52 protein-coding genes are annotated in these 56,546 nt (G+C 61.5%); 38 read left to right on the plus strand and 14 right to left on the minus strand.

Going from position 1 to position 56,546, the window contains the following annotated elements; genetic code table 11:
* The first annotated feature begins 61 nt into the window (after nucleotides 1-61).
* A complete protein-coding gene (locus QOV41_RS03915) occupies nucleotides 62-754 on the plus strand; it encodes an endonuclease/exonuclease/phosphatase family protein (protein WP_284579664.1) in 693 nt (230 codons plus the stop codon).
* A gap of 4 nt (nucleotides 755-758) precedes the next feature.
* Here QOV41_RS03915 and QOV41_RS03920 read toward each other — a convergent pair whose 3' ends face one another.
* The gene (locus QOV41_RS03920; RefSeq protein ID WP_284579666.1) at nucleotides 759-1,712 is read right to left on the minus strand and encodes a phospholipase D-like domain-containing protein; all 954 of its coding nucleotides are present in this window, start codon (nucleotides 1,710-1,712) and stop codon (nucleotides 759-761) included.
* 486 nt (nucleotides 1,713-2,198) lie between these two features.
* Between QOV41_RS03920 and QOV41_RS03925 the strand changes: the two genes are divergently transcribed.
* Nucleotides 2,199-3,965, plus strand: coding sequence for an SLC13 family permease (locus QOV41_RS03925; RefSeq protein ID WP_284579667.1), 1,767 nt, complete (start codon nucleotides 2,199-2,201; stop codon nucleotides 3,963-3,965).
* A gap of 21 nt (nucleotides 3,966-3,986) precedes the next feature.
* Here QOV41_RS03925 and QOV41_RS03930 read toward each other — a convergent pair whose 3' ends face one another.
* The gene (locus QOV41_RS03930; protein WP_284579668.1) at nucleotides 3,987-4,967 is read right to left on the minus strand and encodes a calcium/sodium antiporter; all 981 of its coding nucleotides are present in this window, start codon (nucleotides 4,965-4,967) and stop codon (nucleotides 3,987-3,989) included.
* 182 nt (nucleotides 4,968-5,149) lie between these two features.
* Between QOV41_RS03930 and QOV41_RS03935 the strand changes: the two genes are divergently transcribed.
* The 9 genes from QOV41_RS03935 (at nucleotide 5,150) to QOV41_RS03975 (ending at nucleotide 16,219) form a co-directional block, all read left to right on the plus strand.
* Entirely contained in the window at nucleotides 5,150-6,079 is a 930-nt protein-coding gene (locus QOV41_RS03935) for an ArsR/SmtB family transcription factor (protein ID WP_284579669.1), read from the plus strand.
* Between the two features lie 89 nt (nucleotides 6,080-6,168).
* Complete coding sequence (gene arfA / locus QOV41_RS03940; RefSeq protein WP_284579670.1) at nucleotides 6,169-7,680, plus strand: arabinosylfuranosidase ArfA; 1,512 nt, start codon at nucleotides 6,169-6,171, stop codon at nucleotides 7,678-7,680.
* A 266-nt stretch (nucleotides 7,681-7,946) separates the two neighbouring features.
* Entirely contained in the window at nucleotides 7,947-9,860 is a 1,914-nt protein-coding gene (locus QOV41_RS03945; protein ID WP_284579671.1) for an ABC transporter substrate-binding protein, read from the plus strand.
* 93 nt (nucleotides 9,861-9,953) lie between these two features.
* A complete protein-coding gene (locus QOV41_RS03950) occupies nucleotides 9,954-10,958 on the plus strand; it encodes an ABC transporter permease (protein WP_284579672.1) in 1,005 nt (334 codons plus the stop codon).
* Nucleotides 10,959-10,962: 4 nt separating this feature from the next.
* Nucleotides 10,963-11,820: an ABC transporter permease gene (locus QOV41_RS03955; protein ID WP_284579674.1), complete on the plus strand. Its 858-nt coding sequence runs from the start codon at nucleotides 10,963-10,965 to the stop codon at nucleotides 11,818-11,820.
* Between the two features lie 85 nt (nucleotides 11,821-11,905).
* A complete protein-coding gene (locus tag QOV41_RS03960) occupies nucleotides 11,906-12,946 on the plus strand; it encodes an ABC transporter ATP-binding protein (protein WP_284579676.1) in 1,041 nt (346 codons plus the stop codon).
* The gene (locus tag QOV41_RS03965; protein ID WP_284579678.1) at nucleotides 12,943-13,863 is read left to right on the plus strand and encodes an ABC transporter ATP-binding protein; all 921 of its coding nucleotides are present in this window, start codon (nucleotides 12,943-12,945) and stop codon (nucleotides 13,861-13,863) included. The genes QOV41_RS03960 and QOV41_RS03965 overlap by 4 nt, the downstream gene beginning before the upstream one ends.
* 143 nt (nucleotides 13,864-14,006) lie before the next feature.
* Nucleotides 14,007-14,909, plus strand: coding sequence for a sulfurtransferase (locus QOV41_RS03970; RefSeq protein ID WP_284579679.1), 903 nt, complete (start codon nucleotides 14,007-14,009; stop codon nucleotides 14,907-14,909).
* A 95-nt stretch (nucleotides 14,910-15,004) separates the two neighbouring features.
* Nucleotides 15,005-16,219, plus strand: a complete 1,215-nt coding sequence (locus QOV41_RS03975; protein WP_284579680.1) for a YeeE/YedE family protein — start codon at nucleotides 15,005-15,007, stop codon at nucleotides 16,217-16,219.
* Nucleotides 16,220-16,286: 67 nt separating this feature from the next.
* Here the strand turns inward: QOV41_RS03975 and QOV41_RS03980 are convergent, their stop codons facing one another.
* Nucleotides 16,287-16,658: a hypothetical protein gene (locus QOV41_RS03980; RefSeq protein WP_284579682.1), complete on the minus strand. Its 372-nt coding sequence runs from the start codon at nucleotides 16,656-16,658 to the stop codon at nucleotides 16,287-16,289.
* A gap of 51 nt (nucleotides 16,659-16,709) precedes the next feature.
* Here QOV41_RS03980 and QOV41_RS03985 point away from each other — a divergent pair, with 51 nt between their 5' ends.
* Together QOV41_RS03985 and QOV41_RS03990 are read left to right on the plus strand one after the other, a co-directional pair.
* Nucleotides 16,710-17,300: a DUF6969 family protein gene (locus tag QOV41_RS03985; protein ID WP_284579683.1), complete on the plus strand. Its 591-nt coding sequence runs from the start codon at nucleotides 16,710-16,712 to the stop codon at nucleotides 17,298-17,300.
* 67 nt (nucleotides 17,301-17,367) lie between these two features.
* Nucleotides 17,368-18,372 carry an SDR family oxidoreductase gene (locus QOV41_RS03990; protein ID WP_284579684.1) on the plus strand — a complete coding sequence of 335 codons (1,005 nt, stop codon included), beginning with the start codon at nucleotides 17,368-17,370 and terminating at the stop codon, nucleotides 18,370-18,372.
* A 128-nt stretch (nucleotides 18,373-18,500) separates the two neighbouring features.
* On the opposite strand, the gene QOV41_RS03995 is transcribed toward QOV41_RS03990, so the two are convergent.
* The 5 genes from QOV41_RS03995 to QOV41_RS04015 form a co-directional block, all read right to left on the minus strand.
* Entirely contained in the window at nucleotides 18,501-19,430 is a 930-nt protein-coding gene (locus tag QOV41_RS03995) for an IS110 family RNA-guided transposase (protein ID WP_284579686.1), read from the minus strand.
* A 251-nt stretch (nucleotides 19,431-19,681) separates the two neighbouring features.
* Entirely contained in the window at nucleotides 19,682-20,053 is a 372-nt protein-coding gene (locus QOV41_RS04000) for a response regulator (RefSeq protein WP_284579688.1), read from the minus strand.
* Nucleotides 20,050-21,942 carry a PAS domain S-box protein gene (locus tag QOV41_RS04005; RefSeq protein ID WP_284579689.1) on the minus strand — a complete coding sequence of 631 codons (1,893 nt, stop codon included), beginning with the start codon at nucleotides 21,940-21,942 and terminating at the stop codon, nucleotides 20,050-20,052. The genes QOV41_RS04000 and QOV41_RS04005 overlap by 4 nt, the downstream gene beginning before the upstream one ends.
* A 111-nt stretch (nucleotides 21,943-22,053) precedes the next feature.
* Nucleotides 22,054-22,275 carry a DUF2934 domain-containing protein gene (locus QOV41_RS04010; protein ID WP_284579691.1) on the minus strand — a complete coding sequence of 74 codons (222 nt, stop codon included), beginning with the start codon at nucleotides 22,273-22,275 and terminating at the stop codon, nucleotides 22,054-22,056.
* A gap of 21 nt (nucleotides 22,276-22,296) precedes the next feature.
* A complete protein-coding gene (locus tag QOV41_RS04015) occupies nucleotides 22,297-22,500 on the minus strand; it encodes a hypothetical protein (RefSeq protein ID WP_284579693.1) in 204 nt (67 codons plus the stop codon).
* Between the two features lie 697 nt (nucleotides 22,501-23,197).
* On the opposite strand from QOV41_RS04015, the gene QOV41_RS04020 reads away from it, so the two are divergent.
* Nucleotides 23,198-24,406 carry a PRC-barrel domain-containing protein gene (locus QOV41_RS04020; RefSeq protein WP_284579694.1) on the plus strand — a complete coding sequence of 403 codons (1,209 nt, stop codon included), beginning with the start codon at nucleotides 23,198-23,200 and terminating at the stop codon, nucleotides 24,404-24,406.
* A gap of 57 nt (nucleotides 24,407-24,463) precedes the next feature.
* Here the strand turns inward: QOV41_RS04020 and QOV41_RS04025 are convergent, their stop codons facing one another.
* Entirely contained in the window at nucleotides 24,464-25,498 is a 1,035-nt protein-coding gene (locus QOV41_RS04025) for a LacI family transcriptional regulator (protein ID WP_284579696.1), read from the minus strand.
* Between the two features lie 76 nt (nucleotides 25,499-25,574).
* Nucleotides 25,575-26,480 carry a lytic transglycosylase domain-containing protein gene (locus QOV41_RS04030; RefSeq protein ID WP_284579697.1) on the minus strand — a complete coding sequence of 302 codons (906 nt, stop codon included), beginning with the start codon at nucleotides 26,478-26,480 and terminating at the stop codon, nucleotides 25,575-25,577.
* 354 nt (nucleotides 26,481-26,834) lie between these two features.
* On the opposite strand from QOV41_RS04030, the gene QOV41_RS04035 reads away from it, so the two are divergent.
* The 13 genes from QOV41_RS04035 to QOV41_RS04095 all read left to right on the plus strand — a co-directional run bounded on the left by QOV41_RS04035 (nucleotide 26,835) and on the right by QOV41_RS04095 (nucleotide 40,840).
* The gene (locus QOV41_RS04035) at nucleotides 26,835-27,944 is read left to right on the plus strand and encodes an AI-2E family transporter (RefSeq protein WP_284579699.1); all 1,110 of its coding nucleotides are present in this window, start codon (nucleotides 26,835-26,837) and stop codon (nucleotides 27,942-27,944) included.
* A gap of 77 nt (nucleotides 27,945-28,021) precedes the next feature.
* A complete protein-coding gene (locus QOV41_RS04040) occupies nucleotides 28,022-29,404 on the plus strand; it encodes an HD-GYP domain-containing protein (protein ID WP_284579700.1) in 1,383 nt (460 codons plus the stop codon).
* 129 nt (nucleotides 29,405-29,533) lie between these two features.
* Nucleotides 29,534-29,791: a DUF6894 family protein gene (locus QOV41_RS04045; protein WP_284579702.1), complete on the plus strand. Its 258-nt coding sequence runs from the start codon at nucleotides 29,534-29,536 to the stop codon at nucleotides 29,789-29,791.
* 80 nt (nucleotides 29,792-29,871) lie between these two features.
* Nucleotides 29,872-30,258 carry an SPW repeat domain-containing protein gene (locus QOV41_RS04050; RefSeq protein WP_284579704.1) on the plus strand — a complete coding sequence of 129 codons (387 nt, stop codon included), beginning with the start codon at nucleotides 29,872-29,874 and terminating at the stop codon, nucleotides 30,256-30,258.
* Nucleotides 30,259-30,759: 501 nt separating this feature from the next.
* The gene (locus QOV41_RS04055) at nucleotides 30,760-30,924 is read left to right on the plus strand and encodes a hypothetical protein (protein WP_284579705.1); all 165 of its coding nucleotides are present in this window, start codon (nucleotides 30,760-30,762) and stop codon (nucleotides 30,922-30,924) included.
* A gap of 103 nt (nucleotides 30,925-31,027) precedes the next feature.
* Complete coding sequence (locus tag QOV41_RS04060) at nucleotides 31,028-31,597, plus strand: hypothetical protein (RefSeq protein ID WP_284579707.1); 570 nt, start codon at nucleotides 31,028-31,030, stop codon at nucleotides 31,595-31,597.
* A gap of 232 nt (nucleotides 31,598-31,829) precedes the next feature.
* Nucleotides 31,830-33,491: an MGH1-like glycoside hydrolase domain-containing protein gene (locus QOV41_RS04065; RefSeq protein WP_284579708.1), complete on the plus strand. Its 1,662-nt coding sequence runs from the start codon at nucleotides 31,830-31,832 to the stop codon at nucleotides 33,489-33,491.
* Nucleotides 33,492-33,588: 97 nt separating this feature from the next.
* Nucleotides 33,589-34,890 carry an ABC transporter substrate-binding protein gene (locus QOV41_RS04070; protein WP_284579710.1) on the plus strand — a complete coding sequence of 434 codons (1,302 nt, stop codon included), beginning with the start codon at nucleotides 33,589-33,591 and terminating at the stop codon, nucleotides 34,888-34,890.
* 62 nt (nucleotides 34,891-34,952) lie between these two features.
* Nucleotides 34,953-35,846: a carbohydrate ABC transporter permease gene (locus tag QOV41_RS04075; protein ID WP_284579711.1), complete on the plus strand. Its 894-nt coding sequence runs from the start codon at nucleotides 34,953-34,955 to the stop codon at nucleotides 35,844-35,846.
* 3 nt (nucleotides 35,847-35,849) lie between these two features.
* Nucleotides 35,850-36,752, plus strand: coding sequence for a carbohydrate ABC transporter permease (locus tag QOV41_RS04080; RefSeq protein WP_284579712.1), 903 nt, complete (start codon nucleotides 35,850-35,852; stop codon nucleotides 36,750-36,752).
* 25 nt (nucleotides 36,753-36,777) lie between these two features.
* Nucleotides 36,778-37,845, plus strand: coding sequence for an ABC transporter ATP-binding protein (locus tag QOV41_RS04085; protein ID WP_284579714.1), 1,068 nt, complete (start codon nucleotides 36,778-36,780; stop codon nucleotides 37,843-37,845).
* Between the two features lie 36 nt (nucleotides 37,846-37,881).
* Nucleotides 37,882-39,474: a glycoside hydrolase family 43 protein gene (locus QOV41_RS04090; RefSeq protein WP_284579715.1), complete on the plus strand. Its 1,593-nt coding sequence runs from the start codon at nucleotides 37,882-37,884 to the stop codon at nucleotides 39,472-39,474.
* An 82-nt stretch (nucleotides 39,475-39,556) separates the two neighbouring features.
* Nucleotides 39,557-40,840 carry a Gfo/Idh/MocA family oxidoreductase gene (locus QOV41_RS04095; RefSeq protein ID WP_284579716.1) on the plus strand — a complete coding sequence of 428 codons (1,284 nt, stop codon included), beginning with the start codon at nucleotides 39,557-39,559 and terminating at the stop codon, nucleotides 40,838-40,840.
* A 33-nt stretch (nucleotides 40,841-40,873) separates the two neighbouring features.
* Here the strand turns inward: QOV41_RS04095 and QOV41_RS04100 are convergent, their stop codons facing one another.
* Both QOV41_RS04100 and treY read right to left on the minus strand, forming a co-directional pair.
* A complete protein-coding gene (locus tag QOV41_RS04100; protein WP_284579717.1) occupies nucleotides 40,874-42,802 on the minus strand; it encodes a hybrid sensor histidine kinase/response regulator in 1,929 nt (642 codons plus the stop codon).
* Nucleotides 42,803-42,895: 93 nt separating this feature from the next.
* Entirely contained in the window at nucleotides 42,896-45,349 is a 2,454-nt protein-coding gene (treY, locus tag QOV41_RS04105) for a malto-oligosyltrehalose synthase (protein ID WP_284579718.1), read from the minus strand.
* 238 nt (nucleotides 45,350-45,587) lie between these two features.
* Here treY and xth point away from each other — a divergent pair, with 238 nt between their 5' ends.
* From xth to QOV41_RS04140, 7 genes are all read left to right on the plus strand, one after another.
* On the plus strand, nucleotides 45,588-46,361 hold the full coding sequence (gene xth, locus QOV41_RS04110; RefSeq protein WP_284579719.1) for an exodeoxyribonuclease III: 774 nt from the start codon (nucleotides 45,588-45,590) through the stop codon (nucleotides 46,359-46,361).
* A 90-nt stretch (nucleotides 46,362-46,451) separates the two neighbouring features.
* Nucleotides 46,452-47,204, plus strand: coding sequence for a Crp/Fnr family transcriptional regulator (locus QOV41_RS04115; protein ID WP_284579720.1), 753 nt, complete (start codon nucleotides 46,452-46,454; stop codon nucleotides 47,202-47,204).
* Between the two features lie 5 nt (nucleotides 47,205-47,209).
* Nucleotides 47,210-47,443 carry a DUF6894 family protein gene (locus QOV41_RS04120; RefSeq protein ID WP_284579721.1) on the plus strand — a complete coding sequence of 78 codons (234 nt, stop codon included), beginning with the start codon at nucleotides 47,210-47,212 and terminating at the stop codon, nucleotides 47,441-47,443.
* Between the two features lie 51 nt (nucleotides 47,444-47,494).
* The gene (locus QOV41_RS04125; protein WP_284579722.1) at nucleotides 47,495-47,854 is read left to right on the plus strand and encodes a hypothetical protein; all 360 of its coding nucleotides are present in this window, start codon (nucleotides 47,495-47,497) and stop codon (nucleotides 47,852-47,854) included.
* A gap of 9 nt (nucleotides 47,855-47,863) precedes the next feature.
* Nucleotides 47,864-48,469: a cysteine hydrolase family protein gene (locus QOV41_RS04130; protein WP_284579723.1), complete on the plus strand. Its 606-nt coding sequence runs from the start codon at nucleotides 47,864-47,866 to the stop codon at nucleotides 48,467-48,469.
* The gene (locus QOV41_RS04135; protein WP_284579724.1) at nucleotides 48,466-49,425 is read left to right on the plus strand and encodes a TIGR03885 family FMN-dependent LLM class oxidoreductase; all 960 of its coding nucleotides are present in this window, start codon (nucleotides 48,466-48,468) and stop codon (nucleotides 49,423-49,425) included. The genes QOV41_RS04130 and QOV41_RS04135 overlap by 4 nt, the downstream gene beginning before the upstream one ends.
* Before the next feature lie 199 nt (nucleotides 49,426-49,624).
* Nucleotides 49,625-50,113, plus strand: a complete 489-nt coding sequence (locus QOV41_RS04140) for a response regulator (protein ID WP_284579725.1) — start codon at nucleotides 49,625-49,627, stop codon at nucleotides 50,111-50,113.
* A 27-nt stretch (nucleotides 50,114-50,140) separates the two neighbouring features.
* Here QOV41_RS04140 and QOV41_RS04145 read toward each other — a convergent pair whose 3' ends face one another.
* Nucleotides 50,141-50,884: a Crp/Fnr family transcriptional regulator gene (locus tag QOV41_RS04145; protein ID WP_284579726.1), complete on the minus strand. Its 744-nt coding sequence runs from the start codon at nucleotides 50,882-50,884 to the stop codon at nucleotides 50,141-50,143.
* Nucleotides 50,885-51,264: 380 nt separating this feature from the next.
* On the opposite strand from QOV41_RS04145, the gene QOV41_RS04150 reads away from it, so the two are divergent.
* Nucleotides 51,265-52,089, plus strand: coding sequence for a TIGR02587 family membrane protein (locus QOV41_RS04150; RefSeq protein ID WP_284579727.1), 825 nt, complete (start codon nucleotides 51,265-51,267; stop codon nucleotides 52,087-52,089).
* A gap of 10 nt (nucleotides 52,090-52,099) precedes the next feature.
* A complete protein-coding gene (locus QOV41_RS04155) occupies nucleotides 52,100-52,504 on the plus strand; it encodes a hypothetical protein (protein ID WP_284579728.1) in 405 nt (134 codons plus the stop codon).
* Between the two features lie 3 nt (nucleotides 52,505-52,507).
* Here QOV41_RS04155 and QOV41_RS04160 read toward each other — a convergent pair whose 3' ends face one another.
* A complete protein-coding gene (locus tag QOV41_RS04160; protein WP_284579729.1) occupies nucleotides 52,508-53,941 on the minus strand; it encodes a M81 family metallopeptidase in 1,434 nt (477 codons plus the stop codon).
* Nucleotides 53,942-54,448: 507 nt separating this feature from the next.
* On the opposite strand from QOV41_RS04160, the gene QOV41_RS04165 reads away from it, so the two are divergent.
* Both QOV41_RS04165 and QOV41_RS04170 read left to right on the plus strand, forming a co-directional pair.
* On the plus strand, nucleotides 54,449-55,603 hold the full coding sequence (locus QOV41_RS04165; protein WP_284579730.1) for a Gfo/Idh/MocA family protein: 1,155 nt from the start codon (nucleotides 54,449-54,451) through the stop codon (nucleotides 55,601-55,603).
* Nucleotides 55,604-55,616: 13 nt separating this feature from the next.
* Nucleotides 55,617-56,504 (plus strand): carbohydrate ABC transporter permease, encoded by an 888-nt coding sequence (locus tag QOV41_RS04170; protein WP_284579731.1) that lies wholly within the window; start codon nucleotides 55,617-55,619, stop codon nucleotides 56,502-56,504.
* Nucleotides 56,505-56,546 lie beyond the last annotated feature (42 nt).

Raw genomic sequence — 56,546 nt, forward strand, 5'->3', positions numbered from 1 at the left:
TTCGCCTAGGAAACCAGGGCGCCGCCGCCCTATGCTTAGGTCAGATGAGGACTACTGCCAGATGATCCGAGTTTGCTCTTACAATATCCGGCGGGGCTTGGGTACGGATCGGCGAAAAAAGCCGGAGCGCAATCTGGGTGTGATCGCGGAAGTCTCGCCAGCCGTCGTCGCCATTCAGGAGGCAGGTCGAGAAGTTGCCAGTCTGTGTGGCAACTACCGGTGGCGGGAAGGCCGTGCTTATTCCCCGGTGCGGCTGGACGAGGCGGAAGACGGAGTATCCTGGAGAGGCAACATGCTCCTCGTACGCGAGGATGTGACCCTCTATCAGAGCACATGCGTAGCACTCCCATCCGTCAATGAGCCGCGGGGTGCAATCATCGCCGAGCTCAGTTATGGCGGCAGTGATTTTAGGCTGGTTGGAATGCACTTCGGGCTTCGCGGGGAGTGGCGCCACCGGCAGACCCAATTCATCATCGACCATACCGATGTGCTGGAGCAGCAGAGGCCGCTGGTAATGCTGGGCGACCTCAACGAGTGGAATACTCGCACCGGGTGCCTGCACCGTTTCGCCGCCCGCCACAATGTGGTTGCCCCTGGACCGAGCTTTCATGCGCGCTGGCCGATGTTGCCCTTGGATCGGATCATCACCAGCGCGGAAATCAGGGTCGAAGGGGCGGGGGTGCACGTTTCGCCTGAGGCGCGCCTGGCATCCGACCATCTCCCGGTTTGGGCGGAGCTTGAGCTCCCCGCCTAAGCGGTCACAGGCGACGAGACTGCGCCAGATCTCTTTCGATCTGCTCGGAGAGTGCTGCGGCAAACCGCTTAGAGCCAGTCACAACGGCTCCTTCTAGGTTCATCTTGAAGCTGTCGATCCCGAGATTGAAGCTGCCAACTGCTGAGAATTGCTCATCGATAAGCGCGAGCTTGGCGTGCACCATGGTTGGCTCGTAACCGTACACCTCAACACCGGCGTGCTTCATGGAGTGAACAAAGATGCGGCCAGCTAAATCGACCGACGTGTGATCGCTTTTAGCCGGGATTATCAGACGAACCCTGACGCCGCGCTCGATGGCTGGGCGCAGAGCATCCCAGTATCGCCGCACGGGCAACAGGTAAGGCGTCACAAAGGAGATTTTCCCTTCCGCTTGTTCGATGCGCTCCAACAGCAGGTCGTAGTAATCCCGGCGACTGGAAGGGAATGGGGAACTGACGAGATAGCGCCACCCATCCGGTTGGTCGGCGGGAGCCTTGCTCTCCGGATCGTGGGGGAAGGGGCTCTCGCCTTCGGTGTAGCGCCAGGTCTCCTCGAAGCACTGTGCGGCCTGTCGAGCCACCCCGCCGTTGACACGCACCATGGTGTCGCGCCAATCCTCCATGCGCGGCAGGAAACACGTTCCGCCGGTGAGCACGCTCCGATTGTCGCAGATCACAGTCTTGCGGTGCAGGCGATTTAAGAGTCGCGTGGGATGACGCAGCACGCGTTTATAGCCGTGGAAGTGGCGAACCTCGCCGCCGGCGCGTTGCAGGTCATGCACCTTGGGGCTCTTGAACAGGAACTTGCTCCCGAAGGCATCGGCGAGGACCCGTACGCGTACCCCTTGGCGGGCTCTTTCGGTGAGCACATCGAGGAGTTCTGCTCCAATACCATGACGCGAGAAGATATACTGCTCAATGGCGATCTCCTGCCGGGCACCGGCACAAAGGTCCAGCACCGCGGCCCAGGCATCGCGATTGTGGTGGAACAGGCGCCAATCAGGTGCGTGCCCTGCACCCTCATGGCTACTGGCCGTAACCGTATTTTCAACGCGTCTAGTGATAGATCGCCTCCGCTGTTACCCAGAGGTCCAACGAGAGCAAGCCTACCCCGTTCCGCTGTGTTGCCTGCGTGGAGAGGCGCATAAGGTCTGTGAATGGTCGGGCTGGAACGAGATCGCCCTTCAACTGCTGCAGGAGAGTGGAGCAGGAGAGGGAGAAGGATGGTTGCCGAAGGGCGTCAGGCCGGTGTAGGCGGGGCTTGCCAGGCCGCGCGCACTCCTTTGGTGCGCTCGAAAAGCCGCAGCACAAAAGAGGGCAAAACTGTGCACCCGCTGACAAAGGGTGATATCGGGTAATCAGAGGCGTCTGAATGAACAAGGCACTGCGGAGCGCGTTCGGGATGCCGGCGCATTTTATGGTGCAACGGCACAGCGGAGCCTAGTTTGATCCCTATACCCGTCGAATTTCAAGCGCCTCTGGCCTTGGGCGTACTTGGTCTGCTGTTTGTCGGATTCCTGACGGAGCGTTATCCCCCAGCTGCGATTGCCCTCTTCGGTGCCACTGTTTACCTGCTGCTCGGTTTCATCTCGACGGACGAGTTGATGGGGGTATTTTCCAATCCCGCTCCCGTCACCATCGGCGCTCTGTTCGTGGTGTCGGGCGCGTTGGTGCGGACGGGTGTCCTGGAAGCAGTTAGCAATCGCCTCGTTAAGGGTGCGGAGGCTCACCCAGCCCTTACAATCGCCTTGATGATACTCGGCACGATGATTGTCTCCGCCATCATGAACAACACTCCTGTAGTGATGGTGCTGATCCCCATCGCCATCAAGGTGGCGAGCGCCGCGGGTATTGCGCCTACCCGGCTGCTCATCCCTATATCCTATGCAGCCGTGCTGGGTGGGACCTGGACGCTGATCGGAACGTCGAGCAATCTTTTGGTGGATGGTGTTGCGAGAAGCTCTGGGCTCGAGGCTTTCGACATCTTTGAGATTACGCCCTTCGCTCTCGTGGGAACGACCGCCGGCATCCTGACACTGCTTCTGCTCGGTCCCTGGCTGTTACCCAACCGCGACTCGCGTAGCGGCATGATCTCGGACGCCGAGACGGAATTCATGAGTGAGTTCCGCGTGACCAAAGACAGCCCCCTTATCGGTCGGAGCGTCGGAGACGTCGCCAGGCTCAACCGACCGGGAATGCGGGTACTGCATGTGCGGCGGAGTGGATCGGTGGTGCGGGCGCTTACTAGCGAGGTCAAATTGGAGGCAGGAGACGTCGTCATCCTCATGGCGACGGCGCCCGAACTGCTGACCCTCAACGAAGATGAGGACATGCGCCTCGGCATACGCGCGCCATATAGAAGCGAGGAGGTCACCACGCTGGAGGCCTTCGTGGCGCCGCAAGCCGACTCCGGCTACCGCTTGCCTGAGCTCAATCTGGGTTCTCGCTTTGGGGCTACCGTTCTGGGCGTCAGCCGGCAAAATCATCGTCCGGGCCTGGACCTGCGCAATGTGCGCTTGCGGCCCGCCGACCGTGTGCTGCTTGAGGGTCCCAAAGACCGGCTCGCCAATCTTGCCGAAGAAACCAGCCTTATGGCTGCCACAGAGCCATCGGCGCGTTCATTCAGGCGTCGTCGCGCGCCTATTGCCGTGGGCACATTGCTCGCGATCGTGACCTTGGCAGCATTCGACGTGATGCCAATTGGCGCACTGGCTCTGCTGGGTGTGGCGTTCATTCTCGTCATGCGCTGCATAGATGCCGACGAGGCCTGGGCCTCGGTCGACGGCTCCATCCTCATTCTGATCATCAGCATGCTGGCTGTCGGAACGGCGCTTCAGAACACCGGTGCCATCGAAATGCTGGTGGGTGCGGCTGCACCCATCTTTGCGGTGATGCCGCCTTGGCTAATCATCTTCGCGCTTTACGGTCTCACCTCGTTGCTTACCGAACTGGTGACCAACAACGCCATCGCGGTGATCGTCACTCCAATTGCGATCGGGCTGGCGCAAAGCGCAGGCATTGACCCGCGGGTCCTGGTGATGACCGTGATGCTGGCAACCAGCGCCAGCTTTGCGACCCCGGTCGGTTACCAGACCAACACGCTGGTTTATGGCGCAGCGAACTACCGATTTACCGACTTTCTCAAGATCGGCCTGCCGATGAACCTTGTGGTCGGGCTTGCCACCAGTGCCGCGTTGTCACTGATGCTGTAGAGGCTTTGGATTCTGGCGGGCCTAGGGCCAGAGCCAGACGAGATATCCGATATAACCAGCGAGCAGCAGCAGGCCTTCCCAGCGGGCGATCTTCCGGCCGGTATAGGCCAGTGCGATCACCACCACGGAGGCCACGATCATCACGAGGTTGTCTGATGTGACGATTTCCCGTGGTACCACGGAGGGTGAAATCAGCGCAGTCGTGCCAGCTATACCCAGGGTGTTGTAGATGTTGGAGCCGATGATATTGCCAAAGGCCACGTCGGTTTGCTTGCGGATAGCGGCCATGATGGAGGTCACCAGTTCGGGCAGTGAAGTGCCCACAGCGACAATGGTGAGACCGATTACGGTCTCGGAGATGCCCCACAGGCGCGCCAAGGCAACCGCGCCGTTCACCAGGAAATAGCCGCCAGCTACGACCAGACCAAGCCCGACAATGGCGATCAAGATTGGCAGCACGATCGAGCCCACAGAGGGCTTGGGAGTAAGGCCGGCGTCGACACTCTGCGCGGCAGCGCCCTTCTCATAGGCCGCACCGTGGTTGGTAGCGGCGGAAGGCTGACTTTCCTGACGAAAGGCGAAATAGATGTAGGAGGCGAGCAGCACGAGGAAACCCGCGCCGATCACCTGATTCATAGGCATGGTCGCGGCTAGTCCAGCAAAGAGGAGCGTCACCACCAGCATGACAGCGCCGTCTCGTTTAAGTGCCATGGAGGCAACCATAATGGGCGTCAGGAGTGCTGAAGTGCCAAGGATAAGGAGGAGATTGGCAATGTTGGAGCCCACAACATTGCCGTAGGCAATGCCTGGAGAGCCATTGATGGCCGCTTGCACGGATGTGACCAACTCCGGGGCGGATGTACCGAAACCCACCAGCGTGAGGCCGATGACCAGCGGTGATACGCCCAGCCGACTGGCCACCTGTACGGCGCCGCGAACAAGCAGTTCTCCGCCGGCGACAAGCAGGACAAAGCCTCCGATCAGGGCAAGCCAGATTTCCATGGCGCTCAGTTCCTCCGGTTCCAATAGGGTGCTTGCACAACTAGGGAATTTTCGGGATCGTTCCAGCCTCGGCACTCTGGCTTAGACATGAAGCGGCGGGAGTTCAATATGCGTAGCTGTTGATTGCATCAGCAATGCTGATACATATGAATGTCACAGCCGAAAGCTTCCGAAAGTACCCCATGAGCCGCAATTTCCTTGTTGTTGATCCCGAAGAAGACATGGAGGTGCTCAAGGGCTTGGCCTCACCGATCCGGGCGAGGATCCTCAAGATCTTGCATGTGGACGGGGCCATGAATGGCAATGATATCGCCGAGAAGCTGGCACTGCCGCAGTCGACCGTGTCGACCAATATACAGATATTGGAGAGCGCTGGGCTGATCCGGACCGAGACGCAGAAGGCGCGCAAGGGCAATCAGAAGATCTGCCACTCGACCTTCGACGAAGTGCTGGTGATGTTCAAAGAGGACATGCGGCCGCTCAAATCCAACACGATCGAAGTGGCCATGCCGCTGGGGCTCTATACGAGCTTTGAGGTTTCGGCGCCCTGTGGATTGTGCTCCACCGAGGGGATCATCGGGCTTCTGGATGTACCCGAGACCTTTCTTGATCCGGACCGGATGAAAGCCGGGCTGATCTGGTTCACGCAAGGCTATGTGGAGTACCAGTTTCCCAACAATGCCAAGCTGGCGCAGAAAACCATCGAGGCGCTGGAATTCTCCCTAGAACTGAGCTCGGAAGTGCCGGGAACCTCGGCGGACTGGCCCAGTGACATTACACTATCGGTCAATGGACGGGAAATCGGCACCTGGACCTCGCCAGGCGACTTTGGCGACAAGCGCGGTGTCTACACGCCGGACTGGTGGAAGCTCAAGGGCAGCCAGTATGGCAAGCTCAAGAGCTGGCGGGTGAATGGGGACGGCACCTATGTGGATGGCATGAAGATTTCCGAGGTGTCGCTAAAGGATATTGGGTTGGCCGAACACCACTCCATCCGCCTGAGGATCGCGGTCAAGCCCGATGCTAAGCACCCGGGCGGCATCAATATTTTCGGACGGGGGTTTGGCAATTACGACCAGGATATCATCCTGCGGCTGCAGACTGCACGCTAGTGCAAAACCCTCTTGCCGACTCCCGCTCTGCTCGTTTACAACGAGTTACCTGATATAAATCAGAATAATGGGATCAATGGGAGGAGCGCGTGAAAGCGTCCGTTGTTGCGCATAAGGACTTCACGATCAGCGAAATCGACGATCGTGTCTATGGGGCATTTCTCGAGCACCTCGGGCGAGCCGTTTACGAAGGCATTTATGAGCCCGATCACCCGACCGCCGATGCCAATGGCATGCGGGGTGATGTGGTCAAGCTGGTCAAGGACCTCAATGTACCCGTGGTTCGCTACCCCGGGGGTAACTTTGTGTCGGCCTATAACTGGGAAGACGGCATCGGACCGCGCGAGGAGCGGCCGGTGCGGCTGGACCTGGCCTGGCATACCTCCGAGAGCAACGCCGTCGGTATCCATGAATTTGCTGATTGGTGCGCTACTGTGGGCACCGAGATGATGCTGGCGGTCAATCTGGGCTCGCGCGGCGTCGACGAGGCGCGCAATTTCCTCGAATACGTCAATCATCCCGGCGGCAGCTATTGGAGCGATCTGCGCATCAAGAACGGCCGCGAGGAGCCCTGGAACGTCAAGCTGTGGTGTCTCGGCAACGAGATGGATGGCCCCTGGCAGGTCGGCCATAAGGATGCGACGGAATATGGCAAACTCGCCGCCAACACAGCGCGGGCCATGCGCATGTTCGACAAATCACTGGAACTGATCGTTTGTGGGTCGTCTCACTCCGATATGCCGAGCTTCCCCGATTGGGAACGGATCGTGCTCGAGCATACCTATGATCACGTGGACTACATCTCACTCCACATGTACTTCGCGAACAGGGATGATAACACACCTGATTATCTGGGACTGAACCACAAGCTCGACCGCTATATCGAGACCGTGGCGTCCACCATCAAGCAAGTGAAGCACAAGAAACGGTCGAACAAGGAAATCTATATTTGTTTCGACGAGTGGAATGTCTGGTATCATTCCAACAAAAAGGATCGTGAGATCCTCGACGGCAATAGCGGCTGGCCGCATGCGCCTGGCCTTCTGGAAGACATCTACAATTTCGAAGACGTGCTGATGGTGGGGCTGATCCTCAACACCTTCATCCGCCGCTCCGATGTGGTGAAGATCGCCTGTATCGCCCAATTGGTGAACGTTATCGCTCCGATCATGACGGAAAAGGGCGGCGCTGCCTGGGCCCAGACGATCTACTATCCCTATTATTTCGCCTCGATCTATGGCCGCGGTACGGCCCTGCAACTGCAGGTGAATTCGCCTGGGTACGAGACACCGCATTCCCGCGACACGGCCTTTGTCGATGTATCGGGTGTGCATAACGAGGGTGAAGGGACGCTGAGCTTCTTCCTCGTCAACCGGCATCCGGCCGAGAGCATCGAGGCTGAGGTCAGCCTGCAGGGCTTCGCTGGTGGCGAGGTGATCGACCACCAGGTGATGACCCACCCCGATCTCAAGGCGGTGAACACTGCCCAACAGCAAGAGGAAGTCGCACCCCGCAAAGGTGAAGGCGCCAGCATTGCCGATGGCATTTTGCGCGTGACCCTGCCGCCATACTCCTATCAGATGGTGCGCGTGCGGGTCTGACCTGACTGTGTTGTCACAAAGATGAACGCTTTTCGAGCGACATTTTGGTCGTTTTTAACACCGGACTGATGCGTGAAAGTGTGCCGATCAGCAACAGGAAAGGGGCGGAGCGCAAGCTTTCCGCCCCTTGTATTTTCATATCATGTTTTTTGTTTCACATCATGAATGGCGTTGACAAGCGCTTAACTTCGGTTAGCATCCACCCCGAGCGCTGGAGGCGCTCCGCGAAGGGAGTGCGGGAGGCACTCTCAGCAGGGAGGTTTTATATGCGAAACTGGAAGACGCTTGTCGCGTCGGCTGTTGTCGTATCCATGAGTGTGAGCGTCGCCGTTCCCGCTCAGGAAGCAGCAGTGGCGCCGCCGATCACGGAGTTCCCGCGGGAGCAGACGCTGATCGTCCACAATCCCGAACCGGCAGCAACTAATCCGTCGATGTTCAACCTCTGGGTTGCCGGCGGTGGTGGCAATGTGTCCAATGGGCTCCAGCAGCTCATGATGGATACCCTCTGGTACATCGACCCCGACGAGGGGCTGGACGGAGCTATCTACAATTCGCTCGCCAGCGATCTCTGGCAATACAACGACGACTTCACCGAAATGACGGTGAACCTGCGCGAAGGGATCACCTGGAGCGATGGCGAGCCTTTCACCGCTGATGACGTCGTTTACACGGTGGAGACCCAGATCGCCAATCCAGGGCTGCTTTGGAGCGCAAGCCTGGCGGAGAACGTGGAGACGGTGGAAGCGGTGGACGATTACACCGTCCAGTTTACGCTCAAGCAGCCGAACGCACGTTTTCATTCTATCTTTTCGGTGCGGTGGAACGCGCTCTGGATCATGCCCGAGCACATTTTCTCGGAAGTCGAGGATCCGCTGTCCTATGATTTCAATGAGCCGGTAGGCCTTGGTCCCTACACCCTCCATTCCTTCGATCCGAACGGGTTCTGGTACATCTGGGAAAAGCGTGAGGACTGGGAAAACACCACGGTCGCTCAATATGGCGAACCTGCACCGAAGTACGTGGTCTATCGGTCTATCCCGGCGATCGACAACCGCCTGATCGACATGGTCAATGGCGATCTCGACATGATCCACGACCTGACGCCGGAAGGCATGTTCAGTCTTGTGCAGCAGTCGGAGACGTCGCGCGGCTGGTTCCCGGGTTTCCCGTACGCCCATCCCGATCCGACCTTGCCCATGTTGATCTTCAACACGCAGAATGAGCTATTTGCTGATAAACGTGTCCGCTGGGCTCTAGCTCTCATGCTCGATGCGCGTCAGATTTCCATGGCATCTTATCGTGGCGCCGCGACTCTTTCGGCTATCGCCATTCCGCCGACGGGCACTCATCCCTCGGATTACCATGAGCCGATGGATGAATGGCTCGTCAACTACGAGCTCGACCTAGGCAATGGGGAGACCATCAGGCCCTATGATCCTACAATCGGGTCGCAGATCGCCGATATGGTGCGTCCACAGTTCCAGGACGTCCCCACCGACGACGCCGCGATCAAGACCGCCTTTGGGTATGGATGGTGGAAGCAGAACATCGAGGCCGCCACAGCGCTGCTCGAAGCTGCCGGCTTCACCAAGCAGGGTAATCAGTGGATGACCCCCGACGGTGCCCCCTTCGAGTTCACCATCAAGACCTTCGAGGAGGGTGTGATCAACCGCATGGGCACCATGGTTGCCCAGCAGTGGAGTCAGCAGGGCATCCAGGTGTCGCCGGAAGTTGCACCTCAGATCTTCGGTCAGGATCTCCCGCTCGGCGAGTTCGAGGTCGCAACGGCCTGGTCGATCGAGACCTGGGGCGGTCACCCTGACCTCTCGTTCTTCCTCGACAGCTGGCACTCGGAGTTTGTGGTGGAACCCGGAGAAAGGCAGCCCTCTCGCAACTGGCAGCGTTGGTCGCATCCTGAGCTGGATGCACTCATCGAGCAGATGCGTGTGACGGAGTTCGACTCCGAGGAAAACCTCGAAATCGGTCGGAGCTTCGTCGAGTTGATGGTCGAAGAAATGCCCGTGATCCCTATCATGAGCTACAATGTCTTCTCGGCCTACGACACGCGCTATTGGACGGGGTTCCCCGCTGCGGAAGAAAATCCCTATGCCAATATCGTCACCAACTGGGCGAACTCCCGCTACATCCTCACCCAGCTCGAACCAACTGGCGTGAACTAAAGCAAACCGCCGGTGCTGGTCATCCCAGCGCCGGCTCTTTTTTGGACGGCGTTCAATGACGCCGAGGTGAGTGACCGGGGATAGAACCAGCCGATGGCAGGCTACCTGTTTTTTGCGCTCAAGCGCCTTCTTCAACTCGCAGCCGTGATCTTCGCGGGCACGTCCCTTGCCTTCGTAATCGCCAAGCTCAGCCCGATCAGCCCTGTCGAAACGATCATCGCGCGGGTTACGAACCGGGCATCGATGAGCCCGACGGCGATCCAGTCCCTGCGCGAAACCTATACGCAACTTTTCGGGCTCGATGTTCCCGTCTGGGAACAATACGTCAACTTCTGGGCGCGCCTGCTGACCGGCGATTTCGGCCCTTCACTGATTGCCTACCCCACACCGGCGATCGAGTTGATCATGTTAGCACTGCCCTGGACGGTAGGCCTGCTTTCGGTCGCGGTGGTTCTTACCTGGATACTTGGCAATGTCCTGGGAGGCCTTGCCGGCTATTACCAGAACTCACGCTTTCTCAAGGCCGTCGGCATCTTTGCTGTGGGCATTCAGCCGATCCCCTATTACATCGTGGCGTTTCTTATGGTCGTCATCTTCGGCTATTTATGGCCGGTGCTGCCCATTGCCGGCGGATTTTCCATGAATGTCCGGCCTGGGCTCACTTTTGAATACGTCTCATCCGTTCTTCATCATGCAATCCTGCCGGCAAGCTCGCTGGTACTGGTGGGCATGGGCACCTGGTTTTTCGGAATGCGGGCCCTGGTCTCCAACATCATCACGGAAGACTATGTGACCTATGCCGAGCTGGCCGGCGTGGAGCAAGGTAGGATCGTTTCCTCCTACGTTATGCGAAACGCCTTTGTGCCCCAACTCACAGCGTTGGCGATGGCATTGGGAGGCATTTTCTCGGGCACGATCATCACCGAGCAGGTGTTCGCATATCCGGGGCTCGGCACATTGCTTATCCGAGCGGTGAATGGCGGCGATACAACTCTAGTCCTAGCTGTGTCCTGCATTTCGGTTGTTGCGGTCGCAACCGCTATCTTCATCATAGACCTGCTGCATCCTGTGCTCGATCCTCGCGTCCGTGCGGAGTAGTCCGATGTTCTCAGTTTTTCGCGACCTTATCCGCTACAATATTGAATTCGCTGTCGGAGTTGTTCTCGTCAGTGGTGTCGTTCTGTTTGCGCTCTTGAGCTATGTCTCGCCAGTAGACCCGACGCTGATCTACGTCGCTATCCCTGACCAGCCGCCTAGTACGCAGTATTGGTTTGGCACCAATTCGCGCGGGCAGGATCTCTTCTGGCAGATGACATTTGCGCTCAGAAACACGCTGAGCTTCGGCCTTACAGTTGCTGTCCTTTCGCGCGTCATTTCGATAGTTGTCGGTCTTGCGGCTGGGTATCTCGGCGGCTGGGTTGACCGCGTGCTGATGTTCATCAACGACATCTTTGTAGCCATCCCCATTTTTCCGATACTGGTTCTGTTCTACTTCGTCCTACGCAGCAACTTGGACACATTCACTCTCGCATTGGTAATGGCGAGCTTCGGATGGCCATTCGATGCACGACTGATCCGCTCGGTGGCCCTCGGCCTAAGGCACCGCGAGTTTACGCGCCATGCGGTCTTTGCGGGTATGCCGGCGCGGAAGATCATGATGGAAGAGCACTTGCCTTACGTGATGCCGATCATCTTCTCGACGGCGATGGCCAACATGATCTGGTCGATCGGACTCGAGGTAACCCTGGCTGTGTTGGGCTTCACCAACCTCAATATTCCTACCGTCGGCACGGCGCTCTACTGGGCCAACAACCACTCGGCGATGGTGGTTGGCGTGTGGTGGTGGATCATGATCCCGGTGATCCTGATCGTGCTGACTTTCTTGGGCCTGTTCCTGCTGGCGGTGAGCATGAACGAATATATCGACCCGCGCAGCCGGCTGCGGCGAATGGGGGCATGATGATGCACCCCTACGTCCACGCCCCCCTGCCGGCCTCCTCCATAAGGGGGGAGGTGTCGCACCGAGCTTGCGGAGAGTTCAACGTATGACCCAAGACAGTGGCAAGCCCATCCTGACGGTGGAGGGCCTTAAGGCCTATTACCAGATGAACTATTTCGGCGTGCAGCGCGAAGTGCGGGCCGTCGACGACATCACCATGACCGTCCGGCGGAACGAGGTGTATGGCATTGCCGGGGAAAGTTCCTCGGGCAAGACCAGCTTCATCAAGGTGCTAGCAGCCGCTATCCGGCCGCCGATGCGGATTGTGGATGGTTCGGTGAAGTTCGACTTCGCCGGGCATCCGATCGATGTGGCCGATGCCACGCCCCAGCAGATTGAGGCGGTGCGCTGGAGCCATCTCAGCTACATCATGCAGGGCTCGATGAGCGTGCTCAACCCGGTGCGCAAGATCGGCAAGACCTTTGAGGATTTCGCCATGCGGCCGCTGGGGCTCAAGGGCGCCGCGTTTCGCGACCGGGTGGTGAACCATCTCGAACGGCTGAAACTGCCTGCCGACGTCCTCCGATCCTATCCGCACGAATTGTCGGGCGGCATGCGGCAGCGCGTGACCATTGGGCTCGCGACCGTGTGCCACCCCGAATTTATCATCGCCGACGAGCCGACCACGGCACTCGACGTGGTGGTGCAAAAGGAAGTGCTGGGGCTGATCCGCGAAATCCAGCAGGATATGGGCTCCTCGGTCGTCTTCGTGACACACGACATGAGCGTGCATGCCAACATGGCCGACCGGGTAGGCATCATCTATGCAGGGCGGCTGGTGGAGGAGGGGCCGACGCGGCAGATGTTCTTCGCGCCCAAGCACCCCTATACGGCCCATCTGGTGGCGAGCCTGCCGCGCATTGGCGACACCAAGCAGCGCCCTGCGCTGGAGGGGCGGCCGCCCAATCTCGCCGATCCACCGCAGGGCTGCCGGTTTAATCCCCGCTGTCCACTGGCCATCGATATCTGCCGCGAGAAATCGCCGCCGCTCGAGACCGTAGCGCCCGATCACCGCACCGCCTGCTGGCGCTGGCAGGACGTGCGACCGCTCACCGAACCGGCCAAGCCTTTGGAGACCGTGGCATGAGCACGCTTCTTGATGTTCGCAATGTTAGCAAAACCTTCGGCATGGGCGGGCTGTTCTCGCGCCGGGCGGTGCATGCGGTGCAGGACGCCACGATCAGCCTTTCGGCGGAGAAGCCCGAGATCTTCACCATTATCGGGGAGAGCGGCTCGGGCAAGACGACCCTGGCACGCATGATCCTGGGGCTGGAACTGCCCACGAGTGGCGAGATCAGCTTTCGCGGCAAGACGGTGAGCCATCGGGTGGGCCGCAAGGAGCGGCTCGAATTCATGGCCAATGTGCAGCCAGTGTTTCAGAACCCGTTCGAGGCATTCAATCCACTCAAGCGCGTGGATCGGTATCTCGACTCCACCGCGCGGCAGTTTCTGGGGCTGCGCGACCGGGCAGGGGTTGACCGCGCCATGGACGAGGCCCTCCAAAAGGTCGGGCTGAGCCTGGCGGAAGTGCGGGGGCGCTATCCCCATGAAATGAGCGGCGGGCAATTGCAGCGCGCGGCCATTGCGCGGGCGCTCATCCCCAATCCGCCGCTCCTGGTCGCCGACGAGCCGGTGTCGATGGTGGATGCGTCCTTGCGCATGAGCATCGTCAATCTTTTGCGCAGCCTGCGCGACGATCTGGGGGTCTCGGTGATCTACATCACCCATGACCTGGCGACGGCCTATTACATCTCGGACCGGCTGATCATCATGCAGCGCGGGCGGATCGTTGAGATGGGCGATGCGCGGACGGTGCTGGACAATCCCGAGCATCCCTATTCGCGGCTCCTCAAGGCGAGCGTGCTGTCGAGCGAGGATGCGGGGGCGGGCAAGCTCGCGACCGACCCCACCATGGTGGAGACGGCCAATGCGCTGATGGGGCGGCCGGGCAAGCTCGTCGAGCGGCCCGATGGGCGCGCGGTGCGGGTCTACGAGGCGGCTTGAGCGGGCACAGCAAAGGCGTTCTCCGCCGGGATAGCGATGGCGCAAGACTTTGTCGGGCGGGGCAGCATTTCGCGTTTTGAATCCTCGCATTGGTGCGGCGAAAACTCCACATTGTGCCCAACCAAGTTTCCAGGAGTAGTTTGATGCGCAATGCGATCTTCGCCGCGGCGGTGACCCTCGCCTTTTCCGCGCCGGCCCTCGCCCAGGGGCAAGTGCAGCCGCTGGTTGATGCGGAGTGGCTAAAGGTCAATGCCGGCGACGAGAATGTCGTCATCCTCGATATTCGCGACGACATCGAGGGCACCGATCTCGGCACCGAGCCCTATATCGCCAATGCGGTGGTCGCCCCCTACGGCTCGGCTGGCTGGCGCACGGAAGTCGATGGTGTGCCGGGCATGCTGCCGCCGATTGAACAGATCGTGGAACTCATCGGTAATCTCGGCGTCGACAATGACGACCATGTGGTGATCGTGCCCTGGGGTACCGATTCCAGCGAGTTCGGTGGCGCCACCCGTGTCTACTGGACATTCAAATATCTCGGCCATGAGGAGGTTTCGATCCTCGATGGTGGCTGGCGCCAGTATGACGCGCAGGGCGGCGCCCGTGCGGCCGAGCCGGCGCAGCCCGTTGCCGCCGAGTTCACCTACGAGTTGCAGGACGAGTTGCTCGCGACGACCGAGGATGTGGTGGCGGCGCTGGACGAGGGCGTTGCTTTAGTCGACGGCCGTCCGGTCGAGCAGTATCAGGGGCAGTCCAAGAGCCCGGTAGTGGCCACGGCCGGCACCATCCCCGGTTCGGTCAATATCGAGCACAGCAAACTTTATAGCGCCGAATACGCCATGTTCGCGGAGCCCGAGACAGTTGCCGCGCTGACGCAGGCGGTGAACCTGGGTGCCGACGAAGAGAACATCGTCTTCTGCAATACCGGTCACTGGGCGTCGGTCGCCTGGTTTGCCCTCAGCGAAGTGCAAGGCAACAAGAACACCAGCATGTATGACGGCTCGATGGCCGAGTGGACGGCCGATCCGTCGCGTCCGGTCGAATAAGCCCTCGACCCTCTTTCCCGAACGATCGGGCTGCGGCACCCTGGGGCGCCGCGGCCCAATTTCTTTGAAGCATTGACCCTTTTACGGCTGATCCAATGAGTGACATATCCCTGGGGCGTCCCAGCTATCTTCCTGCTGTCAATATCGACCGGGCGCCCATGCTGGTGGCAGCCGGGGCGCTGTTGTTCGGTTTCCTCGTCATTTCCCGCCTTGTCGATTTGCGGCAGGGTGCGCTGTTTCTCGTGGGTGGCGGACTGGGTGCCGCGCTCTATCATGGTTCGTTCGGTTTCACCGGCGGCTGGCGTCGCATGGTGGTGGAACGCCGTGGCCGGGGCATGCGGGCGCAGATGCTGATGATTGCCGTCACCGCCGTGGCGATGATCCCGCTCCTCTCGGCAGGCAGCTTGGGCGGGCAGGGTCTAGTGGGCGCGCTGGCGCCAGTGGGCCTTTCCGTTATGATCGGCGCGGCCATTTTCGGTTTGGGCATGCAATTGGGCGGCGGCTGTGGCTCGGGCACGCTCTTTACCGTGGGCGGGGGATCCTCGCGCATGCTGGTGACGCTGGCCTTCTTTATCGTCGGCGCGGTGGTCGGCACAGCCCATCTGCCCTGGTGGCTGGAGCAGCCCTCGTCGCCCGCCATCAGTATCGGCCAGCAGATCGGCGTCGGACCGGCAGTGCTGGTGACATTGGCGGGCCTGGGCCTCGTCGCGGCAGTTACGGCGCTGATCGAGCGGCGCGTGCATGGCAATCTCGAGCGCGAAGCAGAACCGGCGCGGCCGGGCTGGAGCTGGCTGCTTTATGGACCCTGGCCGGTGGTGGGCGCGGGCCTGGTGCTGGCAATCCTCAACATCGCGACGCTCCTTCTGGCGGGACACCCTTGGTCGATCACCTATGGCTTTGGCCTCTGGGGCGCCAAGATTGCAGATGCCGTGGGCCTTCCGGTGGCGCAGTGGGAGTTCTGGACCTGGCCGGCGCAAGCAACAGCGCTGCAAAGCAGTGTCCTGGCCGACACCACCTCGGTGATGAATTTCGGCATCATTCTGGGTGCGGGCCTGGCGGCGAGCTTAGCCGGTAAGTTTGCGCCCAAGGTCAAGATTCCGCTGGGCTCCATAGTCGCGGCTGCCGTCGGTGGGCTCCTGATGGGCTATGGCGCTCGTCTTTCGTTTGGCTGCAATATCGGTGCGCTTTTCAGTGGCATCGCCTCGGGGAGCCTGCATGGCTGGCTCTGGTTTGCCAGCGCATTCGTGGGGTCGCTGGCGGGTATTTGGATGCGGCCGCTGTTTGGTCTGGATGGGTTCGCCAAAAAATGAGTAGCGCGCGCAACACAGTTCTTTTTGGTGCCGCCCTAGCGGCTGCCACCGTGGGTATCGCAGCCGATCATCTGACCCATCCGGTGCCGCGGGCAACGCCCGCCGTGGCCACGGCTGCAGCTGGCGGCGCGCCATGCGCCGCAGGTGCGCCGTGTGCAGCGGGCGCGCCCTGTGCGGCGGGCGCGCCGGTAGTGCCAACCGCACCCTGTGCTGCGGGCGCGCCTTGCGCGGCCGGAGCCCCAAAGGCGCCGCCGCCTCCTCCACCCGCTGCCCCACCCGCAGCCGGTGCTGCATCCAAGGCAGCGCCGCCACCCCCACCGGCACCATTGCCGGCCGCGGAGCCCGAACTGCGGGCCGCGCCACCGCCGCCGGCGCCCCTGCCGACCGAGACGAAAAAGGCGCCACCGCCACCGCCAGCGCCACTTCCCGAGGCTACCAAGAAGGCACCCCCACCGCCGCCAGCGCCGCTGCCGCCAGGAGGCGCGCCGATATGAGCGCGGCGGACCGGGAGCAGGCGCTGCAGGAGATCGTGTTTTGCGAGGCGATCCTCGCCAAGGGAGGACGGAACGTCCTCTCCGAGACCTTCCGCGACGTCGACCAGATCACCGCCTGGGATCATTATCCGCCGGGCGATGTGTTCGATCCCGCGAGCGGCGCGCAGTGGTTCTATCATTGTCATCCCACCCACGAAGTACAGGTGGAGCATGGCCACTTCCATTGCTTCCTCCGGCCCGAGGGTGCGACCGGCCCCATCCACCATCTGGCCGCTATCGGGGTGGACGCCTATGGGCGTCCGCTGCGCCTCTTTACGGTCAACCAGTGGGTGGTGGGCGACGACTGGCTGGATGCGGAAGCGAGCATCGGCTTGCTCGCGCGGTTCGACATGCAGATGCCCCAGCCCTCCTATCTCGTGAACCGCTGGATCAGTGCTATTTTCCGCGCCTATGAGGGCGAGATCGAAGATCTGATCCGGCAGCGCGATCAGACGCTGGAGCATCACGTCGCGCCCGGGGGGCAAAAGGTGCGGGAAGACAGAGCTCTCGAAGTCACCTCAGAATACCTCCTGCCGACGCGCAGCTAGCCGGCGCCGGAACTCTGGCTGACAAGACCCGTTGCCCCACCGAACGGACATTTCGGAGGAGGGCAGCATGCGGCACGACAAGGTAGCGGTGGTAACCGGGGCCTCAGCGGGGGTCGGCCGGGCAATTGCGATTGCGCTGGGCCGGCGCGGCTTCAAGGTGGGCTTGATCGCCCGCGGCCGCGAAGGACTCGACGAGGCGCGCCGGGCCGTCGAAGCGGCTGGCGGAATGGCCTTGGCGCTGCCGGCCGATGTTGCCGATGCCGACGCAGTATTTGCGGCAGCCCAGCAGGTAAAGGCGGAATGGGGATCGATCGATCTTTGGATCAACAACGCCATGGTAACGGTCTTTTCCGAGTTCGACGATGTGACGCCCCAAGAGTTCAAGCGCGTCACTGACGTGACCTATCTCGGGCAGGTGCACGGCACCATGGCGGCGCTCAAGCATATGCGCCCGCGTGACCGTGGCACCATCGTGCAGATCGGTTCGGCCCTGGCCTATCGCTCTATCCCCCTGCAGTCGGCCTATTGCGGAGCCAAGGCCGCGGTGCGCGGCTTTACCGATAGCCTGCGCAGCGAATTGGAACATCAGGGAAGCCGAATCCGGCTGACTATGGTGCAACTGCCAGCGATGAACACGCCCCAGTTCAGCTGGGCCCGAACGCATCTGGACCAGCAGCCGATGCCGGTTCCCCCCATTTTCCAGCCCGAAGCGGTGGCCGAAGAGATTGTCCATGCTGCGTATCAAGCGCCGCGGGAAGTCTGGGTGGGCAAGCCAACGCTGGAAGCCATACTGGGCACGATGGTAGCGCCCGAGCGGCTCGACAAGATGATGGCCGAGAAGGCCTATGAAGGGCAGATGACCGACGATCCGATCTCGCCGGAACGTCGGGACAATCTGTTCGAGCCAGTGCCGCAACTGGCCGAGACGCATGGGGTGTTCGACGAGCAGGCCAAGGCCGAGGTGATGGCGTTCGATCCTACCCAGATCCGCGTGGCGGTGGCGGTCGCGGGGATCGCGGCTGCAGCGGGGCTGGGCGCGCTGGCGGCCAGTGCTGCGCGGCGACTGCGGTAGAAGGCTGGGCCGACCCCCACCCTAGCCCTCCCCCCCGGGGGGAGGGGATGCATCGAGCGCGTGGAAGAGTCTTAGCAGGAGTGGAGGTGTTCCTCCCCCTTCTTGAGGGGGAGCGACTGTCTTGTTGGTCAAGCGTTTTGCCACGGTTTTTTGTCTCGGATGATGGCGTTCAGGATGGTGAGGAGTTTTCTTGCGGTTGCGATGATGGCGACGCGTTTGGGTTTGCCGGCGTCGACAAGTCGCTGGTAGAACGCTTTGAGCGTGGTGTTGTGGCGGGCCGCCACCATGGCGCCCATGAACAAGGCTGAACGCGGAGCCGCGCGCCCGCCGCTGATAAAGCTCTTGCCGCGCCATTGGCCCGATTGGCGGGTGAACGGGGCCAGTCCCGCCAGGGCGGCGATGGCCCGCCGGTCCAACTGACCCAGCTCAGGCAGGTCAGCCAGCAGGGCGCGGGCGATCTTGTCCCCGATGCCGGGAACCGAGGCGAGCAGGTCCTGCTTGTCGCGCCAGACCGGGCTTTGCTCGATGAGCCCGCCCAGATCGCTGTCAAGCTGTGCCAACTCCCCATTGAGGGCGGCGATGATGCGCACCACGCTCAGCCGGGCCTTGCCTGGCGGTAGCTGGCCCTGCCGGTTCTTCTCGGCCACCAGCATTGCCACCAGTTGGCGTCTTCTGGCCATCAGCTCCGCCAGGGCCGCTGTCTCGTGGTCCACCAGCGCGCGCGGCTCCGGTTCGGTAGCCGCCACGAACAGGGCGATCATGCGCGCATCGATGCTGTCGTTCTTGGCGCGCATGCCAACGGCCTTGGCATAGTGGCGGATCTGGGCGGGATTGATCACCACCACCGGCAACCCGGCCTGCGCCAGACCGGCCGCCGCCAGCTTCTCGTAGCCGCCCGTGGCTTCCATGCCGACGCAATCGGGCTGGATAAAACCAAGCCGATCAACCAGCATGGTCAGGCCTGTCTCGTCATTGTCCAGGCTGAACAGCGTGCCCTCAGGGTGCACATACACATCCAGCCGCTTCTTGCTCACATCAATGCCGACGGTGATCTCCATAATGTCCCTTCCTTGCGCAAACGGGCTCGCTGAGCGGCCCAAGCGACTGTTCGGGATCAAGGGATCAAGGCGCAGCGAAACTCTCTCCCCCACGCGCTCAAACACCCAGGATAGGTCCGTCCTGCTGCGCCTCACCGCACCTGATGATCGGTCATGCAACGGCGACGTCAAGTTACAAGGCTAGGTGGGGGTGACCCTGCCGCGTCGTGGGTTGGCCGGCCCACCTGCGGCAATGCCCTGCAAGGGTGGGGCTAACTGCGACCGAACAGAGCGGCCGCCAAAGGCGGCAGTTCCAGTGGTTTCTCGCAGCGCTTGATGGTGGAAAAACGGGTGGGGATCACGTCGCGATCATAGCCGGTGAGGAATACGAAGGGCACGTTGCGCTCAAGCAGGAGATCGGCAAAGGGGAAGACCATTTCGCCCTGCACATTGAGATCGAGGATGGCGGCGTCGAGGGGCGCCTCCTGTTCCAGGATGTGGGTCGCCTTAGCGACAGAAGGGGCGGGGCCGACAACCTCCACACCGGCTTGCTCCAACTCCCGCAGCAGGTCGGCAACCATGAAGAAATCGTCTTCGACCACCAGAATGCGGCGGCCCTTAAGGGCGTCGAGCGGGTTGGTCATTCCATGTCTCCGTCCAATGGCAGGTTGACCGTGCAACGAAGTTGCGTGGCGGTGAGTTCGAAGCTGGTTTCCGCGCCCAGGCTATAGGGCAGGGCCTTTTCAAGGAGGGTGCGGCCATAGCCGGTGGAAACGGCCACGGGTTCGGCGGTTCCGGTCACCCCGTCCTCGCGCCATTCCAGCAGCAGAAATGCGCGATGCTCCTTCTCGTAAGTGCTCCATGTTGCTTCCAGCCGACCGTGATCATTGCTGAGCGCGCCGTATTTGCGTGCATTGGTGGCCAGTTCGTGAATGGCGAGCGCGAGGGTCTGGACCGCGGAATTGCGCAGGCGCACGCGGGGACCGGAGATGACTACCCGATCGGTCAATTCGAGCGCGCCCAAGGCATCGAGTTCAGCGCGGATTACCGCCCCGATGGTGATCGGTTCCTGATTGGCGCGCGAAAGGAGGCCCTGAACGCGCGAGAGGGCCCCCAGCCGCTGGTTGATCTGATCGCCAAAGCCCTCCAACGATTTGCTGGTGCGCACAGTCTGGCTGATGATCGAGCGCACGACGCCCAACAGATTGCGGGTGCGGTGCTGGAGTTCGGCGACCATCACTTCCATGCGGTCGGCTGCGCGTTTTTCGCCAGTGATATCGCGGCCAATGCCGCCGACACCGCCCTGCGCGCCGGGGATGAAGAATCCAGTGTCGCGGATCCAGCGCACCTCGCCATCGCTGGGGCGGCGAATGCGGAACTCCTGGGAGATCTGCTCGCCGGCCTGAATGCGCCGGAGATTGCTCATGACGGGCTCCTGGTCCTTGGGCAGGATCAGCGATAGCCAGACATCGATGCTGTTGCGGCCTTCAATGGCCTGCGTACTGATGCCATAGACCTGCTCGACAGCAGGGCTGATATAGACAAGGTCCAGCGTTTGGGCGTTGCGAATCCACAGGACGTCCGAAGACGCCTCGCCGAACTGGCGAAAGCGCTCTTCGCTTTCGCGCAGCGCCTGTTCGCGCTGCCGCCTTTCGGTAACGTCCTGACCCATTTTGGCGAAGCCGCGCAACGCTCCGTCGAGGCCTCGCAGGGCCGTGACAGAACCCTCAATAAAGACGCGGTTGCCATTCTTGCAGAGATGCCACCGGATATCGGGCGCCGTGCCGTGCTCGCGCGCCGTCTGGATTTCGCGGGCATGCTCGCCGCGCTCGAGATCTTCGGGAACAAAGAGGATGGCGCCGCTCTGGCCCACCGCCTCCTCGGCGGTCCAGCCGAAGACTGCTTCGGCGCCCGCGAACCAATGGGTGATGCGATCTTGTGGATCGCTCAGGAAGATGGCGTGATCGCGGACCTTGTCGACAACCAGCTGAAACTGCTGCCCGCTGGTGTTGAGCTCGGCCACCTTAAGCAGCCGATCGATCACCGGGCCCAGCAGGGCGGCGTAGGTTCGCAGGAACTCGGTGTCCTGGCTGCCAAACTCGCGCGGCTCCAGAGCATCGACCTGCAGCAGACCATAGAGCCGGCCACCCGGCAGGTAGATTGGGACATTGACCAGGGCCGTTACACCCGCTCGGCGCATGAATTCGGGGATGACGAAGCGCTCCTCCTTGGTGATATCCTGAGAAACGACCGGCTGCCCCTGTTGAATGGAAAAAGATTCGGACGTGCTCTCATCCAGAGCCAGTCGCAAATGTCCCACGATCCCTGGCGACCAGCCCACGCCGGCGCGGACCAGAAGAAAGCTCTGATCGGCCGAGATTTCGAGGATCTTGGAGCGATCTGTTCCCAAGGCCTCGGCGACCAGGCGGCAGGCTTCGGTGAGCACCGCATCTAGATCTTCGTTGCCCAGGGTGAACTCGCCGAACTGGGCGAGCACCTGCTGGCGCTTGATCATCTGCTCGAGGTCAGCCATGGCCGCTGCTTCCGGTTTTTGGCCGAGCATTGTCCTCGGCACCTGTCGGCATGGCAACAGCGAAAACCGTCGCGCGCACGGCCGGTGGCCGCCCGGCATCAGGGGGTTGTGTTAATCGGTGCTGTCCTGATTGGTCATGGTCTCGAAGGGTTCAAGGCCCGGCACTTCGCCCCTGACGGGGGTCTCTCCTCCACCTCGCTCCGCTTCGTGCTGCTCGGCGGCGCGCCGCCAATGCTCCTCGTGCTTGCCTGCGGGGCGGCCCTCAAGCTCCCAGAATTCATAGGCGCGCTGCCGGATCCACTCGTGGTCCTGATCGCGATTGCCGTTGTCCATGGGTCTTCTCCTTGGAATGCCTCAGACCGAGTCTGGGAAGGGACGCCGCTCGGGCGTCGTCGGCGTGTCGGGCATCTTGGTGGGGTTTGGATCGGGGACCGGTGATTTGACGGGGGTTTCGCCCGGGTTTGGTCGCGGGCCGGGCTCGAGGATGGGCGGGATGGGACCGGTCTCGTCAGGGTCGTGCGGCATGGAGGGGCTGGGATCGCGTGGGGGGAAGTTCATGAAGGGACCTCCGTGGGTATGGCTCCTGCGCGCTCGCCAGAGGGCGGAAGGCTCATGCGCGCGTCATTCAGCACATAACAAGTCACGGGACCGTTCGTTGCTTAACATAGATGTATCCGCAGTGGCGCTCCCCCTCTGCCCGTAGCGCGGCTAAATGCCCGTGTGTTCTACGTTTCTGAACGAGGAGCCGGTTACTTGCCGATGACTCGAAAACAATAAAGTTTTAAGTAGTTGCGCCGAGCTTCTACCTTGAAGCTTTGAAAGGGCAAATAAATCGATCTGGGCGGAACCGTGGCCGTTACTGGTCGTTGGGACGGGGTGCACAGCGAGAGGTCATGGCTTCAAGCTGGCAGAGAGCGGTCCCAGGGCCGCTCTGGGTCGATGGTCCTTGGATGCATTGGCTCGTTCGTTATCGAGCGCTTTCGTCCCAAATGCGGGGCGCAGGCACGGAGCGAAGGGGATGGGCGGGTCAGATCCTGCCCTATGCCAGTAAGCGCCTTGGAGGGTGGCAACGACCATGCCTCCGACGCTCGTTAGCAATTGTCCCAGTGGGAGGCCGGCTGCGCCAGTCTCCTGCACGGAAATCACTCTTGCCGGCCGGGTTTCCGGCTCGGCCTGATCGGTCGCCCACCTGGCGTGGCCGCGCTAAGGCCGCCTTCGGGCTGCCGTTCAATGCAGAAAAAGAAAGGAACGCCCAATGACTAAAAAGTTCATGCCAGCGCTGATAGCGAGCATGGTCGGTGCGACCGTTATGACTCCGATCGCCTATGGCCAGGCGGCCCCCGCAATCACCGCAGCAGAGGCCTGTGAGGCTCTCCTGACGCTGAACGAAGAGAACCGCAACGAGCTGCGCCCAGAGTGGATCGAGGAGTCGCAGGCTCTGATCGACGCTGGTGATGCCGAGCGTTGCCTCGTCTACTACGAAGAGGCTACAGCAGCACTGGGCAACACCGGTGAGGTCGATGCGACCGCAGCTGCCCGCATCGTCGTGACGCAGCCTGATCCCAATGTCAGCGTTGACCAGGCCGCACCGCAGGTGTCCGTGACCAACCCTGAGCCAAGCGTTCGAGTGAACCAGGGTCAGCCGGAAATCATCGTCCGTCAGGCGCCGCCGAACGTGCTGGTGGAAGTGCCGCAGCCGATCATCACCATCGATCAGCCGCAGCCGCAGATCATCGTCCGTATGCCCGAGCCCGATATCGCTGTAACCAATCCGCAGCCTCAGGTGGATGTCGTCCAGGCACAGCCGCAGGTTACGGTTGAGCAGCCCGAAGCACAGGTTGCCCTGACGGATCAGGCGACTTCGCCAGCCGAGGCCACTATCGATGTGGATCAGGCCGCACCGCAGGTCTATCTGGAAGATAGCGGCGCCCCGCAGGTGGCGGTTGAGAGCGGCGAGCCCGTGATCTCCTATGAAGCTGCCGAGCCGAACATTCAGGTCGAGCAGGTCGGCGAGCCGGAAATCCGCTTCAACCAGAGCGGTGAAGCCGACGTCCAGTTCGAGCAGGGTGCAGCTGTCGAAGGCGGCGCCATGGCAACGGGTACTGCCGACACTGAAATGTATGCCGTTCTCCTCGTCCAGGAGGAAGTGGAAGCCGGTCAGATGATGCAGTACAATGCCAGCGACCTCGCCGGCCGCAACCTCACCACGGTCAGTGGTCAGGCACTCGGTAGCGTAGACCGCGTCGTTGACCAGGGCGGCACCTACTACGTCGTCGTGACCGATGGCAGCGCCTTCGGCATGCAGGGCGAAGCAGGCCTGCCGCTCGAGAACATCTCGGTTCAGAACGGTGAGCTGGTCTTCCGTGGTCTTACTGAGCAGCAGCTCGGTACGGTCACTGAGTTTGACCCAGCCGGTGCCCAGCCGCTTGGTGCTACCGACCGTGTCGAGATCGGCACGCTCTAAGCATCGAGTAGATACATGAAATTGGCCCCGCGGCACCGCCGCGGGGCTTTTTGTGCGTCAGCTGCGCCAGTGCAGCATGGGGGCACTGAGGGTTTGCAGCTGGTCAGGCGACACCCCATCGATCCGCTTGAGAAGAAGATTGGTCAGTGCGCTGCCCGCAGCGAAGATGTCCTCGCCAATGCTGTCCATGGCCGGAAAGAGCGTCGGCAGGATGCCCGAAGTCTGTTTGTAGATGATGCGAACATCCTTGCTCAGGGCGAGGCCCGCTTCCTGAAGACCGCTGGCGAGCGCAATCGTGCGCATTTCGTTGTCGCAGATGATCCCGTCGGGGAACTGCCCTGAAGCCCCCTGATCGAGGCCAAGTTGGCGCAATTCCGCATGGCTCTTGGCGGAGCCATCCAGAATGCTGGTCCTCACGCCTGCTGCTGCGGCCGCGCTCTCAAAGCTGGTTACGATGTTGCGGTAATTGGTGGTTCGGTCGTTGCCGATCACCAACATAAGGTTTTTTGCCCCTTGGCTAGCCAGCCGTTGCACCGCAGAGCTGGCGAAGATCTCCGAATGGAAATCGTGGAAAGGGTGGGGTGTGGCAAATTCAGTACGGCCATGGCTGACAAACGGCAGGCCGGCCTCGATCAGCATTTGGACACGCGGATCAAGCGGAGCGGTGTGGGTCAGGATGACACCGTCGGCTGCACGATTGTCGAGGATGTAGCGTACGGTATCGGTCGAGACCTCGCGTTCGAATTCCGGGATGACTGTGAGATGGTAGCGCGTGCCCTTGATGGCGGCCCCGATACCCTGGATCATCTGGCGAGCGAAATCTATGGAGTTCTCGGCGCCATCGAGTACCAGCGCAATGACATTGGTTTTGCCGGTGCGCAGGCGCACCCCAGCACGATCGGGCACGTAGCCCAGCGCCTCGGCGGCAGCCTGAACCTTGTCGCGCGTCTCCTGCTTGAGCGAGGCGCCGCCGCGCAGCGACAGGGATACTGTCGACAGGCTGAGACCGGTCACCTCCGCCAGGGTGCGCAAAGTCACCCGCTTATTGCTGTCGGCTGGTCCCGCGGGGTTCGGCGTGGTCTTTTTGCTCATGCGCTCGCTGCTGGTGCTTGCGCCAATCTATAGCGCAGTCGCAGCAAACGGGAACCCGCCAATGCGGGCCGGTGCGCTAGGGCTCGTTTTTCTGTACGATGCAATTGCCACCGGCAGCAAGCAATTGGTCGCACAACGCAGCGGCCTTGCCGCGGCTTTGCCGCCCCACCATGGCGGAAAACCGGAGGCGATTGCCAAAATTAGGATTGCGCACGGTAATGAGCATGAGTTGTTCGGTGCCCAGCACGCCGCCGAACTGCGCCTGGGCCTGATCAAAGCGGGCGCGGGCAAGGTCGGCGGATGCATTCTGGGCTATCAGCACGCCCCAGGGTTGCCATTGCGCCGGGCTCGTTGTGAGATCGGGCGCACGGACCGACTGAGCCATATCGAGGCAAGCGGCCTGGAAGTCGGTATTCCGGTCCAGCGTGTAGTCGACATCTCCTGGCGGATCGGCGAGCCATTGATCGACCGGATGCCCGGTAACGATCATCACATAGTTGCGGGTCTCGAGTGGCAGCGCGCCGCCGTCATTGGTCACATAGCGGCCAATGCGACCCTCGCCGCCATTATAAGCCGCGGCCGCAAGGCCGAGATTGCCAAATCTCTCTTCCAGAAAGTGCAAATACTCCGCCGAGCGTGCCAAGGCTTCGGCGGGATCGAACGGGTTGGCCAGGTTCCGCAGCCGCGCCGTGCTGGGAATGAACTGCGCGATGCCCTGGGCACCGGCAGGGCTCAACGCCGCAGGGTCAAAGCGGCTCTCCTGCCAAATGAGACGGGCGAAGAACCCTTCCGGCAGGCTCCAGTAGCGCGCATAGGTGGCGATCGCAGCGCAAACATCAGCGCGGTAATCGGCCTGCGTGATGCAAACCTGTTGGCCGCCCAATCCGTAACATGAGCTTGGGTCCGCGCTGTCCCCCTGCGCTCGAGCCGATCCGGGCAAGAGCAGGACTGCAAGCACCAGCAGCCAGCTAAGTGAGATCATTCGGATCACGAGCAGCTCAACTTTTTCATGTGCATCAGGGATTTGTATTGAATAACTCGCCACGGGGCAGTGATGTTCAATCAGCCGGGGCGGTTATTTCCGCGCCCGGCACAATCGAGCGTTTTTGCGGGCGATCCGAACTGCGGCCAAGCGCCGGAACTGAAGCGCTCAAGGCGCCGTTGGGATGCCCAAGGGCGCCACCAGAGCAAGCCACATTGGTGAGCACGGTGACAGGAACAATCGCCCGTGGAGCAGGCGGTTGGTAAATTTGTATTTCGAATTCAGCGATCTCAAAGCAAGTGGGCAGGGAAGTAGTTCACGCGCCGTTTTGCCGAATCTATTGGGGGCACACCGATGAGGCGGCCCAACCACCAAATAAAACGCATCACCTGGAGTGACGCTTTTCGCCTGGCAACTGCCTTTGCGGCGATCTGGATCGCCTGCATGCTGGCCTGGCAGGTATCCTACGCGCTGCTGCTGGTGTTCGCGGCGGCCATCGTGGCGCTGATCTTCCGCAGCCTCGCCGACCTTTTGGAGCATCATACGCCGATCAGCATACCCTTTGCCCTGGCAATCACAGGCGTGGTCTGGGCCGTCGCCATCGGCGGGTTTGCCGTGCTGCTGGGCGCGCAGATCCTCGAGCAGTTTGGCAATTTCGCCGATCGCCTGCCCGACCTCATCGACAATCTGGGCGAACGGATCGGGATTGCCGACCTCCAAGGGGAACTGCTGGCGCGCGCGCAGGAGTTCCTCGAGGGTGCGGGCATTATGCAGTGGGTGGGTGATGGGGTTTTCAGCCTTGCTGGAGCCGGAGCAGCCATTCTGCTGGTGTTGGTGGCGGGAATATATCTGGCCATTGCTCCCGAGCCTTATCGGTCCGGCTTTCTCAAGCTCGTGCCGCCGAGCCGGCGCGAGCAGGCCGGCGATGCCGTGGATGCGACGACCCGGGCGCTGAAGCTCTGGTTGATTGGACAACTGGCCGTCATGGTGCTGGTGGGCGTAGCCACCGGCGCCGCGATGTTCGCCCTGGGCATGCCATCGGCGCTCTCGCTGGGGCTGATTGCGGGGGTGCTCGAGTTCATTCCCTTTATCGGACCGGTCCTGGCGGCTGTTCCAGCCCTGCTGATCGCGCTGGGTGAGGGCGACCAGATGGTGTTTTGGGTTTTGGGGGCTTACGTGCTGATCCAGCAGCTAGAAGGCAGCATCATCGTGCCGCTGGTACAACGCCGCGCCGTCGACTTGCCGCCAGCGCTCGGCCTTTTTTCCATACTGGCCTTTGGCATGCTGTTTGGGCCTGTCGGCGTTATCTTCGGCACCCCTCTGACCGTGGCTGCAATGGTGCTGACGACCAAGCTCTATGTGCGCGATGGGCTCGACGAGGATGTGGCGCTTCCCGGCGAAGACGAAGACGAGGCGGAGCATGAGGACGCGGCGCTCGCCCAGGCGCCGCTCACCAAGGAGTAGCGCCGCCGCCCTAGGGCGCGTGCACCAAAGATTCACGTTCCTGTTGGCCTATTAAGGGAAACCCGCGCGAGTTTTCCATGCCCGTCAAGCCGCCAGATCAGGTTCATCTCTCCGAATTGCTCGGCGCGATGAGCTATGCGCTGGACCTGACGGAAGGCCAACCGGTCGGCCACAGCGTGCGGGCCACCTGGATCGGGCTGCAGCTGGGGCGGGCGCTTGATCTCTCCGAGAGAGAGCTGTGGGAGCTCTACTACACTGTCATGCTCAAGGATTTGGGCTGCTCGAGCAATGCCGCACGCATTTGCGAGCTCTACCTCTCCGATGATTTGAGCTTCAAGCGCGATTTCAAGACCATGGGCGACAGCCTGCCTCAGGTGCTGAGCTTCGTTTTTTCGCATACTGGGCTCGGGGCTGGGCTGGCGGAGCGCCTCCGCGCCACGTTCAACATTCTTAAGAATGGTGGCGTGATCGTCGATGACCTGATCCGCACACGGTGTCATCGCGGCGCTGCCATCGCGGCGCACCTCCGCTTTCCCGTGGGCGTAAGCGATGGCATTCACGCGCTGGACGAGCATTGGGATGGAAAGGGACGGCCCGATCAGTTGGCCGGCTTGCAGATCCCAATTTATGCGCGCATTGCACTGCTGGCGCAGGTGGTCGATGTGTTCCACACTTCCTCGGGCCCCGAAGCAACTTTGGCCGAAGTGCAACAGCGTTCCGGGACATGGTTCGATCCGGACGTAGTCCGGGTTTTTCAGGGGCTTGCTACCGACACGTTCTGGAAAGACCTGGCCGCTCCTGGCCTTGAACAGCGCCTGATCGAGCAGGAGCCGCCGCATTCCCAACCAATCGATGACGATTATCTCGACGACATCGCCCGCGCCTTTGCGCAGATCGTCGACTCGAAGAGCCCCTTCACCTCCGGACATTCCGAGCGGGTGGCTGTCTATGCCGACCTGATCGCCGGGGAGTACGGGCTGTCCCTCGAGCGGCGGCGCTGGCTGCAACGTGGGGCGCTTCTGCACGACATCGGCAAGCTGGGCGTCTCCAACTCTATTCTGGACAAGAACGGCAAGCTTGCCGAGAGTGAGTGGCAGGAGGTTCGCCGCCATCCAGAGCTCTCCGAGGAGATCCTGCGGCGCGTCCCGGTGTTCAAGGATCTGGCGCATATCGGAGGCGGCCACCACGAGCGGCTCGATGGGCGCGGCTATCCGCGGGGACTTGCCGGCGCTGATATTCCCCTGGAGACCCGGATCGTTTCGGTGGCAGATGTGTTCGACGCGCTGACAGCAGATCGGCCTTACCGTGCGGCCATGACTTCAGGTGCTGCGCTGGACATCATGCGGGCCGATCTGGATACCGCCTTCGATCCGGCGTGCCTTGCGGCGCTGGAGCGCGCACTGGCAAAGCTGGAGGACGGCGAGGCTACGGCCGATCCATTCGAAAGGCTGGCGAGTTGAACCGGTGGCATGCCGGACCCAAGGGTCCTGCGAAGTTGTGATCTACTTGCCCGGAACTGGGTTCACCTCCCAACGTTCGCATCTCGCGCGGACGGACTGGAGCTGCGCAGAGCTTTAGGAGTTTCGATCGTGCCTCGGTACTTTTTTAATTTGCGCAGCCAAGAGGGCCTCGAAATCGATATCGAGGGCATGAAGCTGGAGTCGCTGCATGCGGCGCTGGATGAAGCCAGCTACGCTGCAGAGGCGGCTATCGCACTTTCGCCTGACGCTGTTGCGGGGTGCTTTGAGATCGAGGACGAGGGGCGCGTGGTCGTCGCGCGGGTACCCTATGCGGCAGAGCCTTACACCGGCGAAGAAGCCGAGGCGCCTAAGGGCGAAGCGCTGTAGCGAGATCCCAGCGGGGCCGGGGAACTCTGTGGTTCCGATCAACATTCCTTGTGTTCTTGGTCGAACATGAGGGTTTAGCAATGATCAATACACGGACGCATGGTGTTATCGACTACGTGATGGGCGCCGCGCTCATCATCGTACCCTTTCTCTTTGACTTCGGCGCTCTCAGCGCGGCGGCATTCTGGACGCCAGTGCTGCTGGGCGTGGTGGTGCTGATCACCAGCCTCATCACCAAATATGAGCTCAGCGTCGCCAAGGTGATCCCGATGCCGATCCATATCGGTGCCGACGTCCTGGTCGGTGTCGTGCTGGCAGTCTCGCCCTGGCTCTTCGGCTTTGCGGAAGTGATGTGGTTGCCACATCTTGTTCTAGGCATCGCCGAAATCGGCATTGCGCTCCTGTCTCAGAAGCACTCCCCCTATGATGAGGCGGGTGGGGGCACAGTTCACACCGCGAACCGCTAAGCTGCCAGACTGAAGAACACCCCGTCCTTATGATGGGGTGTTGCCTTTTTGGGCGGCTGTTGGCCCCGTAGGGCTGAGAAATAGTTCCCATCGGCCGGTTCATGGATGCTCTTCCTCAGCAACATGGATCGGTGTCGGGGGAGTTACGTTTGAGGAGCCTAACTCTGGTGGAGGCTCCGATGTTGTTTACGATGTTGGCTGTAGGCGGCTTGGTGGTCGCAACCATGCTCATTCTGGTCGACGGCGATCCGGGATGACTCACAAGCGGAGTGAGTGGGTTCGCCCCCGCACCCTGCCAGTCGATCAACTTGCCGCTGAGGCGGGTCAGGACGTCTTGTGGCACCAACCGCCTATGACACTAAGGCGGCAAGTGCGTAGCCCAAGACAGCGTCGCCTCGATGTCTCAATCGGCTGAGGCTTGCCTTTCCGCGCATTTTCCAGAGCAGTTGGCGACACCATTGCCCGGCGCGTGCGTTTCGTCAGAGAGACATGGAGATGAGCATGACCAGCAAGCAACAGGACGACGCGAAGCGGCAAACCAAAACGGGCGAGGATCGTAGCCCGGCACGCGAAAAGGACCGGGGGCGCGACACCACCGACCAGCAGGATCTGCCCGGAGCAGAAGGCCCGCGCGGGGCCGGCGCCAACGAAGATACCTACGACTAATAAGCCCGGTTCTTCCAACCCTATCCAAGGATAAACCAGCAACGGGCCGCCCCGCGAACCGTTGTGACCCCACACCAACGGGGATAACTCCAAGGAGTGAAACATGAAAAAGACACTTATCGTCACGACTGCTGCGCTCTTCGCCACCACGGCCATGCCGAGCTTTGCCCAGGACGCAAGCGCGACGACCAGCACGGATGCCAACACCAGCGTTGAAACTCCTGCCATGGATGCCGACGTGAGCGCCGGCGGGGCTATGGATGCAGATACTGGCGCAGGCGTGATGGACGCTGCCGGTTCCACTGCAATGGATGCAGGAGGCGCCATGAGCGTCGGCACGGAAGAGTTTTCCGACAACTCCTACGAGGCCGCACTCGCCGGCATCCAGACCTCCGGTCAGGTGGAGTTCGATCTGATCGAAGAAGATGATATCGTCATCATGCTTCTGTCCGAGCTTGAAGGTGACGCGGAGACCGGCAATGTCGATATTGACGCCGCTCTGGACGCCAATGCCGAGGCGATGAGTGCCCTGCACACCAGCATCAGCGACAACGAGGCAATCGTCAGCTCGCTGGAAGCCGAAGGTGACTTCACCGCAGAGGACGTCGTTGCGGTTCGCACTAACGCGGACGGCATGCTGGTCGTTTATGTCGACGACCGCGACAACAGCTAGTCATCTCGCGACAAAAATTTTGGAGGGCTTCGGTGATGCACCGGAGCCCTTTCTTTATGAACAGCGTCGCTCACATGTGAGCACCTGATCGTCTTTGGCTGCATTGACACCGGGCAGCCAATCTACCATACAAGTTGCCTAGCCGGCCTGACGTCAGTGACGTCTGAAGCTGCTGCAAGCGTCGCAATGCCCCGCGAAGAGGGCAGAGGCGCAGAAGATGTGATCCGGGGCCATGACACGAAACCTGCTCGACGAGCTGCGTACCATTGATCTCCGCCGTTGCGCCTCCTTAGGGGAGGACGCGAAGGTTGAGGACCATGCGCTCCTGGCGGATTTCGCTGCGTCAGGGGTCGCTTTTACCAGCACGCATGAAGCGCTCGAGGCCCGCTACTACGATGCCGTGCGCGAACTCATTGCCTGCATCAAGCCGACCGCCGGGCTTCCGCCGATCCTCCAGGAAGGCGGCATTTATTACGGCTGTTGGCTTGAAAGCACCGGCACCATCAATGCCGAACTGCTCTCGCGGTTCATTCCATCGGTGGCGCAGGAGACGTTCGGCGCCTTCGCCAAGCTGCAGCGGGCCGATGGACTACTGCCCTACAAGATCACCGCCAATGGCGAGGTGTTCTCTCAGATTCAGCTAGTGACGCCGCCGGCCCGCTCGGTCTGGACCCATTACTGCCTCAACGGTCGCGACAAGACCTTCCTCCGAACGATGTACGAGGCGCTCGCTCGCTACGATGAGTGGCTGGCGCAGAATCGCGATACCCGCGGCACCGGCGCGGTCGAGGCCTTTTGCACCTTCGATACCGGCCATGATCTTTCCGCGCGGTTCTGGCACGTGCCGGATTCGCCATTCAACAATGACCCGGCGCGCTACAATCCGGACAATCCCATCCTGCCCTTTATCGCGCCGGATCTAACCGCGACCGTCGCCTGTGGCCGTGCCTATCTCGCCCGGATGGCCGATGAACTGGGTGAGGATGGTGAGCCTTGGCGGGGCAAAGCCGAGGCCAGCATCGCCGCGCTGTTCGAACAGTGCTATGACGAGACCGACGGCTTCTTTTATGACCGCGACCGCAACGGGCGCCTAGTGCGGGTGCAATCCGACGTGCTGTTGCGCGTCCTGGCCTGCGAAGTTGGCGACGATGCTCTTTTCGCGCAAGCGCTCGAGCGTTATCTGCTCAATACGGCGAAGTTCTTCGCCAAATATCCCTTCACCTCGCTAGCGCTTGACGATCCCCGCTTCGATCGGGACTATCAGCACAATAGCTGGTGCGGTCCGACCAACTTCCTGTCGCTGATCCGCGCCGCACACGCCTTCGAGGCTCATGGGCGCCATGTGGAGATGACCTGGATGCTTTATCCGGTCATCTCGGCGCTGGCGAAGTCCACGCAGTTCCCGCAATGCCTTGATCCCTTCACGGGGCAGCAGGGGTTTACCGAAGTCTATTCGCCCTCGATCCTCTGCCTCCTCGATTTCGTGGAGCGGCTCTGTGGCGTGCAGCCGCGGCCAGACGGCACGCTGTGGTTCACTGGGCTCGTGCCCTATCAGGTCGATCACCGCGATGCTGCCCATGAGACCGCCTATAGCCGCGTCGTAGACGGCATCCGCTTCGAACTCTGCAACACGCGCGAGCAGGTAACGGCATATCGTGACGGTCAATTGCTGTTCCGCGCGCCCAAGGGCATTCGCGTCATCACCGATCGGGCCGGCAATCTGCGCGGCATTGTGGGCATGAGCGTCAACATCATCAGCGGGATGCTGGAGACCGCCACGGGCTCGTTCCCCTTCACCCTTGCCGCCAACGAGGAGCATAGGTTCGATGGTCAAGAATTTTCGCCGCTAGCGGCGACTGGTTTGGTTGCACCGACTTACTCGGCGCAGCTTTAAACAAGAGGCTAGCGCCATGCGCCGGCCAACGACAAAGACGACTTCCGGCGAGCTTTCGCCGGTTGGTGAGGTACGTAGCTCAAACGGGAGGTTTATTATGAGATTTACGAGACGTTCTTTCCTTGGCACGGCAGCCGCTGCTGCCGGTTCCACGGCCATCCTGACCGCGATGGGCCGTCCGGCCTTTGCGCAGGAAACCCGCATTCGCCACTTCTGGTGGGGCAATCCGGACCGCGATGAGCGCACGCTGGAAGCCATCCGCATCTTCAACGAAAAGCATCCAGACATCGAGGTGATTGGCGAGACGCTTGGCTTTGCCGACTATTTCACCCGTCTCACCACCCAGATCGCTGGTGGCAACATGCCCGATGCGATCCAGATGGGTTATGGCGTGATGTTTGAATATATCGAGCGTGGCGCCCTGCTGCCGCTCGATGAATATATCGGCAACCAGCTCGACCTCACCCATATCGACCAGAGCGCCATCGACGCCGGCACTGTGGATGGCAAGCTCTACGCTCTCTCGATCGGCGCCAATTCGCACATGGCGATGTATAACAAGCGCCTCTACGAGGAAGCCGGCATCGTTCCTGGCGAAGATTTCGACCCCTATGGCTGGACCTATGACGATGTGAAGCGCATCGGCGTGGCCATCAAGGAAGCCACTGGCGTGGCCGGCACCGACGATAACACTGCCGACTACCAGAACTTCTCAGACTTCGCCGCCCAGGCTGGCGGCGAGCTCTACACGGCCGAGGGCGAATACGGCCCCACCCAGGAGATGGTGGAGCAGTACTGGACGATCTGGAAGGATATCCGCGACGCCGGCGCCACCCCGCCAGCGCAGCATTCAGCAGGCCTTGCAGCAGTGTCGGAGCTCAGCCGCATGGGCGTGGTCACCGGTGACTCGGCCACCACCTATCTCTGGTCCAACCAACTGGTGGGCGTGCAGGCGCTCATGGAGGACGAGCTCGGCGCGGCCATGTATCCGAACCTGCCCGAGATGATCCCCGGCTCAATCATCCAGCCAAGCCAGTTCATCTGCCTCAGCCGCGATACCGTGGATGCGGAAGCCACCGTCACCTACATGAACGCGTTCGTCAACGACATGGACATGACGGCGGCCCTGGGTCTCGAGCGTGGCATCCCGGCCAATTCCCAGGTCCGCGAAATGCTGCAGCCGACGTTGGAAGGCGCCGCGGCAACTTCTGTCGAGTTCTTCGACAACATCCAGGGCAAGACCATGGAGCTGCATCCGCCCCAGCCGAGCGGTGCCAATGAAGTCGAACAGACCTTTGAGCGCATCGCCGTCGGCGTGCTGCTCGAGCAGCAGAGCATTCCCGATGCCGCTGCCGACTTCATCCGCCAGGCGGAGGCCATCCTGCGCCGCGCCAGCTAATCAACTCACGCCGCCGGGCTCCGGCCCGGCGGCAATTCCAAATGTCTTCTGGAGCGCTGCCGATGGAAAAGTTCTTGCGCAAGAACGCCCCGGCCTATGTCTTTCTCGCCCCCTGGCTGGTAGGCTTTTTCCTGCTGTCGATCTTTCCGATCCTGGCGTCGCTCTATCTCTCTTTCACCGAGTATGACGTGGTTCAGCCCCCCGAGTGGATTGGGCTTGAAAACTACCAATACATGTTCGAATTCGACTACCGGTTCTGGAAATCGCTGCAGGTGACCTTCACCTTCGTGGTGGTCTCAGTGCCGCTCAAGCTCGCCTTCGCGCTGGCCGTGGCCATGCTGCTCGACAAGGGTATTCGCGCGGTGGGCTGGTATCGTGCGCTCTTTTATCTGCCATCCATTCTGGGCGGCTCTATTGCAGTCGCCATCCTCTGGCGTCAGCTCTTTGACTATAACGGCGTCATCAACTCGGTGCTGCGCTTTTTTGGTGGCGACGGGCCCTATTGGCTGTCTGATCCACGCTATTCGCTATGGACCCTTGTCGTGCTGGCGGTTTGGCAGTTCGGCTCGCCCATGCTGATCTTCCTCGCGGGACTCCGCGCCATTCCGCAGGACCTCTACGAGGCGGCCGAGATCGATGCGGCGTCGCCCATGCGCAAATTCTTCGCCATCACCGTGCCGCTGCTGGCGCCGGTCATCTTCTTTAATCTGGTGCTCCAGATGATCGAGGCCTTCAAGAGCTTCTCGGGTGCCTTCATCATCTCGGGCGGCTCGGGGGCGCCGCTCGATAGCTTGCTGTTCTTCACGGTGTACCTCTTCAACGAAGCCTTCTCGTTCTTCCGCATGGGCTATGCCTCGGCGCTGGGCTGGGTGCTGCTCGTGATCATCGCGGCGTTCACCGCCATCGCCTTCTGGACCTCGAAATATTGGGTCCACTATGAGAACGAGAGGGGCTAGGCCATGACCGACGCAAGCTCGACCCAGATCGTCGCCCCGGTCGCCGTTGCCGCCGAATTGCGCGCCCGGCGCGCCAGCCGCAACCGGCGCTCGGCGATCCTCAAGCACATCTTCCTGATCGCCGCCTCGTTCATCATGATTTATCCGCTGCTCTGGATGATCGCGAGTTCGCTCAAGCCCGACAACCAGATCTTCGGCGATCTCGGCCTGATCCCCACCGATCCGCAATGGTCCAACTATTCGGAGGGCTGGAACGCTCTTTCGGTCAGCTTCACTCAGTTCTTCTGGAATTCGGGCGTGGTCACCGTGCTCTCGGTGATCGGCAACGTGCTGTCCTGTTCCTTTGCCGCCTATGCGTTCGCCCGGCTTGAGTTCAACGGCAAGAACATCTGGTTCGCGCTGATGATGATGACGCTGATGATCCCCTACCATGTGGTCCTCATCCCGCAATACCTGACCTTCCTGCAGCTGGGCTGGGTCAATACCTATCTGCCGCTGGTGGTGCCACGGTTCCTGGCTACGGATGCTTTCTTCATTTTCCTCATGATCCAGTTCTTCCGGCAATTGCCGCGCGAACTGGACGAGGCGGCGATGATCGATGGCTGCTCGCCCTTCAAGATCTATTGGGCAATCATCCTGCCATTGTCACTGCCCGCCATGACCACGGCCGCCATCTTCTCGTTCATCTGGACGTGGGAGGACTTCCTGGGGCCACTGGTCTATCTCAACGACATCAAGGACTACACGGTCCCCTTGGCGCTGCGCATGTTCCTCAGCCAGGATTCGGTGTCCGAATATGGCCAGATGTTCGCCATGTCGGTGCTCTCGATCCTGCCCATTATTCTCTTCTTCGTCGTTTTCCAGCGCTTCATCATTCGTGGCATCGCCATGAGCGGGATGAAGTAAGGCTTGGCTGCATAGGATAAACCAAATGGCTTCAGTCACCCTCAGTCAGGTCAAGAAGAACTACGGCAATGTGCCGGTCATCCACGGCATCGACCTCGATGTGCAATCGGGCGAGTTCCTGGTGCTGGTTGGGCCTTCGGGCTGCGGCAAGTCCACCCTGTTGCGCATGATTGCCGGCCTTGAGGAGATCGATGACGGCACAATTTCGATCGGCGACCGGGTGGTCAATGATCTGCCGGCGTCGCAGCGCAACCTCTCCATGGTGTTCCAGTCCTACGCGCTCTACCCCCATATGAGCGTGCGCAAGAACTTGGCATTTGGCCTCTCCAATCTGCGCATGCCCAAGGATGAGATCGAGCGCCGCGTCACCGAGGCCGCGCGCATCCTCCAGATCGAGCCACTGATGGAGCGCAAGCCGCGCCAGCTCTCGGGTGGCCAGAAGCAGCGTGTTGCCATCGGCCGCGCCATCGTCCGCGAGCCGCAACTCTTTCTGTTCGACGAGCCGCTCTCTAATCTCGATGCGGAACTGCGCGTGCAGATGCGCGTGGAGCTGGCCGGGCTCTACCAGCGGCTGGGCACCACCATGATCTATGTGACGCACGACCAGACCGAAGCCATGACCATGGCGACGCGTATCGTGGTGCTGAGCAAGGGCCATATCGAGCAGGTCGGCACGCCGTTCGAGCTCTATAATTTCCCGCGCAACAAGTTCGTCGCGACCTTCATCGGGTCGCCCAAGATGAACATGCTCGACGCCAAGGCTAGCGGCGGCAGCGTCGATCTGCCCGGTCTTGGTCTGCTGCCGCTGCCCGCCGGCATCACGGCCGATGGGCCGATCAGCGTGGGTGTGCGGCCCGAGCAGATCAGCATGGGGACGGAGGGTGATCTTACGCTCGCCGGCACCGTTACGCTCGTGGAATATCTGGGCAGCGAGGTGTTCATCTACGTCAAGCTCGCCAACGGCCAGACTGTCCTCGTGCAGGGGTCCGGCACGGACAAGACGCGCAATGGCGAGGCGGTGACCATCTCGATCAAGGCCGAGCAGGCGCACTATTTCAACGCAGAGGGTTTGCGCCTCGGTCCCCACGCCTGAGGTCTTCCCGCTCTTTTGCAAGTTCAGGACTTTGCCATGCCACGGGTCACCAACCCGATCCTGCCCGGGTTCAACCCCGATCCCTCCATCGTGCGGGTGGGCGAGGACTACTTTATCGCCACCTCCACCTTCGAATGGTATCCGGGGGTGCAGATCCACCACTCCAGGGATTTGGCGAACTGGAAGCTGGTGACGCGGCCGCTTGACCGGCCGAGCCTGCTCGATATGCGCGGTGACCCAGATAGCGGTGGCATCTGGGCGCCGGACCTGACCTATGCCGATGGCCAGTTCTGGCTGGTTTATACCGACGTCAAGCGCCAGCAGGGCTCCTATAAGGACGTCTTCAACTACGTCACCACCGCGCCTGCCATCACGGGCCCATGGTCGGAGCCCGTCTATCTCAATGCCACGGGGTTCGACCCAGCGCTCTTCCACGAAGACGATGGTAAGAAATACCTCCTCAACATGATCTGGGATCATCGCGGGCGGCCCAACATCTTTGCCGGCATCGCGCTGCAGGAATACGATCCCGCAACCGGCGAGTTGGTCGGCGAGGAGCACAACATCTTCCAGGGCACCGATCTCGGGTTGGTCGAGGGTCCCCACCTCTATAAGCGCAATGGCTGGTACTATCTGCTGACCGCCGAAGGGGGGACCGGCTTCGGCCATGCCTGCACGCTGGCGCGCTCGCGCAACCTCCTCGGCCCTTATGAACTGCACCCGGACCAACACATCCTCACGACCAAGGACGAGCCGCTCCATCCCATGCAGCGAGCAGGACATGGTGATATCGCCGAGACGCCTGACGGGGTGCCCTATCTCGTCCATTTGATGAGCCGCCCGGTCACACAGAAGCACCGATCGATCCTAGGGCGCGAGACCTCCATCCAGCGCTGCGAGTGGCGCGATGACGACTGGCTCTATGTGGTGGATGGACCACTGCCGGCGATGGAGACGGAGGTGCCCGGCACGCCTGAGCCGCAGCCGGGGGAGACCGTCTACCGCTTTTCGGCCGATGCGCCGCTGCCCAGTGACTTCCAGTGGCTCCGGACGCCGGTGCCGGAGCGCATCTTTTCGCTGACCGAGCGCCCGGGCGCCCTGCGCCTGTTTGGACGGCAATCCATCGGGTCCTGGTTCGAGCAGGCTTTGGTGGCGCGCCGGCAGACGGACTTCGACATCGAGGTTACGACCACGCTCGAATTTTCGCCGCGCAATGAGCGCGAGATGGCGGGCCTTACCATCTATTACGGCCGGCACGCCTTCGTGTATCTCCACGTCTCAGCCCATTCTGACGGGCAGCGCGAGCTGCTGCTCAAGGGCGCTATGGCCGACAATCGCGGCGGGCACCTCAAATATCTATCCGACCCGATTAGCATCCCCAATGCGGGGCCGGTGCACTTGGCGCTGCGCATGCAGAACGCGCGTCTGCAGTTCTTTTATAGCCTCGGCAGTTCAGACGACGTCATCAAGATCGGCCCGGAGCTGGATGGCTCGATCCTGTCGGACGAAGCCAGCGTCGCCGTCGGCGGGGGCAGCTTTACCGGCACCTTTGTCGGCATGGCGGCGCAGGACCTCAACGGCAAGGGCCGCCCGGCCGATTTTCTCGAGTTCACCTATCGTCGGGGCTGACGGCCACGACAAAGCAAATCTATATGGGACCATTGCGTCGGGGTGCGAGATCACCCGGACGACCTAAGGGAGAGAGACGAAAATGCGCAGGAAATACGCTTTGGTGGGGACGGGCAGCCGCGCCCGCATGTTCTATGGAGCGATCCTTGGGCCGCACCATAATCATGCCGAACTCGTGGCGCTCTGCGACACCAATCAGGTGCGCATGGACTATACCAACAAGGTTCTGACCGAGGAATTCAACAGCACCACCGTGCCGACCTACAAGGCGGACGCCTTCGATCAGATGATCAAGGACAGCCAGGCCGATGTGGTGATCGTCACCTCGGTCGATCGCACGCATCACCGCTACATCATCGCGGCGCTGGAAGCGGGTTGCGACGTCATCACTGAAAAGCCGATGACCACCGACGCTGAAAAGTGCCAGGAGATCATCGACGCGGTGAAGCGTACCGGCCGCGAGGTGCGTGTCACCTTCAATTATCGCTATGCCCCGCACAATTCAGCGGTGCGCGAGCTCATCGCCTCGGGCGCCATCGGGCAGGTATTCTCGGTGCATTTCGAGTGGCTGCTCGACACCAAGCATGGCGCCGATTATTTCCGCCGCTGGCATCGTGACAAGCGCAATAGCGGTGGCCTAATGGTCCACAAATCCACCCACCATTTCGACCTCGTCAATTTCTGGCTGGGCACGCAGCCTGATACCGTCTTTGCCATGGGCGATCTGCGCTTTTACGGCCGCGCCAATGCCGAGGAGCGGGGCGTCTTTACGCCGTATACCCGCACCACCGGCGTCGAAGCGGCCAAGAACGACCCCTTCGCCATCGATCTCACGAGCAATGACGTCCAGAAGGGTCTCTATTGGGACGCTGAACAGGAAGACGGATACCAGCGCGACCAGAACGTCTTTGGCGACGGCATCTCCATCGAGGACACCATGTCGGTCATGGTGCGCTACCGCAACAAGGCGGTGATGACCTATGCCCTGCATGCCTATGCGCCCTGGGAAGGCTTCAATGTGAGCTTCAACGGCTCCAAGGGCCGCATTGAGCTGATGGTGCGCGAAACCTCCTATATCAATGCCGGCCAGTCGGCCGACCAGGAGGGCGCGGCCGAAGGGATCCGCCTCTATCACTTCCCGCTCCATGGCGAGGCCCGCGAGGTGCCGATCCAGCGCGCCGAGGGTTCGCATGGCGGTGGCGACAACATCATGTTGCGCGATATCTTCGCTGAAGAGCAGGATCCCAACAGCCCCTATCGAGCCGACTATCGCGATGGGGCCATGTCGATCCTGACCGGCATTGCGGCCAACCGCTCGTTCCAGACTGGCTTGCCGGTGGACGTCAAGACCATCGTCCAGTTCTGATGCTTTCCAGGCGTCGCGCATGAGCGCGGCGCCTTAGCCCTTCTGGAGGGCGCCGAGCACGGCCGCTTCGAGATCGGCCTGCGCAAACGGCTTGGCCAGCCGCGGCGGCTGATAGCCGCTGGAATCGGGCAGTTCGGCATATCCCGTGGCGATCAGGATGGGCGTACCCGGCCAGCGTTCGCGAATGGCGGTGGCCAATTGTAGACCGGTCATGCGCGGCATGGCGTGATCGGTGACCACCAGGTCGAACGATCCCTCACCCAGGCGCGCTAGCGCCTCGGCTCCAGAATTGGCCTCGACCACCTCATGCCCCAGATCCTCGAGCATGGAGGCGGTGTTCATCAACACCAGCGCGTCGTCGTCAACGGCGAGAACCCGCAGTGGGCGCTCGGCGATGCTGTCGACGGTCGGCGCCTCGTCGACCGTTTGCGGGGCAGCGGGGACATCGGTTTCTGCCTGTGGCAGCCAGATCTCAGCGGTGGTGCCCTGTCCAAGTGTGCTGTGGAGCACGAATTGTCCACCCGACTGGTGGGCGATGCCGTGAACCATGGAAAGCCCCAGCCCCGTCCCCTTGCCCACCCCCTTGGTGGTGAAAAAAGGTTCGGTGGCGTGCGACAGGGTCTCGGCGTCCATGCCTTCACCCGTATCGGCCACCGAGAGGCGCACATAGCGACCCGCCGGCAGGTCAGCATTGGGTCGGCTCAGCACCTGCTCATCGGCGGCAATGGTCAGCGTGCCACCGTCGGGCATGGCATCCCTGGCATTAACCGCCAGGTTCAGTACGGCCGCCGCGATCTGGTTGGCGTCAGACAAAGCCAGGGGCAGGTCTGGCGCGAACTGCATCTGCACTTCAATATCGGCACCAACCGAGCCGCTCAGCAGTTCCTCCATGGAGCCGATAAGGTCGCTGACATCGAGCGGACCCACAGCAAGTTCCTGCCGCCGGGCAAAGGCCAGCATGCTGCGCGTCAGTGACGCCCCACGCTCGGCGCCCCGCCGGGCGTTGTCGAGCAGGCGCAGCATATGCTCATCCTGCGGCATGCGCTTGCGCAGCAATTCAAGGCTACTGAGCACTGCCATCAGAAGGTTGTTGAAGTCGTGCGCCACGCCGCCGGTCAGTTGGCCGATGGCTTCCATCTTCTGGGCCTGCAGCAATTGCTCGCGCGCATCCTCGAGCTTGCGCTGGGTCTCGGCGCGCTCGGTAATGTCGCGGGTGATCTTGGCAAAACCGAGCAGGGTGCCGTCGTCGTCGCGGATCGCATCAATGATCACATGGGCCAGAAAGCGCGTGCCGTCCTTGCGGACGCGCCAGCCCTCCCGCTCGTAGCGGCCGACGGTGCGGGCGGTTTCAAGCGCCTGTTGCGGCACGCCGGCCGCCAGTTCCTCGGGCGTATAGAAGCGGCCGAAGAACTCACCAACGATCTCGTCGGGATGGTAACCCTTGATGCGCTCGGCGCCGGAATTCCAGTTGGTGACGATCCCTTCGGGGCTGAGCATATAGAGCGCGTAATCGGTAACGCCTTGGACCAGGCGCCGGAACATGTCGCGCGACTCTGCCAGCGCCTGATCGGCCATGCGCCGCTCGGTAAGGTCCCGGGTGATCTTGGCAAAGCCGATCAGCTCGCCCTGCTCGTCCTTGATCGCATCGATGATGGCGTTGGCCCAAAAGCGCGTGCCGTCTTTGCGCAGCCGCCAGCCTTCGCTTTCGAAACGTCCCACGCTTGCTGCGGTGCGTAAGGCTCGCGCCGGAAGCCCGGTCGCGAGATCTTCGGGGGTATAGAAACGCGAGAAATGCTGGCCGATGATTTCGTCTTGCCGGTAGCCCTTGAGGCGCTCGGCGCCCACGTTCCAGCTGGACACGCGGCCATCCACCGACAGCATGTAAATGCCGTAGTCGGTGATGGAGTCGAGCAGCAGCCGATAGTGATCGGTCTGCGGCATCTGCATCATTGCCTGTGACATGCACTCCCCGGGTCGCACGCGCAGCAACGCACGCTGATTCTTATGGTTCCAGCAATTCTGCTGCGTCAGTGCAGCAATGGTGCACGTAACGCATCAAGACCAGTGATAAACAGCGATCCCGCTCCGCTCAAGGCTGGAATTGGCGAGCACATCGCGGGCATGGCCAGGCAGATCTAGCGGTGGCAGCGGCCAGTCCGGTGCCGAGCGGTCAAGGCTCACCGCCACCAGTAGCGTCGCGCCCGCGTGCTGACGGCGGAAGGCCAGGATGTCCTCCCCGAGCTCGAGCGGTTGGTAGCTGCCCTGGAACAGGTCGGGAGCCTGATTGCGCAGGCTCAGCAAGCGCCGGGTGACGTCGAGCTTGGCGTCGATGCGGTTTGCCTCTGCGCCATCGCGGAGCTTTCCAAGCCGCTGCTCGAGCGCAGAAAAGTTCACCGGCCGGCGATTGTCCGGATCCACAAAGCTCTGCTCCCAATCTTCGGCACCCCGATAGATGTCGGGCACGCCGGGCACGGTGAGCTTGAGAACGGCCTGGGCAAGACCCAAGCGCCAGCCAATGGGGGCCAACTCCGCCTCCACCTGCCGGAAGTCCTCGAGGAAGGCGTTACTGCCGAGCGCTTCGGCAATGAACCGGTTGAGGGCATCCTCGTAATCCGGGTTTTGCACGGTCCAGTCGCTGTGCACTCGCGCCTCACGCACCGATTTCATCATAGCAGCCTGCAGCCGCTCGATCATCTGTTGGCGGCGATCCTGGGGCAGCATGCCCCCATTGTCGGCAGGCCAGCCGCCCAGGAGTAACTGGAAGAAGAGATAAAGGTCATTGCTGTCAATAGTGTCGGCGCTGGGCAGCAGCAGATTGCGCCACCGGTCCACCGCAGCGGTCCATACATCAGGCCGCTCCGCGATGGCGGCAATGCGGGCGCGGGTATCCTCGCCACGTTTGGTGTCATGCGTCGAGGTGGCGAGCATGGCATAGGGCTCGTCCTCTAGACGGCGCTGGTTGGCGGCGTGGAAGTCGGCAATGCCAACATGGAACTGTTCGGGATGGGCACCGACCTCGTTAAGCGCCACCATGCGGTTGTGGCGGTAAAGAGCGGTGTCCTCCAGCCCTTTGGCCATCACCGGGCCGGAATATTGCTGGAAGCGAGCGATGATCTCCCCGATCTGGCTGCCGTCGTAGGCTTCATCGAGTTCGCCAAGCAGCAGCTGATCGAGAAAATCGAAGGCCATGGGCCAAATGCTGGGCTCCGCCTTTCGTGCATCGGCAATCGCGCGGGTAAGTTCGGTGCGATCATACGCGGCGCGGGCGCCATCATCCATGTAGGTGCGGTAGACGCTCATCCAGCCAATGATCTCGCGCAGTGCCCTGCGCAGGGTGTGCTCGGTCAGATCTCGCGTGGCGGGCACAGACTGGGCAAGCCCGGCAACACGGCGGCTCAAGGCCGCGAGCTCAGCGGCGAGTTCGCGGTCCATCACCCGCAATTTGCAGCGATAGGCCTCTTCCTGGGGCGAGGTGATATTGCCGGTGAAGCGTGCATAGGTTTGGCTCAACGGCATTTCCCCATCGGGATTGGTCAGCACGCGCGTCAGCATGGCGCCGAACTCGTAGCCGGTCGTGCCATGGACGGGCCAATCGCTCCTGATGGTCTCGTCGGGGGCGAGGATTTTCTCGACCAGGAGATAAATGGGCCGGGGGCTTTTTGCGACCAGTTCCTCGACATAGGCCTTGGGATCGCGCAGCCCATCGATGTGATCGATGCGCAGACCTTCCACGAGACCTTCCTCGATTAGCTGAAAGATCAGCTGGTGCGCATGGTCGAACACCTCGGGCCGCTCAATGCGGATGCCGCCCAGTTCGGAATTAATGAAGAAGCGCCGATAGTTGATCTCGTCGGCAGCAGCGAGATAGTGCGCAACCCGCCAGTGCTGGCGCTCGATCAGTTGAGCGAGCGCGCCGCCCGTCACCGCCTCGGCAGCTTTTTGGGGTGACCCGTGCTCCCCCAGCAGTTTCTCCTGATCTTCCGGCCGAAGCGGCAGCTTGTGGGTGTCGTGCGCCCAAACAGCAAGATCGCCATCATCCGCCTTGAGCCGGATCTGCCCTTGGGCGATACCTTCTGCGGCCGTGAGGCCCAGAAACGGCACCAGGATCTTCCCATTAGCACCCGGCGCATCCCAGTCGACATCGAAGAACTCTGCGTACTTGCTCTCGCGCCCGTTGCGCAGCAGATCGAGCCACTGCGCATTGCTCGAACCGCCCACGCCCATATGGTTGGGCACGAAGTCGAGCAAGATGCCCAGCCCTGCTTGCCGCAGCGTTTCGGCCAGGCGCCGGAAGTCATCGAGCGTTCCCAACTCAGGATTGATCCGCGTATGGTCGACCGTGTCATAGCCGTGCGAGCTGCCCGGTTGCGCCATCAGGATGGGCGACAGATAGGCGTGGCTCGCGCCCAGCTCCGCTAGATAGGGCACCAGCGCCTCGGCATGAGCGAAGGTGAAGTCCTTGTTGAGCTGCAGGCGGTAGGTGGCGCTGGGAAAGCTGATGTTGGTCATCGGTTCTGGGTTCTGTTGGATCGGAAATGCAGCAGGTGTTCTCCGGCCACAGGCGTGACACCGATCCAAATAGTTCGGGCGGGTATCACAGCGGGCATCGGGGTCCTCGGCGCAGTTCAACCGAAACGGGGCCAGGCAGGTGCACGTTCCCGCTTAACGCACGAGCTTGGCTGCAGCGCCGGAACTGGCAGCTTCGCTGCGCCATTGCAGCTTGGTAACGTCTTTCCGCGGACTTCGCATGCGTGTAGCCACCTACAACGTCAACGGCATCAATGGCCGCCTGCCGGTGCTGCTCGCCTGGCTCGAGGCCACAGCACCCGATGTGGTGTGCCTGCAGGAGTTGAAGGCCCCCGATGAGAAGTTCCCGGCCGCTGCTTTGGAAGCGGTCGGTTATGGCGCCATTTGGCATGGCCAGAAAAGCTGGAACGGCGTGGCTATTCTGGCGCGTGGATCCACCCCAGCCGAAACCCGTCGCGGCCTGCCGGGCAACCGGGACGATGTCCAGTCGCGCTATATCGAGGCGGTGGTGCAAGGCGTCGCTGTGGGGTGCCTCTATCTGCCCAATGGCAATCCGGTCGATACGCCCAAGTTTGAGTACAAGCTGGCATGGTTCGCGCGCCTAATCGACTATGCAGCCGAGCTGATCGCCGCGGAAATCCCGGTGGTCCTGGCCGGTGACTACAACGTCATGCCTACTGAAAAGGACGTCTATAAGCCCGAACGCTGGACCAATGATGCGCTATTCCGCGCGGAGGTTCGAGACGCCTTTGCGAGCCTGGTGGGGCAGGGCTGGACCGACGCGCTCCGCCACCTTCACCCTGACGAGACGATCTATACCTTCTGGGACTACTTCCGGAATGCGTTCAGCCGAGATGCCGGTCTGCGTATCGACCATCTGCTCCTCAGCCCCTCGTTGGCACCACGGCTGACTGCTGCCGGAGTGGATCGGTCCGCCCGTGCTATGGAGAAAACTAGCGATCACGCGCCGGTCTGGATCGAACTGACCGGCTAGCGCGTCTGCCCATGCCCGTGCTCGCAACTATTGGATCCTCTGCCCATTGAGCATCACGCGTGATCAACTGCGCAACAAGGGGGTAACCGAATGAACGGCACTGCGGCCGACGAGCTCTATGGGGTTCTGCAGCCCTTCTTCAACAAGCTGGAGGCGCGTGATGCCCTCAGTGAGGAAGAGAAGCGGGCCCTGGTCGCCGCGGCCCGGCAGGAGCTGAAATTCAGCGGTGGAGACGATATCGTGCGCGAAGGCGAGCGGCCACAGCGGAGCATGTTGCTGGTCTCGGGCTTTGCCATCCGCTATCGCGTTGTCGCTCAAGGGCAGCGGCAGATCCTGGCCATCCACATTCCGGGTGACTTCATCGACCTGCAGAGTTTCCTCCTCAAGGAGATGGATCACTCCCTCGCGGCAGTGAATGGTGTGCGCATCTACACCTATCCGCACGAAAATTTGGCCCGGCTGACCGAGAGCTATTCACACCTGACCAGACTCTTGTGGCTCCACACCCTGCTTGATGCTGCCAGTCAGCGCGAGTGGATCGTAGGGCTGGGGCGCCTCTCCGCAGTGAGCCGGACAGCCCATCTCATTTGCGAGATGTATGTCCGCCTCAAGACCAATGGTCTGGCCGATGCGCTGACATTCTCTTTCCCAATGACGCAGGCTGCGCTGGCGGACGCGCTGGGCCTCTCGACCGTCCATGTCAACCGCGTTCTCCAGGAATTGCGGCAGCGTAACCTAGTTAGCTGGGAGGGAACGCAGATCGAAGTTCTCGATTGGGATGGACTGCGTCATCTCGGCGAATTTGACGACCGCTATCTCCACCTGGTTCGGGAGCCGCGTTAACACAAATGCCGCGCTACTATTTCGATGTGCACGACGGCGAGGGCGTGTTCAAGGACGACTTGGGGATAGAACTACCGGATATGGAAACTGCGATCACTGAGGCGCGACGCGCCTTGGCAGATATGGTCCGCGATGCGCTGCGGGAGCCAGATGGGCACGGGGTCGCCGTATCTATTCGGGATGGGGATGACGGCCCGGTGCTGCTTTCGGTTACGCTCACCACCCAGCGTCCGCAATAGCGGGAACAAAACTCCAGCGCGACGGATTTGTCTGCCCGAAGGAGTTCTGCCATGCCCAATTACCGCCAGGTACCCATCGGTGCCGATCTTCCCGACAGCGTGACCGTCGGGATCGAGCGCCACGGCGATGGCTCGCTTCTGGCGGCGGTCTGGTGGCCCTCCAAGGGCGATGTGGATGCCGATGAGGCAGACTATCCCAGCGTGCCCGAAGCGCTCGACGCCGCCGAAGCCGCCCGCCAGTTGCACGGCTTACGCGAAGTGGTCGTCACCCTGCAGAGCCCCGATCTCTGGGACCCCCGCTGGGGCATGCTGACCGGAGAAGAGCCGATCGGCCGCGTCGACAACACCGATGTCTCTGACGACGAAGCCTTTACCCTCGCCAAGGGTATCGAAGAAAACCGCGACGCATAGGCTCCCCCCGTGACCAATGAATTGACCGGAAACCGCGCGGTACATCTCTGCGTCGACATGCAGTCCATGTTTGCCGAGGCGACGGAGTGGCATGCCCCCTGGCTTAAGGGCGTGCTGCCGGCGGTCGAGGCCATTGTCGCGCGCCACCCCGAACGTACCATCTTCACCCGCTTTATTCCGCCCCAGGATCCGGAAAGTGCTACCGGCGCCTGGCGCGGCTATTACGAGCACTGGCGCAGCATGACACGTGAGCGCCTCGCGCCCGACCTCATCGACCTTGTGCCCAGCCTAGCCCGCTTTGCGCCACCCGCCCGGGTGCTCGACAAGCCCATATATTCGCCCTGGCTCACCGGCGAGCTGCACCCGATGTTGGCCCGTGCCAGCGTCGATACGCTCATCATCACCGGCGGGGAAACCGATGTCTGCGTCTTGGCTGCGGTAATGGGCGCCATCGACCTTGGCTATCGCGTGGTGGTGCCGACCGACGCTGTCTTCGGTTCGGCCGACCAGACCCATGACGCCGTGCTGACCGTCTATCAGAGCCGCTTCGGCACGCAGCTCTTCACCTGCTCCACCGAACAGCTCCTCAACGATTGGAAAGTCACGTCCGAATGACCCAGATCGGCTATCACGCCTCGCACGAGCAGTTCCCGCCCAGTGAACTGGTGCGGCTGGCCGTCGCCGCCGAACAGGCGGGCTTTGATTGCGCCAAGTCCTCCGACCACATCCACCCCTGGAGCGAACGGCAGGGCCATTCGGGTTTTGCCTGGTCCTGGCTGGGCGCCGCCATGCAGGCCACAAGCTTTCCCTTCGGCAGTATCGCCGCCCCAGGCTATCGCTACCATCCGGCCATCCTGGCGCAGGCTGCCGCCACCATCGGGGAAATGTTCCCCAAGCGGTTTTGGCTGGCGCTGGGCACGGGCGAGGCGCTCAACGAAACCATCACTGGCCAGGTCTGGCCCGAAAAGGCCGAGCGCAATGCGATCCTCGCCGAATGTGTCGAGATCTTCCGAGCCCTTTTTGCCGGCGAGACGGTCACCCATCGCGGCCGCGTCACCGTGGTCGAGGCGAAACTCTATTCGCTTCCGGCCAATCCGGTGCCGATTTTTGGCTCAGCAGTGACTCCCGCCACAGCCAAGTTCTGCGCCGGTTGGGCCGATGGGCTTCTGACGCTGGGCGGGGAAAGCGACAAGGTGCGCGAGGTGGTTGGGGCCTTCCGCGCCCACGGCGGCGAGGGCAAGCCCATCCATGTGCAGCACACGCTCTCTTGGGACACCACCGAGGCGGCGGCGCTGGCCTCGGCCATCGACCAATGGGGGCCATTGATCGCCGGCGGCGACGTCAATTGGGACCTCCGCCGGCCGCGCGATTTCGACACGGTGGGCAAGCTCGCCAATGCCGACAATATCGGGCGCTGCGTCAAAGTCTCGGCCGATTTGAGCCAGCATGCGCAGTGGATCGGCGAACTGGCCGAGCTCGGCGTCACCGCCATCCATCTCCATTGCGTGGGCCGCAACCAGGCCGCCTTCCTAGATGCCTTTGGCGCTCAGGTCTTGCCGCAACTGCGATAGCGCTTGCCGAGGGCGGAACGCGCGGGCATATTCGCCCAGTGCCGGTGCCTGCCTTCCCGGCTCTTGATTGCCCCGCGGGCAATCCCTGCGACGATGCTCCGCCACGGGGGGAGCCTGCCTGACCAAGCGCAACGCCTCAGCCTCTTGTGGCGTTTACGTGTTGGTGGATAGGGGCGCGGGGCCCTTAACGGGGGGTGACATGCACACAGATATCGACCTTAGCGGCAAACGCATTCTGGTGGTCGAAGACGACTACCTTCTGGCCACCGACATCTGTCGCGATCTGCGCGAGCTCGGCGCCACTGTGCTGGGCCCGGCGCCGACACCCTTTTACGCGCTGAGTCTGCTTGGTCGCCGGGGCGTCGATGGCGCGGTACTCGATATTCGCCTGCATGGCACCGATGTCTTCGAGGTCGCCGACGAACTCACCGGCCGCGGCATTCCGTTCGTCTTTGCCACGGGGGTCGGTGATGACGGCATCCCCGCGCGCCATCAGGGCGCGCCTCACATCAGCAAGCCGTTTGAACGGACCGATCTGGTTCATCTGGTGCGGTCGCTGACCCATATCGAGCAGACCGACCCGACACCGCGTCCCGCCGTTATGGCCCAGGCGATGATTCCAGACGGCAGTCTTGATGACCGATTGATGCGGGCCGCAACCCGTGCCATGCGCCAGGCCCACACATAGGGTAGGCGGCAGGAAAGCTGCGTCCCTTCAGTTGGGGCGCGCCTGCGAGCCTATAGTAATATTGGCGAGATAGGCGGGGTCAAAATTGCCCTCAGCGCAGAGCCCATCCATGTTCTCGATGGTTACCTTGCCGTTGCGCATGGTGATGTAGCCGCTCCGGCGCAGCGCCTGGAGGGTGCGGTTGATGTGCACCGTGGAGAGGCCGAGTGCTTCGCCCATTTCTGCCTGGGTGATGCGAAAATCGTAGGTGGTGCGGCCGCTAACGAGGCCGACAGCATCGAGCCGGTGGTACATCTCGCACAGAAGATGGGCGACGCGCTCGAGCGCGGTGCGCAGCCCAAGGCTCAGCACGCGCTCCTGGCCGATCGCCGCATGCACCGCCGAGGCGCGCAGCACAGCCTGCATGATGCGCGGATGCTGTTCGCACAAGGCGGTAAAACTCTGGATAGGAATACGACCAACGTCGCTACGGCACAGGGTCATGAAATGCCCCTGTGGACCCGTGCCCGTCAGGAAGCCAAAGTCGAGGATGTCACCGGGTACCAACAGTCCGGTTATCTGCCGACGACCATTGCCGAGCAGTTTGAACTGGCAGGCGAGGCCCGATTGCAGCACGCAAACATCGCGGCTGCCGTCTCCGAGAATTTCTTCATATGGCTGAATGGCGGGGCTACGGCGCACGGCTCGGCTGAGGGCTTCGCTCTCCTCCGCTCCCATCGCGACATAGCCACCTAGCCGCAGCAGCAGCGGGTCGACTCTGTCCTTTTCCATTGTCGGTCTGTTCGATAACTCGGCAGATATGGAGTTCACCACAAGAGTTTCGCCTCCCCTTTGAAAGAGGAGAACGCAGCAAAGGGGAGTCAGTTCGTTAGCAAATCGGGAAGGCAGGCCAACAGCGTCCCGCTGGAGCAAGGTTTTTCGCAAAAATGCAGTTCGGTAACTGACGGCCCTTCAGCAGCTACTTTCCTGCAGTGAAGTGTGCGTGTGGAATTCCGATGCACCAGGTTCATAATTCGTCTCCGGCCCCCTGGTCTCATTAGGCAGTTCGCGGGAGTGGACCATTCACATAGGTTAAGCCGCACTGAATATGCGCGCTGGCCGCGAGAAGCGCCCTATGTACAATTGGTTAGCTGAAGAGGCATGGAGACATCATGGCACAGGCCGCAGCAGAAAAGCAGTCCTTGCGACCCGTCTGGGTTGGTCTCGGCCGCGCCTTGGGCGGGGCGCTGGTCTTCACCTTGCCCATGCTGATGACCATGGAGATGTGGGAGTTCGGTTTTGCCATGGATCGGTGGCGCCTACTTCTCCTGCTCGCCCTGAGCCTCCCCATGCTGATGTTTCTCTCCCACTACTCGGGGTTCGAAGCGACCTGGGGTTGGAAGGAAGATCTTCGTGATGTCGCTACAGCGCTTGGGGTTGGCGCGGTGGTAAGTGCAGCGGTGCTCTGGCTCTTTGGCATTATCGACGCGGGCATGCCGCGCTCGGAGATCGTCGGCAAGATTGCTCTGCAGGCGGTGCCCGGTGCACTCGGTGCCCTGTTGGGGCGGAGCCAATTGGGGCGCGACAGCGCTGGCGGTCATGGGGAAACCTATCCCGGTGAACTTGTCGTCATGGTGGTGGGCGCGCTGTTTCTCAGTCTCAATGTGGCACCGACGGAAGAAATGGTTTTGATTGCCTACCGCATGGACCCGGTGCAAACGCTGTTGCTGCCCCCGTTGTCCTTACTGGTTATGCATGGCTTTGTTTTTGCCAGCGAGTTCAAGGGTAGCACGCCCATTCCGCAGGAGACGCCGTGGTGGAGCGTCTTTCTGCGCTTCACCGTTGTGGGCTATGTGGTTGCACTGCTGACCTCGGTCTATGTGCTGTGGACCTTTGGTCGCTTCGATGGCGTTGGGTTCGACATGGCGCTCGCCATCAGCGTCGTTCTCGCCTTTCCTGCGGCCGTGGGCGCTGCGGCAGCCCGCCTGATCTTGTGAGTTATCGCGCGTGGCCGAAGAAAAAACCAAACAGCAGAACGAGCCGCAATCGCCCGCCGATCGGGCGACGAAGCTTCAATGGGTGATTGCAGCAGTGTCCTCGGTGCTGGTGCTCCTGCTCGTTGGCTCGCTTGTGCTCGATGCTATTACCCAGTCCGGCGGCGAGCCGGTGCTGCGTGCACAGGTGATGTCGGTCAATGAGGATCGGGATGGTTATGCCGTGGTCGAGGTGCGCAATGATGGGCGGGCAACTGCCGCCTCGGTCGAGATCGAGGGCATAGCCGGGCCGCTCCGTGCCCGGGCGGTGCTGGACTACAGCCCGGCACACTCGACCCAGGAAGTGACCTTGGTCTTCCCCGAGGCTGTCGCTCCCGACCAGGTGGAGGTGCGCATCCTCGGCTTCGCAGAACCCTGACGGCTAGCCGGCTCGACGGGACCAGAAGACCTGGGGTGACCAATCGAAGTGCTTGTCAAACGGATAGTGCCTTCCGCTGCGGTGGCGATTGCTGATGCGTTCGACGAACTGGTCGACGACGCCAGGGGAAAGCGCCATCAGGCTGGGATTGGCGATAGGTCCAAGCTCGGGCGAGAGATAGCCCGATTTGACGACAACGATGCGCGCGGTGCGCGGATCAAGCCCCAGCCTGGTAAAATCGGCGATGTTATGGAATGGCCGGCGGCGCGCGGTCAGCACGAGGTCAATGCCGCCGATGCGCACGACCGCTTCGTGCAGCAGGGGATTGTCGGTCTTGAGCAGGAAGATGACTTCGGCCTTGGTCTCGACGGGTGTGCTCGACGCATCCAGCGTTGCCCCGATGCGCAGGCGCACGGTCTCTCCCACTCCGGCCGCATAGGCCACCTCGGTCGCGGGTCTATCGGCAATACCGGCAAAGACGACACCCTGCGCGTCTCGAGCCATCAAGGCCGCGAGCACCTCCGCCCGATCGCCCACGCCACCACCGGTGGGATTGTCGCCCGATTCAGCGAGCACGACCGGGTTGGTTTCTGCAGCCAAGGCCCACTCGACACATTCGGCAATGCTGCCGGTCTTGGTGCCAAAGACGAACTGTTCGCGGATATCCCAATAGCCTTCTGCCAATTGGCTGGCCGCTGCTGCCATCGCCTCCCGGTTGGTCCCGGTGATCACTGCGCCGGCGGTGGCGCGGGGCTCGTCGGCCCAGACATAGCCCACCTGGAACGAGGCGTCCCAAATGCCTGCGGGGTCCTCAACGGCACCCAGTTGCGCGTAAAAGCTGCGGGCCGGCTCATCCTGGGTGCTGGTGCGTTCCCCCGGCAGCAGCACCGGCACAGGCGCCCAAGCAATAGCCGGCCGCTCGCCGGTGCGCAAAGCGCGCACGAGCATGGTCACCGCGCGGCGCATGGTGTCGGGCACATCGATGTGCGGGGCCGTGCGATAGGTCGAGAAGATATCGAGATTGTCAACGATGCGCTGGCTGACATTGCCATGGAGGTCGTAGCTGGCGGCGATCACCACATCTGGTCCAACGGTCTCCCGCACTGCCGATATGAAGACACCTTCGGCGTCGAACATGCCGTCGACAAACATGGCGCCGTGCATGGCTAGATAGACGCCGTCCAGTGGCAGCGCCGCCCGCAACCCTTCAAGAATTTCACCCTTCCAGCGCGCATAAAGTTCGGCATCGACCGGCCCACCGGCTATCGCCCGCGCATGGAGAATGGTGATGAACTCGGCCGGAAAGTGGGTGAGAAAGTTGAAATAGTCGTCCTTGAGCATGGCCGGTCCGCGCAGCACGCGGAAATCAGCTTCGCGGGCAATGACGGGATTGTAGGTGCTGCATTCAGTATGCAGCCCGGCGACGGCGATGCGCATCAGAGTACTCCGGGAGCGTGGGTGTCGGGTTCGGCAGGTGATTAGGGGCTCAAGGCAGGCAACTGGGGACAGAGCAGCAGCTTTGCGTGCGCTTCGCTCCGAAAGAGGAGATCACGTTGTTCATCGCATCGACTACGCCGTTCAGAATTCGTTCATCTTCATGGCCGCGGACAAACCAGTTTCTGATGGGGATGTTTCAAATTTTCACCAAGGCATGGGCAGGGTGCCTGCCCATCTGGGATGGTGCGCATACCAATTTAAGCATGCTGCCGCGTCGACACGGGATTGTCCACACCTGATTTGCTGCTGCGGTGCTGCAATACGCCCAGATTTCAGGCGTGGAGCTGCCTCTTTGGGCAAGCTCACAGGGTGGTCTAAATTGGTATTGTCTTCATGACGAATTCATGTTGACATGGTTCTCGGAACGATCCTAGTCTTGAAAATAGTTTACAGTTTTCACGACCAATCCAGAAGAGATTGGCGCCAAAACAGGGTTAGAACGGCAAAATGCGGGTAGGCATCATCGGCCTCGGCTATCGTCTTGGTTACCTGGCGCGTGTATTCAGCGCGGCGCAGGATGATTTTTCGATCGCAGGCTATGTTGATCCAGCGCCCGCGGGTCTGCCTTACACGGCCGAACACGATATCGACGTCGGCAAGCAGTTCGATACACTTGAAGCTATGCTCGATAGCGAAAAGCTGGACTTGCTGATGGTGGGGTCTCCCAACCATCTCCACCTCGAACACATCCGCATTGGGCTTGAGCGCGGCCTCAAGATTTTCACCGAAAAGCCGGTCGTCACCAGTGTCGACGACACCATGGCCCTAGCGGGCCTCATCGCCCAATACGGCTCCGACAGTCTCATGGTCGGCCTCGTGCTGCGCTACGCTCCACTTTATGTCGATCTGCGCAAGGCCCAGGCTGATGGGGTCCTCGGCGATATCACCTCCATCGAGGCATCCGAGCATATTCCGCCCTATCACGGCGCTTTCTTTATGCGCGATTGGCGTCGCTACGCGCGCTATTCAGGCAGTTTCATGCTCGAAAAGTGCTGCCACGACCTCGATCTTTATAATGGCGTCATGGGTTGCCGCCCCCAATATGTCGCCAGTTTCGGTGGTCGGCGCAGTTTCGTGCCCGAGAATGCCCCTGCCTCCACCGGCATCAACGACCAGGAAGTCTATCACCGTAAGCCCACGGGCTGGATGGGTACCGAAAAGGTGTTCGACAGCGATGGCGACATCATCGATTTCCAGACTGCGATGGTGCAGTATGAAAATGGGGCGGCGCTGAGCTTCCATACCAATCTCAACGTGCCCGACGATTTCCGGCGCTTCGCCGTTATGGGAGCCAAGGGCATGGCTGAAGGCGATTTCGTCCGCAATTTCCTCCGCCTCACCGACGCCCGCACCTCCGAGCGTCTCGCCGACAAGACTTACCAGGCCAGCGATATGTCAGTGCACTACGGCGCTGACGAGCAGATGGCCGAGGACATCCTCAAGCATATGACGGATGGGGCGCCGCTGCCCGTATCGGTGACCGATGCCTTGGAGGCGGGTCTTTTGGCGCTCAGCATGGATCAGGCCATGCGCACCCGATCGGTCGTCGATATGACGCCGATCTGGCGCGAATTCGATACCGCGCTCGGGCGAGTGGGTTAGGGGAGATCAGCCGATGACCAGCACCCGTGGCGCAACCTATTTCGCTCTGGCCCTGCTGGCCCCGGCACTGATCTACATCCTGGCGATCGTTGCCTATCCGCTGTTTGATACCATCGTTCTGAGCTTTACGAATGCCGCGATGCGGCCAGCCTATGACTTCGTCGGCTGGGCCAATTACGAGCGCATCTTCGGCGCTGGCAACTTCACCGAGGTGATCATCCGCACCTTTGTGTGGACCTTCTTTTCGGTCAGCATGAAGATGGTCATCGGCATGTTCGGCGCCGTGCTGCTCAATGCCGCCATTCCCGGCCAGGCCCTGTTCCGCATCCTCACCATGCCGCCCTGGATTGTGCCGATGGCGATTGGCATTTTTATGTGGGGCTGGATGTATAACGGCCAGTTCGGGATGATCTCGGGCCTGTTGCAGAACTTCGGCATCCTCAGCGGTCCCTTTCCGTTCCTGGCCTATGGCAACACGGCATTCTGGGCCACCATCGTCACGGACGTGTGGATCGGCGTGCCCATGGTCACGATCTACTTCCTGGCTGCCATGCAATCCATTCCCAAGGACCTCTACGAGGCCGCCTGGACCGACGGTGCCGGTCGTTTCTACCGCTTCCGCCGCATCACTCTGCCCATGATGGTGCCGGCGATCCTCACCATGAGCCTTTTGTCGCTGATCTCGACCTTCAATTCCTTCGATATCATCTGGATCCTGACCCAGGGCGGCCCCTCCGGCTCTACCACCACCATGATCATCGACACCTATAAGACCGCCATCGGCTCCTATCGCTATGGCGAGGGCGCGGCCCGTGCCGTGGTGATCTGCATCTTCGTCTCGCTCTTCTGCGTGGTCTATTTCCGGGCTGTGCGGAAGCTCGCGCAAGGAGAAGCCAAATGAGCGACGTCGCCCGCACCACCGAAGTTGCCGCCGTCGACAGCA

Origin of the sequence: Devosia sp. RR2S18, assembly GCF_030177755.1 — a bacterium.
Lineage (GTDB): Bacteria > Pseudomonadota > Alphaproteobacteria > Rhizobiales > Devosiaceae > Devosia > Devosia rhizosphaerae.

What these genes read in the sequence shown, in the direction of transcription:
- QOV41_RS03915 (WP_284579664.1), top strand. Translation starts at nt 62, where the DNA reads ATGATCCGAGTTTGCTCTTACAATATCCGGCGGGGCTTGGGTACGGAT.
- QOV41_RS03930 (WP_284579668.1), bottom strand. Translation starts at nt 4,967, where the DNA reads ATGGAAATCTGGCTTGCCCTGATCGGAGGCTTTGTCCTGCTTGTCGCC.
- QOV41_RS03935 (WP_284579669.1), top strand. Translation starts at nt 5,150, where the DNA reads ATGAGCCGCAATTTCCTTGTTGTTGATCCCGAAGAAGACATGGAGGTG.
- QOV41_RS03945 (WP_284579671.1), top strand. Translation starts at nt 7,947, where the DNA reads ATGCGAAACTGGAAGACGCTTGTCGCGTCGGCTGTTGTCGTATCCATG.
- QOV41_RS03950 (WP_284579672.1), top strand. Translation starts at nt 9,954, where the DNA reads ATGGCAGGCTACCTGTTTTTTGCGCTCAAGCGCCTTCTTCAACTCGCA.
- QOV41_RS03955 (WP_284579674.1), top strand. Translation starts at nt 10,963, where the DNA reads ATGTTCTCAGTTTTTCGCGACCTTATCCGCTACAATATTGAATTCGCT.
- QOV41_RS03960 (WP_284579676.1), top strand. Translation starts at nt 11,906, where the DNA reads ATGACCCAAGACAGTGGCAAGCCCATCCTGACGGTGGAGGGCCTTAAG.
- QOV41_RS03965 (WP_284579678.1), top strand. Translation starts at nt 12,943, where the DNA reads ATGAGCACGCTTCTTGATGTTCGCAATGTTAGCAAAACCTTCGGCATG.
- QOV41_RS03970 (WP_284579679.1), top strand. Translation starts at nt 14,007, where the DNA reads ATGCGCAATGCGATCTTCGCCGCGGCGGTGACCCTCGCCTTTTCCGCG.
- QOV41_RS03975 (WP_284579680.1), top strand. Translation starts at nt 15,005, where the DNA reads ATGAGTGACATATCCCTGGGGCGTCCCAGCTATCTTCCTGCTGTCAAT.
- QOV41_RS03985 (WP_284579683.1), top strand. Translation starts at nt 16,710, where the DNA reads ATGAGCGCGGCGGACCGGGAGCAGGCGCTGCAGGAGATCGTGTTTTGC.
- QOV41_RS03990 (WP_284579684.1), top strand. Translation starts at nt 17,368, where the DNA reads ATGCGGCACGACAAGGTAGCGGTGGTAACCGGGGCCTCAGCGGGGGTC.
- QOV41_RS03995 (WP_284579686.1), bottom strand. Translation starts at nt 19,430, where the DNA reads ATGGAGATCACCGTCGGCATTGATGTGAGCAAGAAGCGGCTGGATGTG.
- QOV41_RS04000 (WP_284579688.1), bottom strand. Translation starts at nt 20,053, where the DNA reads ATGACCAACCCGCTCGACGCCCTTAAGGGCCGCCGCATTCTGGTGGTC.
- QOV41_RS04005 (WP_284579689.1), bottom strand. Translation starts at nt 21,942, where the DNA reads ATGGCTGACCTCGAGCAGATGATCAAGCGCCAGCAGGTGCTCGCCCAG.
- QOV41_RS04010 (WP_284579691.1), bottom strand. Translation starts at nt 22,275, where the DNA reads ATGGACAACGGCAATCGCGATCAGGACCACGAGTGGATCCGGCAGCGC.
- QOV41_RS04015 (WP_284579693.1), bottom strand. Translation starts at nt 22,500, where the DNA reads ATGAACTTCCCCCCACGCGATCCCAGCCCCTCCATGCCGCACGACCCT.
- QOV41_RS04020 (WP_284579694.1), top strand. Translation starts at nt 23,198, where the DNA reads ATGACTAAAAAGTTCATGCCAGCGCTGATAGCGAGCATGGTCGGTGCG.
- QOV41_RS04025 (WP_284579696.1), bottom strand. Translation starts at nt 25,498, where the DNA reads ATGAGCAAAAAGACCACGCCGAACCCCGCGGGACCAGCCGACAGCAAT.
- QOV41_RS04030 (WP_284579697.1), bottom strand. Translation starts at nt 26,480, where the DNA reads ATGATCTCACTTAGCTGGCTGCTGGTGCTTGCAGTCCTGCTCTTGCCC.
- QOV41_RS04035 (WP_284579699.1), top strand. Translation starts at nt 26,835, where the DNA reads ATGAGGCGGCCCAACCACCAAATAAAACGCATCACCTGGAGTGACGCT.
- QOV41_RS04040 (WP_284579700.1), top strand. Translation starts at nt 28,022, where the DNA reads ATGCCCGTCAAGCCGCCAGATCAGGTTCATCTCTCCGAATTGCTCGGC.
- QOV41_RS04050 (WP_284579704.1), top strand. Translation starts at nt 29,872, where the DNA reads ATGATCAATACACGGACGCATGGTGTTATCGACTACGTGATGGGCGCC.
- QOV41_RS04055 (WP_284579705.1), top strand. Translation starts at nt 30,760, where the DNA reads ATGACCAGCAAGCAACAGGACGACGCGAAGCGGCAAACCAAAACGGGC.
- QOV41_RS04060 (WP_284579707.1), top strand. Translation starts at nt 31,028, where the DNA reads ATGAAAAAGACACTTATCGTCACGACTGCTGCGCTCTTCGCCACCACG.
- QOV41_RS04065 (WP_284579708.1), top strand. Translation starts at nt 31,830, where the DNA reads ATGACACGAAACCTGCTCGACGAGCTGCGTACCATTGATCTCCGCCGT.
- QOV41_RS04070 (WP_284579710.1), top strand. Translation starts at nt 33,589, where the DNA reads ATGAGATTTACGAGACGTTCTTTCCTTGGCACGGCAGCCGCTGCTGCC.
- QOV41_RS04075 (WP_284579711.1), top strand. Translation starts at nt 34,953, where the DNA reads ATGGAAAAGTTCTTGCGCAAGAACGCCCCGGCCTATGTCTTTCTCGCC.
- QOV41_RS04080 (WP_284579712.1), top strand. Translation starts at nt 35,850, where the DNA reads ATGACCGACGCAAGCTCGACCCAGATCGTCGCCCCGGTCGCCGTTGCC.
- QOV41_RS04085 (WP_284579714.1), top strand. Translation starts at nt 36,778, where the DNA reads ATGGCTTCAGTCACCCTCAGTCAGGTCAAGAAGAACTACGGCAATGTG.
- QOV41_RS04090 (WP_284579715.1), top strand. Translation starts at nt 37,882, where the DNA reads ATGCCACGGGTCACCAACCCGATCCTGCCCGGGTTCAACCCCGATCCC.
- QOV41_RS04095 (WP_284579716.1), top strand. Translation starts at nt 39,557, where the DNA reads ATGCGCAGGAAATACGCTTTGGTGGGGACGGGCAGCCGCGCCCGCATG.
- QOV41_RS04100 (WP_284579717.1), bottom strand. Translation starts at nt 42,802, where the DNA reads ATGTCACAGGCAATGATGCAGATGCCGCAGACCGATCACTATCGGCTG.
- treY (WP_284579718.1), bottom strand. Translation starts at nt 45,349, where the DNA reads ATGACCAACATCAGCTTTCCCAGCGCCACCTACCGCCTGCAGCTCAAC.
- xth (WP_284579719.1), top strand. Translation starts at nt 45,588, where the DNA reads ATGCGTGTAGCCACCTACAACGTCAACGGCATCAATGGCCGCCTGCCG.
- QOV41_RS04115 (WP_284579720.1), top strand. Translation starts at nt 46,452, where the DNA reads ATGAACGGCACTGCGGCCGACGAGCTCTATGGGGTTCTGCAGCCCTTC.
- QOV41_RS04120 (WP_284579721.1), top strand. Translation starts at nt 47,210, where the DNA reads ATGCCGCGCTACTATTTCGATGTGCACGACGGCGAGGGCGTGTTCAAG.
- QOV41_RS04125 (WP_284579722.1), top strand. Translation starts at nt 47,495, where the DNA reads ATGCCCAATTACCGCCAGGTACCCATCGGTGCCGATCTTCCCGACAGC.
- QOV41_RS04135 (WP_284579724.1), top strand. Translation starts at nt 48,466, where the DNA reads ATGACCCAGATCGGCTATCACGCCTCGCACGAGCAGTTCCCGCCCAGT.
- QOV41_RS04140 (WP_284579725.1), top strand. Translation starts at nt 49,625, where the DNA reads ATGCACACAGATATCGACCTTAGCGGCAAACGCATTCTGGTGGTCGAA.
- QOV41_RS04145 (WP_284579726.1), bottom strand. Translation starts at nt 50,884, where the DNA reads ATGGAAAAGGACAGAGTCGACCCGCTGCTGCTGCGGCTAGGTGGCTAT.
- QOV41_RS04150 (WP_284579727.1), top strand. Translation starts at nt 51,265, where the DNA reads ATGGCACAGGCCGCAGCAGAAAAGCAGTCCTTGCGACCCGTCTGGGTT.
- QOV41_RS04160 (WP_284579729.1), bottom strand. Translation starts at nt 53,941, where the DNA reads ATGCGCATCGCCGTCGCCGGGCTGCATACTGAATGCAGCACCTACAAT.
- QOV41_RS04165 (WP_284579730.1), top strand. Translation starts at nt 54,449, where the DNA reads ATGCGGGTAGGCATCATCGGCCTCGGCTATCGTCTTGGTTACCTGGCG.
- QOV41_RS04170 (WP_284579731.1), top strand. Translation starts at nt 55,617, where the DNA reads ATGACCAGCACCCGTGGCGCAACCTATTTCGCTCTGGCCCTGCTGGCC.